This window comes from Stenotrophomonas sp. YJH_SMC_37, from assembly GCF_059370035.1.
In genome coordinates this window covers 55759-110431 of the sequence record NZ_JCAFTG010000014.1, presented here as the reverse complement: position 1 = coordinate 110431, position 54673 = coordinate 55759, and the positions used below count along the sequence as shown (strand labels likewise).

Below are 54673 nucleotides of genomic sequence, written 5' to 3'. Positions count from 1 at the left end.
CGCCTGCATCATTGCGGTTACCAATGAGGAATCGGTGCCTCCGGACAGGAACGCGCCGCAGGCCAGCGGCGAGTGCATGCGTGCGGCAATGGCCTTCTGCAGTACCGCTTCCAGCTGGTCGGTGGCCTGCTCCAGGCTGGGTGCCGGCTGCAGGGGTTCCTGCAGTGCGCTGTGCATCGCATCGCGTGCGCACCAGTAGCGTGAGCCGCCCTGTGCGGCCTGGCTGGAACCGCCAGCCGCATGGTCATTCAGATCGATGCGCAGCATCGCGCCGGCCACCAGCTTGTGGATACCGCGGTAGATGGTGTGTGGTGCCGGCACATAGTCATGGCGCAGCAGCAGGCTCAGCGCATCCTGGTCGATGCCAGGGGCAAAGCCGGCGAAGGCCTGAAGCGCCTTCAACTCCGAGGCAAACAGGAACTGGCCCTGGTACCAACCGTAGTACAGCGGCCGCTCGCCGACCCGGTCGCGGGCCAGCCACAGTTCGCGCGCCTCCCGGTCCCACACACTGAAACCGAACGCGCCCTCGATGCGCGACAGCGCCCGCTCCACGCCCCATTCGACGATCGCCTGCAGCAGCAGCCGCGCATCGCTGCAACTGCGTGGCAGGTCGCGCAGCTGCGCCTGCAGGTCACTGCGGTTGTACAGGCGGCCGTCCAGGCACAGCACGTAGCGACCGCAGTCCGAGCTCAGCGGCTGTAATGGCGTATCGGTGGGCGCCCGGCAGTGGCCCAGTGCCAGGCCGGCCCCGGCGTCGGTCCAGTAGCCAATGCGGCCCCGGCCGCGCTGCTGCAGGGCGCGCAGCATCGGTGCCAGGCGCTGCAGCAGGTGTTCGTCCTCGGCAGGTGGCAGCCAGGCCCCGACCACGCCACTCATCGGGCACCTCTGCAGCGGCAGCGACGGGACGGGTTCAGCAGGTAGAGGGCGGGCGACATGGGAACGGCACGCGGAGCGGAGGAGACTCCATGCTCTGCGCCCTGACGGCCCCGCGTCAGTCGCGCTGCTGTCAGCGATGGTCACCAGACGTATCACGAAGGTAACGCTTTGTAACAGCCTCAGGCTATGCTCAACGCCAAGCTGTTGCCAGGCCTGGAGTGCGGCCCCAGCGCCAGCAACCCCGGCTGAATGGCGCCCACCCGCTGGACCCGGGCGGCCCGCAGGCTGGGATAGCATCGCCGCGCTCGTGCCGTGGCGGTACGTTTGCGTCCACGGAGGCCTTGGAAATGCTGGATATCGTACTGGTCGAAGACGATGCCCGCCTGGGAACGATGGTCAGTGACTACCTGCAGCGGCATGGCTACCAGGTCGCCCATGAACGCAGCGGCGAACGGGCAGTGGCCCGGATCCTGGCGGAAAAGCCGGCGCTGGTCCTGCTCGATGTCGGCCTGCCCGACCAGGATGGTTTCGAAGTGTGTCGGCAGATCCGGCCCCACTATGACGGCATCATCTGCGTGCTGACCGCCCGCACCGACAACATCGACCAGGTGCTGGGCCTGGAACTGGGGGCCGACGATTACATCGGCAAACCGATCGAACCGAGGGTGCTGCTGGCCCGGCTGCGTGCCCACCTGCGCCGCCACCGCCGGGTCGAGCCACGTGACGGCAGCCTGCGCTTCGGCGAGCTGAACATCGACCCTTCCACCCGCAACGTACACCTGCAGGGCGGCCTGCTGGAGCTCACCACGGCCGAGTTCGACCTGCTGTTCCTGCTGGCCAGCAACGCCGGCCAGATCCTGGACCGCGATGCGCTGCTGCGCGGCCTGCGCGGGATCGCCTTCGACGGCCTGGACCGCTCGATCGATGCCCGCATCTCGCGCCTGCGCCGCAAGCTGGGCGACAACCCGGAGCAGCCAGAACGGATCAAGACCGTTCGCGGCCGCGGCTACCTGTTCAGCCGCTCGGCATGGGGATGACGCGCACGCCGTCGGCGATGCGCGGCCACGCCTTCCACTTCCTGCGCTACGGCATCGGCTTCCTGCTCGCCCATCTGTTGCTGATCGTGCTGGGCCTGTGGGCCTGGGATGCCCTGCTGGAAGACCGCACCGAAGCCGGCCTGCAGGCCGAGATGCGCGGCACGCACGCGCTGCTGCAGCATCGCTTCGCCGAAACCCCGCGTGAACAGTGGCCGGCGCTGGCCCGCGAACTCGACGCTGATTTCGCCTATGCCCTACGCCTGGTTCCTTTGGCCGAGGCGGTGAAGGCGCTGCAGTCCAGCCAGCGACCGCCATTCAACAACGGCCGGGTGCAGATCGACCTGGAGCACATGCGCAGCCTGCAGCGCATCGGTGACAGCGGCTACGCGCTGATGCTGGGGCCGCTGGACGAAGCGCTGCCTGACGAAAGCTGGCAGGACAGCGAAGTCTCCGGCGTGGCGATCCTGCTGCTGATCCTGATGGTGGCGGTGGCACTGCCGATGTACGTGATGGTCTACCGGCTGTGGCGCGACGTCTCGCAGCTGGCCCAGGCGGCGCGGCGGATGCGCGACGGCCAGCTGGACACGCGTGCGCCGCGCGCCGGCACCGCACTGGTGCGGCCGCTGGCCAATGCCTTCAACCACATGGCCGAGCAGCTGCAGCAACTGCTGGAAAGCCAGCGGGTGCTCGCGCAGGCGGTGGCGCACGAAGTCCGCACGCCGTTGGCACGGATGCGTTTCGGCCTGGCCGAGCTGGAAGACAGCGCACTCGACGACGTGCAGCGCGATGCGCTGGGCGGCCTGCGCACCGATGTGGATCGGCTGCAGCACCTGACCGACGCCGGCGTCGAGTACGCCGCACTGGGTCGCTGCCATCAGCTGACCCGCCAGCGCCTGCAGCTGGCGGCGCTGGTGCGCGGCGTGGTCGCCCAGTTCGCGCCGCTGCCGGTGCCGGTGCAGCAGGCGCTGTCGCCGGTGGGCCTGGTCAACGTCAACCGGCACATGCTGGAGCTGGCACTGCGCAACCTGCTCGGCAATGCACTGCGTTACGCGCGCCGGCAGATCCGTATTGCCAGCACCGTCAATGACGGCTGGCTGTGCCTGCAGGTGGAGGACGACGGCCCCGGCATCGCACCCGAACTGCGCGGCCAGGTACTGCAACCCTACGTGCGGCTGGACCCGGGCAGCCCGGGCTTCGGCCTCGGCCTGGCGCTGGTGCAGGTGGTGGCCGACAAGCACGGCGGCCACGTTGAAGTGACCGACTCCGAACTGGGAGGTGCGTGCATCCGCCTGAAACTGCCGCTGGAAAGCGGCGGTGCGGTGACGGGCGAACCTGCCTGCTAGGCCGCCGGTTCGGCGCGTGGCAGGGCAAACACGAACAACGCGCCGCTCGCGCTGTCACGCAGTTCGATCCTGCGCCCATGCAGCTGCACGATGCGCTGCACGATCAGCAGGCCCAGCCCGCCGTTGTCGCCACGCCGAGCGCCGAGCGCGGCCGGTGCCTGGAACAGGTGGGTGCGCAGCGCTGGCGCCACCCCGGGGCCATCATCGGCCACGCTCACCTCCACGCTGTCATCGGTTGCGCGCACGCGCACCTCGATCTGCCCACCCTCGGGTGCATGCCGCAGCGCGTTGTCGAGCAGGTTGGTCAGCACCCGCTCGACCAGGCCCAGATCGGCACGCACCAGCGGCAGGCCGGGCGGGAACTCGGCGTGCAGGTGCTGGTTGCGCGCCTGCGCCGCCAGCTCGAATTTCTGCAGCACATCCTGCAGCAGTTCCGGCAGCGCGAACACTTCCCACTCCAGGCGCACTTCGCCATGTTCCAGCCGCGCCAGCTCGAACAGCGCGCGTGCCAGCCGGCCGACCTTGGCACTCTGTGCCAGCGCGATGCCGAGATAACGGCGCCGCTCGTCCGGCGACAGCGTGGCGTCCTTCAACGCCAGTGTTTCCAGGTAGCCATGCAGCGACGACAACGGCGTACGCAGGTCATGCGAGATGTTGGCGACCAGCTCGCGGCGCTGCAGATCCTGCTGGCGCAGCTGCTGCCACTGCTCGCCCAACCGTTGCGCCATCTGCGCATGCGCATGTTCGAGGATCACCAGTTCATCGCGCTCACCCGGGCGCAGCGGCTCCGGCGGCGGCAGTGGCGTGGGTGCATCGATGTCGAAGGCCTGGATGCGCCGGGTCAGCCGCCGCAGCGGGCGTGTCACCCAGTAGAAGGCCACCAGCCCGGCCAGCAGGCCGAGGCCACCAACGAGTGCCACCGACCACAGCGTGGTGTTCCACTGGCTGCCGGCGGCGAGGTCGTCGGCCAGCATCTGCCGGTGCTCGCCCACCAGCACCACGTACACATAGCCGGCCTGGCGGCCCTGCACGATCAACGGTGCAGCACTGAACACCTTGCGGCCATCGGCGCTGCGCGGATCATCACCGAGGATCGGCAACGGTGCTCCCGCCAGCAGGCGGCGCAGCGGCGCCACGTCCACCCGGGTGCGCACCAGGTGCCCACTGGGCGCATCGTGGCCAAGGATGCGGCCCTGGTCGTCCAGCAGGTAGACCTCGACGCTGGGGTTGACCGCCATCAGCTGGCCGAACAGCGCGCGCACGGCGGCATCGCGCATGCCGCTGGTATCCATCAGCTCGCTGCGCTGGGCAATGTGCTCGGCCAGGCCCAGCGACAGCCGCTGTACCACCTCCTGCTCGTGGCGGGTGTTGGCCCGCATCTGCAGTGCAAGCAGCGCCATGCAGCACGCCAGCATCAGCGCAGCGGTCACCACCGCCAGCTTCTGCCACAGGTTCGGCTTGATCATGCCGCCGCCCCGGCCGGATCGACCAGCTTGTAGCCGCGGCCCCACACCGTCAGCAACCGCCGTGGGTTGGCCGGGTCCGGCTCGATCTTGCTGCGCAGGCGATTGATATGGGTGTTGACCGTGTGTTCGTAGCCATCGTGCTGGTAGCCCCAGACCTGGTTGAGCAGTTCCATGCGCGCGAACACCTGGTCCGGATGACGGGCGAAGAACAGCAGCAGGTCGAACTCGCGCGGGGTCAGCTCCAGCGCGTTGCCATCCACCGAGGCGGTGCGCGCGACCGGATCCAGCTGCAGGCCGCCCAGTTCGATCGCGCCGGCATCGATGCGTGCGCTCTGCGCCATCGCCTCGGCGCGGCGCAGCAATGCGCGCACCCGCGCTACCAGTTCCGGCATCGAGAAGGGCTTTGCCAGATAATCGTCCGCGCCCAGTTCCAGGCCGACGATGCGCTGGGTTTCGCTGCCGCGCGCGCTGATGATGATGATCGGCACATAGCGCGCCATCGCGCGTGCACGCTGGCAGACCTGCAGGCCATCCACGCCGGGCAGCATCACGTCCAGCACCAATGCATCCCACGGACCTTCCTGCTCCAGCAGGCGCAGGCCGGCATCGCCGCTGGCAGCATGGGCGACATCGTAGCCCTCATCGCCCAGGTGCATGCGCAGCAGGTCGGCGATGTGGGCATCGTCTTCAACGATCAGCACGCGTTTGGTCGACATCGTCAGCTCAAGGCCAGTGGGGAGGCGGGTTGCATTGTGGCGCGGGACGGCCGCCGATACCTCACGAAAAATTGAATCCTGCGTGAGGATTCGTTGACCCGGGCGGGCGCAGCATGGCCTCGTCATCCCCTTCCCGGAGTCCGCCATGTCCTTGTCCCGCCGCCATCTGCTGGGCCTGGGAGGTGTTGCCACCGCCGCCGGCCTGCTCGGCCTGGGGGCCTGCAGCCGCGCCGCCCCGGCCGCCGCCGAAGCGCGCCCGTCGCGACAGTTCGAGGTCATGCACAGCGATGCCGACTGGCGCCAGCGCCTGACCCCGGCGCAGTACGCGGTGCTACGCCAGCAGGCCACCGAACGGCCGTGGAGCAGCCCGCTCAACAAGGAACACCGCCAGGGCACCTTCGCGTGTGCCGGCTGTGCGCTGCCGCTGTTTTCCTCCTCCACCAAGTTCGAGAGCGGCACCGGCTGGCCCAGCTTCTGGGCGCCGCTGCACAACGCCATCGGCGAAGACCGCGACGTCACCTTCGGGATGCTGCGGGTGGAGGTGCACTGCCGTCGCTGTGGCGGCCACCTCGGCCATGTGTTCAACGATGGCCCACGCCCGACCGGGCTGCGCTACTGCATGAACGGTGCAGCGATGGTGTTCGTTCCCGGCGCCACGGATGGCACTGCCGACGGCTGGCGGGTGCCGGTCGGTTCTTCCCCTGTTTCCGGAGCCTGACGATGCTGCTGTTGCTGCTTGCCTATCTGGGGGGCGCGCTGACCCTGCTCAGTCCCTGCATCCTGCCGGTGCTGCCGTTCGTGTTCGCGCGTGCCGACCGTCCCTTCCTGCGCAGCACGCTGCCATTGCTGCTGGGCATGGCGCTCACCTTCACCGTGGTTGCCAGCCTGGCCGCGGTGGGCAGCCAATGGGTGGCACAGGCCAACCAGGTCGGGCGCTGGATCGCCCTGCTGCTGATGGCACTGTTCGCGGTCGCCCTGCTGTGGCCACGACTGGCCGACCATCTGCTGGCGCCGTTCCAGCGCGTGGGTGCCCGTCTGAGCGCGCGCGCCGATGCCGCGGATGCCGCTGGGCGTGGCGGCGCGTGGACCTCGCTGCTGATCGGCATCGCCACCGGCCTGCTGTGGGCGCCCTGCGCGGGGCCGATCCTCGGCCTGGTGCTGACCGCTGGCGCCCTGCATGGCGCCAGCGTCGGCACCAGCACGCTGCTGCTGGCGTATGCGCTGGGCGCGATCACCGCGCTGGCACTGGCGGTGTGGGTGGGCGGCCGCGTGTTCCGCGCACTGCAGGCGCGGCTTGGTCTCGGCGACGCACTGCGCAAGGTGCTGGGCGTGGCTGCGCTGCTGGCGGTGGTGGCGATTGGTCTGCGCTGGGATACCGGCCTGCTGACCCGTCTTTCCACGCTCAGCACCGCGCGTATCGAGCAGGGCCTGCTGGACGCGGTACCCGGCGCGCAGCCGGCGGCACCACCGATGATGATGATGGCCGGTGCCGACGCCGCTGGCGATGCACCGCTGCCGGTGGAAGGCACCCTGCCCGCGCTGGACGGGGCCACCGGCTGGCTCAACAGCCCACCGCTGACGGTCCAGCAGCTGCGCGGCAAGGTCGTGCTGGTCGATTTCTGGACCTACTCCTGCATCAACTGCCTGCGTGCGATGCCGTTCGTTCACGAATGGGAGCGCCGCTACCGCGACCACGGCCTGGTGGTGATCGGCGTGCACACGCCGGAGTTCGCCTTCGAGCGTGACCCGCGCAACGTGATGAAGGCGGTGCAGCAGCTGAAGGTCGAGTACCCGGTGGCGCTCGACAACCAGTACACGATCTGGCGCGCGTTCAACAACCGCTACTGGCCGGCGCAGTACTTCGTTGATGCGCAGGGCAACATCCGCGGCCACCAGTTCGGCGAAGGCAACTATGCGCGTTCGGAACAGATGATCCGTCGCCTGCTGACCGAAGCCGGGCAGGCCAACCTGCCGCCGCCTGCCGATCCTGCGGCCGCCGACCTGAAAGGCGTGGCCGTGCAGGCCGACATGGGCAACCTGCGCTCGCCGGAAACGTATCTGGGCCACGCCCGCGCCGAACAGTTCGCCTCGCCCGGCGGGCAGCGCAGTGATGCCGCGTTCGACTACTCCTTGCCAACGACCCTGGCGCTGAACCAGTGGGGACTGTCGGGGCGCTGGACCGTCACCGATGAAGCCGCACAGCTGCAGCAGGCCGGTGGCCGCATTGCCTTCCAGTTCCATGCGCGCGACCTGCACCTGGTGCTGGCGCCCAGCCGCGACGGCAGGCCGGTGCGCTTCCGCGTCTGGCTGGATGGCAAGGCGCTGCCTGCCGCCGATGCCGGTAGTGATGTCGGCGCCGATGGCAGTGGCGTGGTCGACGAGCATCGCCTGTACCAGCTGGTACGCCAGCGCGGCACGGTCGGTCCGCATCGCTTCGAGATCGAATTCCTCGATGCGGGCGTGCAGGCCTATGCCTTCACCTTCGGTTGAACCGGGAGCACATGATGAAACTCTCCTTTGAACAGGGCATCGCCGCCGGTGTGGCCGGCCTGGTGGCCACCGCATTGATCGCCGGTGTGCTGCTGGTCGACCACGGCGCGGCTGCGGCGCCGGTCGAAGCCAGCGCGCAGACCCAGGCAGTACCGGCACCCACGGGCGATGCGGCGTTCCGCGATGACGCGACCCACGCCAGCGTGGTGTTCGCCGGCGGTTGCTTCTGGGGCGTGCAGGGCGTGTTCCAGCACGTCAAGGGCGTGAGCAATGCGGTGTCCGGCTACATCGGCGGCAGCGCCGCCGACGCGCGTTACGAGCGGGTCAGCAGCGGCCAGACCGGCCACGCCGAAGCAGTGAAGATCGACTACGACCCGCGCCAGGTCAGCTACGGGCAGTTGATGCAGGTGTTCTTCTCGGTGGTGCACGACCCGACCCAGCTCAACCGTCAGGGGCCCGACCACGGCAGCCAGTACCGGTCGGCGATCTTCACTGACGACGCCCGCCAGCAGGCAGCCAGCCGCGCCTACATCGCCCAGCTCGGCCAGGCCGGCAGCTTCCGCGCGCCGATCGTCACCCAGCTGGTCAGCGGCCAGCGCTTCTACCCGGCCGAAAGCTACCACCAGAACTACATGACGAACTACCCGCAGGCGGCCTACATCCGCTACTACGACGCACCGAAGCTTGCGGCGCTGGGCAAGCAGTTCCCGGCGCTGTACCGGCGCGAGGCGGCGCTGGCGCCGATGCGGTAGCCGGCGTTCCCCCTTGGGCTGACCGACGCTCGGCGGTGCTCTCTGTAGAGCCGAGCCCACGCTCGGCTGCTGTTGGCGGAAGTGCAGCCGAGCATGGGCTCGGCTCTACACACAAAAAAAGACGCACGGCCATCCAGCCGTGCGTTTGGGAAGTATCGGCCGTGCCCCGATCAGGCCCGGCCGACAACGACATGCTAGGCTCGCCCTCATCATGGGTACAGCACCAGATGGCGGGAAATTCGATGGATACAGATGACCAGAGCACGATGATCCCACCCCGCTACCAACGGCTGTCCGACGAACTGGCCGAGGCCATCCACGGCGGCCGGCTTCCAGTAGGCAGCCGCCTGCCCTCGCTGCGACAGATGGCCCTGCAGCGCAGGCTCAGCCTGAACACGGTGATTGCCGCCTATCGCCAGCTGGAGGACGCCGGACTGGTGATTCCGCGGCCGAAGGCGGGCTTCGAAGTCGCGCCGCGGCTGTCGGTGCCGGAGCGTTCGCTGCGCGACACCCCATCCGCGCCCACCGCGCCGCTGCAGCAGGTCCTGATGGCCCGGGTACTGGAAGCACAGCGCCGCCCGGGTGTGGTCGACCTGGCCTTCGCCGGCCCACGTGGTCGCCAGTTCTATCCCGGCGCGCAGCTGGCCCGGCATACCGCGCAGGTGCTGCGCCACGGCCAGCAGACGGTGGAGACCTATGCGAGACCCAACGGCTCCCCCCGGCTGCTGGCACAGATCGTGCGCCGCAGTCCGCGCATGGGACTGCACACCCACGCCGAGCGACTCCTGCTGACCCATGGTGCGATGGAAGCCCTGCAGCTTGCGTTGCGCGCGGTAACCCAGCCCGGTGACGCGGTGGGCATCGAGGCGCCGTCCTACTTCAACCTGTATCCGTTGCTGGCCAACCTCGGCCTGCAGGCCATCGAGTTGCCCACCCACCCGCAGCACGGACTGGACGTGGATGCACTGGATGCGCTGCTGGAGCACAGGCCGCTGGCCGCACTGGTGGTGATGCCGACCGTGCACAACCCGCTCGGCTGCACCATGCCGACCGCCGCCAAACAACACCTGGCCGAGCTGGTCAACGCACGGCAGCTGCCGCTGATCGAGGATGCGGTGTACGCCGAGCTGCAGTTCTGCGAACCACCGGCACCCTTGCTGAAAGCCTTCGATCGCGATGGCTGGGTGATGGTGGTCGGTGGCTTCTCAAAGACACTGGCGCCGGATTACCGCATCGGCTGGCTGGATGGCGGCCGCTTCGCAGAGCGCATCGCACTGCTGAAGTTCCAGTCCACCGGCGGCGAGCCGCAGCTGCTCGGCGATGCGGTGGCCGCGTATCTGGAAGCAGGCAGCTACGAGCACCATCTGCACCGCATGCGCCGCCTGTACCGCGAACAGGTCGGGCGGCTGCGCCAGCTGGTGGCCGAACACTTCCCGGCCGGCACCCGCGCCACCGAACCGCAGGGCGGCTTCCTGCTGTGGCTGGAACTGCCGGGCGTGGATACGCGAGAGCTGTTCGAGCGAGCGCTGCTGGAGGACATCGTGTTCATGCCGGGCCAGGTGTACTCGCGCGGCGCACGCTACCGCCACTGCCTGCGGCTGTCGTGCTGCCAGAGCCTGGATGCGCGCTTCATCGGTGCGGTGGAGCGGCTGGGCGCGATCGCACGGGAGCTGGCAGTGCGCCAGCTCCTGTAGAGCCGAGCCTACGCTCGGCTGCCCTTCGCTGACGGTCCCCGCTGAGCCGAGCATGGGCTCGGCTCTACAGGAAGCAGGTCAGTCGAGCAGGTGCGTACTCAGGATCTGACCATCCGCCCCCGGCAGATGCGGCAGCCGTCCCCAGCACGGCATCGGCAGGCGCTGCTGCAGCGTGGCGATGTTCTCGTCCTGGCGCTGCATCGCAGGATCAATGTGGTTGCCGATCCAGCCCAGGCGGTCCACGCCGCTGGCCTGCAGTGATTGCGCAGTCAACCGCGCATGGTTGACGCAGCCAAGCCGCATGCCCACCACCAGCAGCACCGGCAGCTGCAGCGCACGCACCAGGTCGAGCTGGTCCAGCGTGGCCGAAACCGGCGCCAGCCAACCGCCAACCCCCTCCACCACCACGATATCGGCCTGCGCGCGCAGTCGCGCGAACGCGGCCACGATCGGCGCCAGTTCCACCTGCACGCCGTCCTCGGCCGCCGCCAGCTCCGGTGCCAGCGGCTGCCGCAGCGCATACGGGTTCAGGTCGGCATAGTCCGGCACCGGCCAGCTGGCCGCCTGCAGTGCCAGCGCGTCCTCGTTGCGCAGGTCCTGCCCCAGGTCTTCGCTGCCACTGGCCACCGGCTTCATGCCGACCGCACGCAGGCCGCGCCGGCGCAGCGCATGCAGCAGCGCAGTGCTGGCCGCGGTCTTGCCGATTTCGGTGTCGGTGCCGGTAACGAACAGGGCGGGCGGCAGCGTGGCAGGCAACGGCATCGATTGGCTCCAACAGGGCAACAGAGCGTGCATTATCGCCGGCCCGTCGCGCTTGCTAGACTGCGGGCATGTTCGCCAATGCCTCGCTCACCGGCAGCAAGCCGGAACAATACGCCCAGCTGCTGGAACAGGCCCGTGGCCTGGTCTACGCCGAGTCCGACCGCATCGCCAACGCGGCCAACCTCTCCGCACTGGTCTACCACGCCCTGCCCGACCTGAACTGGGTGGGTTTCTACCTGTACGATGGCAAGGAACTGGTGGTCGGCCCGTTCCAGGGCCTGCCGGCCTGCGTGCGCATCCCGCTGGACAAGGGCGTGTGCGGTGCCGCCGCCAGCCAGCGGGTCACCCAGCGCGTGGAGGATGTCGACGCCTTCCCCGGCCACATCGCCTGTGATTCGGCCTCGCGTTCGGAGCTGGTGGTGCCGCTGCTGCGCGGCGATGAACTGATCGGCGTGTTCGACATCGACAGCCCGAAGGTGGGCCGCTTCGATGCCGACGACCAGGCCGGCCTGGAAGCCATTGCCCGCGTGTTCGTCGAGGCGCTGGGATGAACGCACCCAAGCTGCGCAACATCGGCCCCAAGAGCGCGGCCTGGCTGCGCCAGGTCGGCCTGCGCAGCCGCGACGACCTGGTCGCGATCGGAGCGGTCGGTGCCTTCGTCAAGGTCAAGCGTGCCGGCTTCAAGCCCAGCCTGAACCTGCTGTACTCGCTGGAGGGTGCGTTGCTGGACTGCCACTGGCAGGAACTGAGCGAGCCGCAGCGCGATGCGCTGGTACAGGACTATGAAGCGCGCATCGCCGCGCATCCGCTGAAGGCGGCCGGCCCGGCGTCGGGCCCGGTGCATGAGCAGCGCTTCGATGCCGACGATGACGCGGAAGACAGCGTTGCCGAGGATGCGGACGAGGATTGACGGCATGGTAGTGCCGGCCGCTGGCCGGCAACTGCATGATCTTCGCAGCGTTTCCGAGGCTGCCGGCCAGCGGCCGGCACTACCGATGGGTCAGGGCTGCTGCAGCTCCAGCAATTCGCCCACCAGCCCGGCCTCACCGCGCTCCAGCCACACACGCAGGCGCGTGCCATGGTCGATGCGCAGCGCCCAGCACAGCGACATCGGCAGGCCGCAGACCTTCGACAGCACCATGCGCAGCGGGCCGCCATGGCTGACCACCAGCGTCGGCACCGGATCGTCATCATCGAGCAGGCGATCCAGCGCGCGCGCGATGCGCCGCTCGAAGTGGCCCCAGCTTTCGCCGTTCGGCGGCGGGAACGCATGCGGGTCAGCATGGAAGGCAGCCAGTGCATCCTCCGGCAGGTCGAACAGCGACTGCCCGTCCCAATCGCCGAAATCCAGTTCCTCCCATTCCTCGTCCGCTTCCACGTCCAGCCCGCGCGGCGTGGCCAGCGCCATTGCCGTGTGCAGCGCGCGCAGCCGCGGCGAACTGATCACCCGCTCCCAGGGCTGCGCGGCGTAGGCGTCGACCAGTTCCTGCGGCAGGCGGGCCAGCTGCGGTGGGTCGCTGCGGCCATCGAGGAACTCATCGCGACCGTTGCCGGCATGGCGGACCAGGTCGAGGATCATGCGTGCGTTCCGTACAGGCAACGCGGGGACAGCGGAAAACGGGCGGACATCGGCAACGGCACCACGGGATCGAGGGACCATTCTAAGGGCACAGCAAAGGCAGTCGAGCAGGCGCGACGCAACGGGAGTGCCTGCGATGCCGTAGACTGCGCGCACTTCCAGGTGACCTGCGGCCACGGCCGGCAGGTTGAAACGGGAAGCCGGTGACGCGTGATTCCACGCCAGGCCGGCGCTGCCCCCGCAACGGTAAGCACGTCAGTTCCGGGCAACACTGCCACTGTGCCTCAGGCATGGGAAGGCGCCTGGACGGCGGCCTCGCGCCGCCCGGCGGCAAGCCCGGAGACCGGCCCGGAAGCCTCAGGTCGCGATGCGGTGGGCATGGCGCTGGATGACCGTGGCGTGCGCTGCGGCATCGGCGCGTGCCTGCCTTCGCGGCTCCTCCCCTTCGCCACGCGGGCGTGCGTGGCACCTGGAGTCCCCCATGAAGCTGCAGTCCCGAATGTTGTCCCTGGCCGTGCTGGCCGCCCTGCCCGCGCTGGCCCAGGCCGCCAATGACACCACCGCGCTCGACCAGATCCTGGTCACTGCGACCCGCACCCCGATCGCCCTGCAGGACAGCATCGCGCCGGCCCAGGTGATCGACCGCGCGCAGATCGAATCCAGCCAGGCCACCTCGCTGCAGGAACTGCTGCGCGGCCGCGCCGGCATCAGCCTGACCAATGCCGGCGGCTTGGGCAAGCAGAGCTCGCTGTTCCTGCGCGGCACCAACTCCGGCCACACCGTGGTGCTGGTCGATGGCGTGCGCATCAACAGCGCCGACCTCGGCCTGGCGATGTACCAGGACCTGCCGCTGGCACAGATCGAGCGCGTGGAGATCGTGCGTGGCCCGCAGTCCAGCCTGTACGGCGCGGACGCCATCGGTGGCGTGATCCAGATCTTCACCCGCCGCAGCCAGGGTGACTTCGCCCCGCATTTCCAGCTCGGTGGCGGCAGCAATGGACTGCGCGAGGCCAGTGGCGGCATCGGCGGCGGCACCGAACGCGGCTGGTTCGGCGCTGACATCGCCTACCAGCATTCCGATGGCATCGATGCCTGCCGCGGCTCCTCCTCGGTGTTCACCGCGGGCTGCTTTGCCGACGAGCATGACCGCGACGGCTACCGCAACCTGTCCAAGAGCCTGCGCGGTGGCTACACCTTCAACGACCAATGGAACGTGGAAGGCAGTGCATTGCGTGCCGACGGAAAGAACCATTACGACGGCTACTACAACTATTCGGAAACCCGCCAGCAGGTGCTGTCCGGCAAGCTGCGCTACACCCCGTCCGAACGCCTGGCGTTCACCGCCAATGTCGGCCGCAGTGACAACGAGTCGGACAACTTCGGCGACTTCGATGCCCGTGGCAGCGCCCAGACCCATCGTGACAGCGCCTCGCTGCAGGGCGACTTCGGCATGGCCGAAGGCCAGCTGCTGAGCACCGGCGTGGACTGGAGCGAAGACAACCTGGATGGCAGCAGCGCCGGGTACCTCGTCGACAGCCGTCGCAACACCGGCGTGTTCGTGCAGTACCAGGGCCGCTTCGGCCGCCACCAGCTGCAGGTCAGCGCACGCAACGACGACAACCAGCAGTTCGGCAACCACGCCACCGGCAGCGCCGGCTGGGCGATGGAACTGGGCCACGGCCTGCGCCTCAACGCCAGCTATGGCACCGCGTTCAAGGCGCCGACCTTCAGCGATCTGTACGACCCGTGGAGCGGCGTGCCGACGTTGAACCCGGAGAAGTCCAAGAGCGCCAACCTGGGCGTTTCGCAGCAGGGACAGGGCTGGCACTGGGGCCTGGACGTATATGAAACCCGCATCGATGATCTGATTACCTACGATGCGGCGACCTTCAGGATGCAGCAAGTGGAGAAGGCCCGCATCCGCGGCGCCGAACTGACCGGTGGCGTGCTGCTGGCCGGCTTCGACATCAACGCACAGCTCAGCTACACCGACCCGCGCAACCGTACCCATGGCAGCACCCAGTTCGACAACTGGCTGCCGCGCCGCGCGCAGCAGACCGCACGCCTGGACATCGACCGCCGCTTCGGCGACTTCCGCGCCGGTCTGACGGTTCAGGGTTCAGGCAAGCGTTATGACAATGCGGCCAACACGATAAAGGTCGGCGGTTACGGTACGCTGGACCTGCGCGCCGAGTACGCGCTGACGCCGTCGTGGACGCTGCTGGCGCGTGCCGCCAATGTGTTCGATCGCCGCTACGAGACCGTGGCGTGGTTCAACCAGCCCGGCCGCGAGTACCAGCTGAGCGTGCGTTACCAGCCGAAATGAAGGCGCGCGCCGGGCATCGCCCGGCGCCTCCTGATGCCATCGACGCATGGCGTCGATCTACTGTAGAGCCGAGCCCATGCTCGGCTCACGCAATGAAGCAGCCGAGCGTGGGCTCGGCTCTACGCCCGAACGCCCGCGGCCAACCCCGGCAACTCACGCAGGTCGTCGATCACTGCCACCGCGTGCGCGCTGCCCAGGTCCAGGCCGCGTGGATAGCCGTAGCGCACCAGCGCGATCGGCATGCCCGCATCTTCGGCGGCGCGGTAGTCGGTCAACGAATCTCCCACCATCAGGCACGCCTCCACCGACAGCGCGAAATGCGCGGCGATGTGCCGCAGCGGTTCGCCACTGGGCTTGCGCTGCGGCAGCGAATCACCGCCCAGTATCAGCGCGAACGCATCACCAATGCCCAGGTGCTGCAGCAGCGGCGGCACCAGTGCTTCGGGCTTGTTGGTGCAGATCGCCAGTGGCACGTCGCGCGCGCGCAGCTGCGCCAGTGCGTCGGCCACGCCATCGAACAGGCGCGGGCTGCGCAGCAGGCATTCACGGTAGTGCACCATGAACACCGGCATCACTTCGGCCAGGTCGACCTCGCGGCCTGCCGCATGCACGGCCTGTTCGACCAGGCGGCGCACACCGTCGCCGATCCAGCCGAGCACGGTGGCTTCCGGCACGCGCGCCATGCCGATGTCCTCCAGCGTGCGGTTCAGCGCTTCGGCGATATCAGCTGCGCTGTCGACCAGCGTGCCATCGAGGTCGAACACGACCAATGGATAGGGATACGACAAGGAACGGCACCTGCACGACGTGGGCCCCCCATTGTACGCCGCTGGTTTCCGCGCCGATCCGCCTCAACCGATCCGGCGCGCTCGGGTGGCCAGGAAGGTGGGAAGATAACGGTCGATCAGGAAGCGCGGCCGCGGCTGCCAGTCTTCCATGAAGCGATCGATGACGAAGCCGGCATCCAGCTGGCCACCAATCAGCTCGGTCAGGCTGTGGCCAAATGTCAATGCGTCGCCACGGGCCAGCTTCGCCTCGCGTTCGGCTTGCGGCAGGTCTTCCAGGTCCGAATAGGGAATGGCGTACTGCGGACGGATCAGGCCCTGTGCATCCAGCTGCGGATCGCGCGCACCCACGAACAGCACCGGATTGTAGAAACTGGCCATCAGCATGCCATCGCGCGCCAGCACGCGGCGGCATTCAGTCCATACCGGGCGCACGTCAGGGACGTAGAGGTTCGAGATCGGGTGGAACACCACATCGAAACTGTCATTGGCAAACACGTGCAGGTCGCGCATGTCACCCTGCACGGTGCGCAGCTGCAGGCCATCGCGCGCGGCGACCGCGCGGTCCTGTTCAAGCTGCCCGTCGGAGAGGTCGAACACGGTGACATCGGCGCCAGCGGCAGCAAGCACCGGTGCCTGTTGGCCACCACCCGAGGCCAGGCACAGGATGCGACGGCCGCGCACGTCGCCCATCCAGTCCAGCGGCAACGCGCGCGGCGTCAGGTGCACCTGCCAGCGGCCTGCGCGCGCGGCAGCAATCGTTGAGCTTTCCACCGGGCGCGACCATTCGCGCGCTTCACTGGCCTGGCGGTCCCAGGCAGCACGGTTGTGGTCGATCAAGGCCTGTCCATGGTTCATGTGTCCTCCGTGCCCGGCGGGCGCCAATCCAGATCCTGGAAGGCCGGGCCGGCGAAGCACTCGCCCAGGAAGTCCAGGAATCGCCGCATGATAGCGGGCTGCTGTCGCCGTGATGCGTACACGGCATGAATGCCGAGCTCGTCCAGACTGAATTCGGGCAGCAGTTCGACCAGTTCGCCACTGCGCAGCATCGGCGCCACCTGGTAGGTCGGCAGCATGGCGATACCGGCACCGGCCCGCACCGCCTCCAGCAGCAGCGATGCCTCGTTGGCACTGATGTTGCCGCCCACAGCCACCGACAGCGAACGGCCATCGCGGTGCAGCTGCCACAGGCTCTTGCCGACGTAGTGGTGGGTCAGGCAGTTGTGCGCGGCCAGGTGTTCGGGAGCGGTTGGCGTACCGCGCGCCTCCAGGTAGGACGGCGTCGCGCACAGCACCGAGCGGCAGGTCGCCAGCCGCCGTGCGATCAGGCTGGGATCGATCTGGCGCGCGATGCGCACGGCCAGGTCCACCCGTTCCTCCACCAGGTTCACGGTGCGGTCGACCAGCAGCAGTTCGATGCGCGCGGCAGGATGGCGCGCGACGAAACCGGCCACCGCTCGTGCCAGGTGGCTCTGCCCGAACGACACGCTGGCGGTCACCCGCAGCGTGCCGTGCGGTTCGGGATCATCGCTGGCCAGCTCGCCCTGCAGTTCCTCACTTATCGCCAGCATCTGCCGGAAGCGCGCCAGCGCCGCTTCGCCGGGGCCGGTCAGGCTGACCCGCCGTGTGGTCCGGTGCAGCAGGCGCGCGCCCAGCCAACCCTCGACCTCGGCCAGGTAACGGCTGACCATCGCCCGTGACATGTCCAGCACCTCTGCCGCTGCGGTCAGGCTGCCGCGCTCGGCCACCTCGACGAACACGGTCATGGCGGTCAATCGGTCCATATGCTCGCTCCATGCAACAAACAAGCGCGTTATACGCTGTTTTTCGAGCGACTGCAGCGGCCTACAGTGGCCGCGTCCCCCCCACACCGCCCCACGGAGTCCTGCCATGAAGATCGCCCTCGTCGGTTCCACCGGCAACATCGGCCGCCAGATCGCCCGCCACGCGCTGGCGAACGGCCACGAACTCACTGTCATCGTGCGCAGCGCGCAGGATCTTCCGGCCGAACTGGCCGGCGCCCATCTGGTGGTCGCCTCGCTGGATGACCAGGACGCGCTGGTCGCCGCCATCGCCGGCCACGACGTGCTGGCCAGCGCCTACGGCCCACGCCCGGGCGATGACATCGGCCGCGTCGGCGAGGTGGCCGCACAGCTGGCCGCGGCCGCGCGCAAGGCCGGTGTACCGCGCCTGGTGGTGGTCGGCGGTGCCGGCAGCCTGGAAGTCGCACCCGGCGTGCAGCTGGTCGATACCCCCACCTTCCCGGAGGCCTACAAGCCATACGCGCTGGCCCATCGAGAAGCCTTCAATCGACTGCAGGCGGTGGACGACCTGGACTGGACCTTCTTCTCGCCGGCCGCCGAAATCGGCCCGGGCGAAGAGCGGGGCCATTACCGCGTGCAGCCCAGGGCCTTCCTGGCCGACGCCAGCGGCCACAGCCGCATCAGTTATGCCGACTACGGCGCGGCGTTCGTCGCCGAGCTGGAAGCGCACAAGTACCCCAAGCAGATCATCACGGCAGCGTATTGATCATGCCGTCCGCCGGGCATGGCCCGGCGCTACCTCCCTGTAGAGCCGAAGGCAACGGCAGGAGCCGTTGCCAACATCGCTTGCGACGGCCCGTAGGGGGCCGGGCAAGGACGCCCGGCATAGCCCGCGCTTGGCTCTACGCGAACATGCAGCCGGGCATTGGCCCGGCTCTAGACAAGGAATTCCCATGCGTACCGCTGCCCTGCTGCTTCCCCTCGCCCTGGCCGCCACTTTCACCAGTGCGCCGCTGCTGGCCGCACCGGCCACCGCGGCGCCGACCACCGCGACGAAATCCCAACTGCACCTGCAGACCTTCCATCCCGGCCCGCAGGCAATGTTCTCGGTGTCCTCGGTGCTGATCGAAGGCCGCCACGACGCGATCCTGGTCAATGCGCAGTTCGGTGCCAGCGACGCGCGCAAACTGGTCGAGCTGATCCGCGCCAGCGGCAAGCAGTTGACCACGATCTATATCAGCCACGGCGATCCGGACTACTACTTCGGCCTGGCCACGCTGCAGGATGCGTTCCCGCAGGCGCGCATCGTCGCTACCGCGCAGACCGTTGCCCACATCCAGCAGACACAGGCCGGCAAGCTGGCCTACTGGGGCCCGAAGATGGTTGCCGACGTGCCCGCGCGCATCGTGCTGCCGCAGGTGCTGGAGGGCGATGCCCTGCAACTGGAAGGCCAGCGCCTGCCGCTGATCGGCCTGGACGGACCGACCCCGGACCGCACTGTGCTGTGGGTGCCGTCGCTGCGCGCGATCGTCGGTGGCATTCCGGTGGTGGCGGGCGAGCACGTGTGGATGGCCGACACGCAGACGCCGAAGTCACATGCCGACTGGCTGCAGACCCTGCAGCAGCTGCAGGCGCTGAAGCCGAAGGTGGTGGTGCCGGGGCATTACGCGCCAGGTGCGGCGCTGGATGCCAGTGCACTGCGCTTCACTGCGGACTACATCCGCACGTTCGATATCGAAGCGGCAAAGGCGAAGGACAGTGCGGCGCTGGTGCAGGCAATGCAGTCGCGCTACCCGAAGCTGGATGGCGTCGCATCGCTGGAGCTGAGCGCGAAGGTGGCCAAGGGCGAGATGCAGTGGCCATGAGGTAGGGAGTTTTCTTTTGCAGGGCTGCGCCCTGCACCTGCTCAATGCAACGGCAACAGCCGAAGCAACAGCAACAGCTGGCTATCCGTGGGATGGCGAGGTGGGTCCGGTTGCGGGGGACGCTGCAAGTACGTCCATGTAAGCTCGGTCGCCGCATCCATGCGGCTCACGCCCCCGCAACCGGCCCCACCCCGCCTTCGACAGTTTCCTGCTGCTGATGGAACCTGCTGCTGTTGGTGGGTGCCGACCGTTGGTCGGCACGGCAATGATCAGTGCTCGAACAATTCCCCCTGCACCACCGGTTCCTTTTCGCGGAAGCCACCCAGGCCGACGCCGACCAGGCGGTAACGGGTCTCCGCCGGCAGGTCGACGCGGGCGCGCAGGGCCAGCGCGATGTCGCGCAGTTCTTCCATCGATTCCGGCGGGCGCTCCGGGGTGAAGCTGCGGGTGAGGATGCGGAACTGCGCGGTCTTCAGCTTCAGCACCACGGTGTGGCCGACGCGCTCGGTCTTGCGCGTGGCCTTCCAGGTCTTCTCCGCCAGTTGCACGATCGCCTCGCCCAGGTCTTCCAGCAGCAGGTCCTCGGCAAAGGTGTCCTCCGAGGAGATCGACTGTACCTGCTGGTCCGGTTCCACCGGCCGCTCGTCGACGCCGCGTGCGCGGTTGTACAGGCTGCGGCCGAAACTGCCGAACGCCTCTTCCAGATCGGTCAATGCCCATTGCCGCAGATCGCCGCAGGTGGCGATGCCGCGCGCGGCAAGTTTTCCTTCCATCACCTTGCCGACGCCGGGCACCCGGTTCACCGGCAACGGCTGCAGGAACGCGTCCACCCGCTGCGGTGGAATCACGAACTGGCCATCGGGCTTGCGCCAGTCCGAAGCGATCTTGGCCAGGAACTTGTTCGGCGCGATCCCGGCTGAAGCGGTCAGGTTCGTCTCCTCACGGATCTGCGCACGGATGGTGCGGGCGATGTCGGTGGCCAGTTCGATGCCGCTCTTCGGCTCGGTCACGTCCAGGTAGGCCTCGTCCAGCGACAACGGCTCGACCAGGTCGGTGTGGCGCAGGAAGATCTCGCGCACCTGGCGTGACACCGCCTTGTAACGTGCAAAGTCAGGCGGCACGAAGATCGCGTCCGGACACAGGCGTTCGGCGCGCAGCGCCGGCATCGCCGAACGCACGCCGAACACGCGTGCCTCGTAGGACGCCGCACACACCACCGAGCGCGCGCCGCGCCATGCCACAACCACCGGCTTGCCGCGCAGTGACGGATCGTCGCGCTGCTCCACCGACGCGTAGAACGCGTCCATGTCGACGTGGATGATCTTGCGCAGTCGGGTCATGTCAGGCGGAAAGGGCGGGGGCGTGCCGAACGGGCCACACGCCGAAGTATGGTCGTTGCACATCAACAGGATGCGCGTATTCCATTGAAAACACTACGGTTGCGTACGGTTGAAATGTTTGATCGGCGCAGTTTCCACGGGCATCCTCGAACGCTTGTTTCCCTGTTTCCCCGCTTCCAGGATTGTGCTTCATGACCCGTCTCCACGCGTTCAACCGCGAACAGCTGCTGGCCAGCGCACGCGGTGAACTGTTCGGCACCGCCGCCGGCCGTTTGCCCAACGATCCGATGCTGATGTTCGACCGCATCACCGACATCCACGAGGACGGCGGACCGCACGGCAAGGGCATGGTACGCGCCGAGCTGGATATCCGCCCGGACCTGTGGTTCTTCGGCTGCCACTTCATCGGCGACCCGGTGATGCCAGGCTGCCTGGGCCTGGATGCCATGTGGCAGCTGACCGGCTTCTTCCTGACCTGGCTGGGCGCCCCCGGCAAGGGCCGCGCGCTGGGCTGTGGCGAGGTGAAGTTCACCGGCCAGGTACTGCCGGACGCCAAGCTCGTACGCTACGAGATCGACATCAGCCGGGTCATCAACCGCAAGCTGGTGATGGCCCAGTCCGATGCCCGCATGTACGTGGATGATCGCGAAATCTACAGCGCCCGCGACCTGCGCGTCGGCCTGTTCACCGAAACCGGGAGCTTCTGATGCGTCGCGTCGTCATCACCGGCATGGGCATCACCTCCTGCCTCGGCAATGATCTGGATACCGTTTCGGCCGCGCTGCGCGAAGGGCGCTCGGGCATCACCGCCCTGGCCGACCACGCCGAAGCGGGCCTGCGCAGCCAGGTCGGCGGTCGTGTCGACCTCGATCTGGAGGCGCTGATCGACCGCAAGCAGAAGCGCTTCATGAGCGACGCGGCGGCCTTCGCCTACCTGGCCATGCGCGACGCCATCGCCGATGCCGGGCTCAGCGCCGAGCAGGTCAGCAGCCTGCGCACCGGCCTGATCGCCGGTTCCGGTGGCGGCTCCAGCGAATGGCAGATCGGCGCGGTCGACCTGCTGCGCGAACGTGGTGTGCGCAAGGTCGGCCCGTACATGGTGCCGCGCACGATGTGCTCGACGGTCTCGGCCTGCCTGGCCACCGCCTACCAGATCAAGGGCGTCAGCTATTCGTTGTCGGCCGCCTGCGCGACCTCGGCGCACTGCATCGGCGCCGCCGCGGACATGATCCGCCATGGCGCGCAGGACATCATGTTCGCCGGTGGCGGCGAAGACCTGCACTGGTCGATGAGCGTGATGTTCGATGCAATGGGCGCGCTGTCGACCAGCTTCAACGAGACCCCGGCCAGCGCCTCGCGCCCGTACGACAAGGACCGCGACGGCTTCGTCATCGCCGGAGGTGGTGGCATGCTGGTGCTGGAGGACTACGACCACGCCGTTGCGCGCGGCGCGCGCATCCATGCCGAACTGATCGGCTATGGCGTGACCTCCGACGGTGCCGACATGGTCGCCCCGTCCGGTGAAGGCGCGGTGCGCTGCATGAAGATGGCACTGCAGGGCGTCGATCGCCCGCTGGACTACCTCAACACCCACGGCACCTCCACGCCGCTGGGCGATGTCACCGAGCTCAACGCGATCCGTGAAGTGTTCGGCGATGCGGTACCACCGCTGTCCTCAACCAAGGCGCTGTCCGGCCATTCACTGGGCGCGGCCAGCGTGCACGAGGCGATCTACTGCCTGCTGATGATGCGCGATGGCTTCGTTGCCGGTTCGGCCAACATCGGCGAACTGGACCCGAAGGTGGAGAGCTTCCCGATCCTGCGCGAGAGCCGCGAGCAGAGGCTGGATACGGTGATGTCCAACAGCTTCGGCTTCGGTGGCACCAACGCCGCGCTGGTGTTCGGGCGGGTGTGATGGGGGCAGGTGTGCCGACCAACGGTCGGCACCCACCAATAGATGTAGAGCCGAGCCATGCTCGGCTCAGTGCCGGCCAACGGTCGGCACCTACCGCTTATTTCGGCAACAACGGCACCAGCAACGCGTGCGCGTCCACCAGCGAACCGACAATGCGATGGCCAAGCGCGCGCAGCTCTTCGTCAGGATGCACCAGGTCCGGTACCTGGATCACGGTCATGCCAGCGGCCAATGCCGCGCGCGTGCCAGCGGGTGAGTCTTCCAGCGCCAGGCAGCGCCCAGGCACCTGGCCCAGTCGCTGCGCGGCCAGCAGGTAGATGTCCGGCGCCGGTTTCGGCCGCGCCACGTCGCCACTGGTGATCACCGCGTCGAAATACGGCAGCAGTCCGGCCGCCGCCAGCTTGCGGTTGGCACGCGGCTGCCGCGTGGTGGTGGCCACCGCGCGCGGTACCGCGTGCGCCTTCAGCAGCTCCAGCAGTTCCAGGATGCCCGGACGCAACGGCAGGCCGGTCTGTGTGCGTCCTTCGTACAGTTCGTGGCAGCGTGCAGCGACCGCCTCGATCACGCTGTCCTCGATACCCTGCGCACGCAGCAGCGCGTGCGAATCCCGGTCGCCGAGACCGACCATGCGCAGGAACACTGCCTCGTCCAGGCCCAGTGCGAATTCGTCGGCGGCCTCGCTCCAGCAGGCCAGCGAGACCCGCTCGCTGTCGATCATCAGGCCGTCCATGTCGAAGATGACGGCGTCGGGGAGGAACGGCAGCGCAGCGATGGTGGTCATGGAGCGAACAGCGTATCCAGGTCGGTGGAAGTGAGCTGCCGCCATTGCCCTTCGTCCAGCCCCTGCAGGTCCAGCCCGCCAACACGACTGCGGTGCAGGGCCTGCACGTGGTTGCCGGTGGCGGCGAACATGCGGCGTACCTGATGGTAGCGGCCTTCGTGCAGCACCAGCCGCGCGCGACGCGCATCCAGCACTTCCAGTTCAGCCGGCAGCAGGGGCGTCTTCTCCGATTCCAGCATCAGCGTGCCGCTGGCGAACAGCGCCACCTCGTCGCCGCGCAGGTTCTCGCTCAATTCGACCTCATAGACTTTCGGCAGCTTCGACTTCGGCGAGATGATCCGGTGCAGCAGGCTGCCATCGTCGGTCAGCAGCAGCAGGCCGCTGGTCTCGCGGTCGAGGCGGCCCACCGTGGACAGCACCGGATCGCGGTCGCGGAAGCGCGGCGGCAACAGGTCGTAGATCAGGCGGCCGGTATCCTTGGTCGAACAGGTGTAGCCAGCCGGCTTGTGCAGCGCGATCGACAGGCCCACCGGCGGGTCCAGCGGCTCGCCATCAACCCGGATCACCTCGTGCGGCACCTGGTCGTCGGCGTACAGTACCTCGCCGTCGGCGTCGGTGATGCGGCCTTCGCGGAACATCCACTGCACCTGCTTGCGGCTGCCATAGCCCAGATTGGCAATGTGCTTGACCAGTTTCACTTGCCTTTCCCCTTCACCGCTTCAACCAGCTTGAAGCCGTCGCGCTCGGCGACCACGCGCACCGCGCCGAAGCTGTCGTTGAGGGTGTGCTCGTACGGCAGGTGGCGATTGGCCACCACGTACAGGCGCCCGCCCGGGCGCAGCGCCTGCGCAGCCACGGCAATGAAGCGCTGGCCGATGTCCGGGCGGTCAGCGCGCGACGGCGTGTGGAACGGCGGGTTGCTGATGATGACGTCGTAGCCCGGCTCGATGCCGGCGGTGACGTCGCGCCACAGGAAGCGCAGCGGCAGCGGGCGCGGCGGCGGCGCCAGATTGAGCTCGGCCAGCGCCAGTGCGCGCTGCTCGGCCTCGTACAGGTCCAGCGCGGTGATCTTCGGGCAGCGTTCCAGGAGTTCGCGCGACAGGTAGCCGTAGCCGGCGCCGAGGTCGGCGGCACGCCCGGCCAGGTCGGCCGGCAGGTGCTCGGCCAGCAGCGCCGACGCCGGATCGATGCGATCCCAGGCGAACACGCCCGGGCGGCTGAGGAAACGGCCACCGACGATCGGGCGCACCGCGTCCAGTGCCGACCAGCGCTTGGCCAGGTCGGCATCGTGCTGGCCCTGCATCGGGGCGGTCCAGTACACGCGGCAGTGGTTCTTGGTCAGGCTGCCGCCGAGGCCGGCCAACTGCTTGAGGTCGCCCTCGCCGGAGCGCGCGCCTTCGTTGTTGGACTGGCAGGCAACGATGCGGCCGCCGTCGGCGACCAGCGCCAGCGCACGGGCGAACAGCGCACGGGCTTCTTCACGCTGGCGCGGCGGCAGCACCAGCACCAACGGGTAGCGGCCCTTGCCGGCCGCGTCATCCAGCTGCCCGCTGACGGTCCAGCCGGCAGCCTGCTGCAGCGGTTGCGCGAACGGGGCGAAGCTCTGTTCGCAGTGCACCTCGCGATCGCCGGCCACTTCGCGCAATGGCCAGCCATCGCGGGCACGCAGGAAGGCCACCGGGCCCTCCGGCCAGCGCAGGGCGCCTTGGGAGAACGGCAGGAGCAGGGTCTGCAGGGGGGCGTCGTCGCTGGAGGCCATCGGCGCGGGTACTTCAAGCGTGAGGGCCGTCCATTGTACCGGCTTGGCCGGGCCAGCCCCGGCGGCCCGCTTTGCGAAACCCGAACGGGGCCTTGATCCGCCAGAAACATTGAAACGTTCAGGGTAGAGGCTCCCCCGGAAACCCAGGAGAACCTGCATGCGAGCCTTGTTCGTCGGTGGCGTGGTCGACAACAGTGAAATGGACCTGGAAGGCAGCCATCCGCCCGTGCACTACCCCGAGGACACCGGCGGCGGCCACTCGCGCTACCGGCTGCACCAGGTCGGCCATGGCGCCGACGGCAGCGTGGCCTATGCGGTGTACGGCGCGCCGGACCTGGCTGATGACGAGGTGGCGAGGGTTGCAGAGGAGCGGGCGTACGCACGCCGGTTCGAGGCGACGCCGACCCTGTTCGAGCACTGACACATCTGTAGCGCCCGAGCCCACGCTCGGGTGGCGGCAGAGCCGAGCGTGGGCTCGGCTCTACCTCGGATCAAGGCGCCTTGGGTGGCAGGCGGTTGATACTGGCGATTTCATCCAGCCACACATGGTGCTGCTGCACCGGCGTGTCGTAGTCATCCAGGCGCAACTGGCCGTTGCTGCCTTCATCACCCGCGGCGTTGCGGTATTGCTGCACAGTTGGCCTCACCGCCACCGTGCCGAGCAGGCGGCGGCCATCGTGCAGAATCAGTTCCACCTGCGTTTCGCCATCCAGCTGCGGCAGCAGGGCTTCCAGGCGCGCGATCTGCGCCGGATCGGTGTGGATACGTGGAGCTATACGGGACATCGGCGACCTCCTGACTGCAGGGTCGCCGATCGGCCGTGAATGTTCAGTGCAGCGCGCTGTCCGCGCGCGCCACCTGCACCTTGCGCACGGCAGCCACCAGCTGCGCTACCGAGTACGGCTTGGCGACGTGCTCCTGGAAGCCCGAGGCCAGCGCGCGGCGGCGGTCGTCGGCACGCGCCAGTGCAGTCACCGCCACCGCAGGCAAGGTCGCCGCGTCCACGCCCATGTCCTCGCGCAAGGTGCGCACCAGCCCATAGCCATCCATGCCCGGCATGCCGATGTCGGTCAGCAGCACGTGGTACTGCAGGTGGCCGGTGTCGGCCAGCAGTGCCAGCGCTTCGCCGGCCGAGCTGGCCGCCGATACGGTGGCGCCCTGCTCTTCCAGCATGCGGCGCAGGTATTCCAGCACTTCCGGCTGATCCTCCACCGCCAGCACGTGCATGCCGCGCAGCGGATAGGGTTCGACGACCACCGGCTCCAGGATCGGCCCACTGATCACTTCGCGCAGCGGTCGGCGCTCTGCATCCGGCAGGTGCTGGGGCAGGCGCACGGTGAAGGTGGCGCCATGGCCATGCCCTTCGCTGGCGGCAGTGACCGTGCCGCCATGCAGTTCGACCAGCTGCTGCACGATCGCCAGGCCCAGGCCGAGACCGCCATGACGGCGCGTGGTGGTGCCATCAGCCTGCCGGAAGCGGCTGAACAGATGGTTGAGGAATTCGGGCGCGATGCCGTCGCCGGTGTCGCGCACGGTGATCACCCAGTGATTGCCATCGGCCTGCAGCTGCAGGTCGACGCGTCCTTCGGCCGGGGTGAACTTGATCGCATTGGACAGCAGGTTCCACAACACCTGCTGCAGGCGGGTGGCATCGCCCAGCACCAGGCACGGCTGTTCCGGCAGCAGCAGGCTCACATCCAGCGCCTTGCCTTCGGCGACCAGCTCCTGCGCGCCGATGGCTTCGCTCAGCAGGTCGCGCAGGTCCAGTATCTCCACCTCCAGCTGCACCTTGCCCAGCAGCATGCTGCTCAGGTCGAGCATGTCCGAGATCAGCCGCTTCTGCGCACCGGCGCTGTTGGCGATCACGTTCAGGCCCTTGTACAGCGGACTGGTGTTGTCCACGCGCTGCAGCAGCAGTTCGCTCCAGCCCAGGATGGTGGTCAGCGGCGTACGCAGTTCATGCGACAGCGTGGCCAGGAACTCGTCCTTCAGCCGCGCCATGTTCTCCGCAGCGCTGCGCGCGGCACGCTCGGACTGCAGCAGCTCCTCGCGGGCCAGTTCAATTTCGCGTCGTTCGGTGACATCCGGACTGCTGCCGGCCAGGCCAATGAAGCGGCCCATCCGCGAAAAACGCGGGCGGGCGTTCATCTCCAGCCAGCGCCACTGGCCATCCGCGCGCCGCGCACGCACCAGCGCGTGCATCGAACGCTGCGCCTTCAGCGCTTCCTGCAGTTCGTATTCGAACACGGACGCGTCATCCGGATGCACGAGACCGCGCCAGACATCTTCCGGCACACGCGTTTCATCACCACCGAAGAACTCGCTGAAGGCACTGTTGACGAAACGCGCATGGCCGCGCTCATCGAGCACCCACACCGGCATCGGCAGGCCGTCTGCCAGCGCGCTGAAACGGGCTTCGCTTTCGCCCAGCTCCACTTCCATCTGCTTGCGCGCGGTGATGTCGAAGAACAGGATGCCGACCTTGTCTTCTCCCGGCCGCCCCACCCGCACCGCGTCGACCGCGAACGAGCGGCCCAGCGCACGGGCTTCCATCTCGAACTGAGCGGGGCGGCCGCTGCGTGCGACTTCGCCATAGATACGGAACCAGTCCTGCTCGTGGTTGGGTTCCAGCGCAGTCATGCACTTGCCACGCGCGTCCTTCAGCCCAGTGTGGCGCTCGAACGCGTCGTTGACTTCGATGAAACAATAGTCGACCGCACGATCACCCTCGAACAGCACCTGGATCACGCAGAAGCCGGCGTTGATGCGCTCAAGCACGCCACGATGCAGGTCGGGTTCTGGCGCCGACACCAGCATCGGTGGGCGCTCCACGAGGGGCGGCAGTGTGGACAAGGGGGTCTTTGCAGGCCAGGTTGGGAGCACAGCATCTTCCAAAGGGCGTATTCACAGCGTCAAGCGCCGTCAGTCATGGTTGACGTCGATGAATTGGCGGCAACCGCTCTTGCCCACGACGCAATCGGCCATTGCGGTCGTCCGGCAGCAGGCTCACACTCGATCCGTGATCAACACCCCCCCAGCGCGGGGACGCAGGAGACCGTCATGAAACGCTCACTCGCGATTGCCCTGCTGGCAGGCGCCCTGGCGGCCGGTGGCGCCAATGCTGCGCCACGCACCGTGACCGATGCAGACGCGCCGCGTGCGTTGCAGGCCGATGGACCGGTCAGCGTGAAATGGGAAGATCCGGCCAAGTTCACCGAAATACGCCAGAGCAGCAACCGCTTCGAGGCCGAACGCGGTGACTGGGTGCAGCAGCTGGCCCGCTACCTGCAGACCACCGCAGCCAAGCCGCTGCAGCCTGGGCAGACCCTCGATGTGACCCTCGTCGACATCAAGCGTGCCGGTGACTACGAGCCTTGGCACGGCCCGCGTGGCCGCGACATCCGGATCATGCGCGACATCTACCCGCCACGGATCACCCTGCAGTACACGCTGAAGGATGCCAGCGGCCGTATTGTCAGCGAGGGCGATGCGCGCCTCAGCGATACCGGCTACCTGCACAACGTGGGACTGAAGAGCGACAGCGATCCACTGCGCTACGAGAAGCGTCTGATCGATGACTGGGTGAAGCGCCAGCTGGCCAGTCAGGCGACCGCCGCGCGTTAGGTCCCCCGGCAGGTGTCGACCTTGGTCGACACGCATTCACGGCGCCGATCGAGGTCGGCCGCTACCGGTGCCGAGCGCGGGCTCGGCGCTACACGTACACCTTCGCCACGCGCTTGACCGCGCACGGCAGCTGGTAGGCGCTCACGCCACAGCGCGGCGCCAGCTCCGACAGGGTCGGCGCAGAACCCCACAGTTCCACCACGCTGCCGATGCCGGCCTGCGCATGCGCGGTCAGGTCCACCGTCAGCATGTCCATCGACACGCGCCCGATCAGCGCACCGGGCTGGCCGTCGATCAGCACCGGAGTGCCGTTTGGAGCGAACTGCGGATAACCGTCGGCATAGCCGAGTGCAACCACACCCACGCGGGTGCGCGCCTTGGCCACGAAACGCGCGCCATACCCCACCGGTTCACCGGCTTCGATCCAGCGCTCGGCGATCACCTTCGACTGCATCGTCATCACCGGGCGCAGCCGCTCGGTCAACACGGTGTTGTCCGGCAGCGGGTTGGCGCCGTACAGCATCAGGCCCGGGCGCACCCAATCACTGCGCACATCCGGCCAGCCCAGCAGCGCAGGCGAGTTGCACACGCTGGTCTCGCCTGCCAGTCCATCAATGGCGCGGGCGAAGGTCGCCGCCTGTTCGTGGGTGCGTTCGCTGTCCAGCTCGTCGGCACGCGCCAGGTGGGTCATCAGCACGACGCGTTCGACGTGCGGCAGCGCCGACAGGCGCGCGTGCGCCGCGCGGAAGCTGTCCACGTCCAGGCCGAGGCGGTGCATGCCGCTGTCCAGCTTCAGCCACACCGTCAACGGGCGCGGGCTGTCGAACGCCGCCAGTGCCTCCACTTGCCACGGTGAACCGACGGCGAACCAGAAGTCATGCTCGGCCACCAGCGTCATGTCGCTCGGCTCGAAGATGCCTTCCAGCAGCAGGATCGGCGCACGGATGCCGGCCTGGCGCAGCTCCAATGCCTCTTCGATGGTGGCCACGCCGAAGCCATCGGCCTCGCCTTCCAGCGCCTGCGCACAGCGCACCGCGCCATGCCCATAGGCATCGGCCTTGATGATCGCCAGCGCCTTGCCACCGCCCAGTTCACGGGCGAGGCGGTAATTGCTGCGCAGGGCGCCCAGATCGATCAGCGCGCGGGCAGGACGCATGTGCGGTTCTCGTGTTGCGGCGCGTGACCGTACTGGCCGTAGCGGAAAATATCCAGGCCTTCGGTGCTGATCTGCGGCTGTCGCGCGCTCATCAGGTCGGCCAGGTAGCGGCCCGAGCCGCAGGCCATGGTCCAGCCCAGCGTGCCGTGTCCGGTGTTGAGGTACAGGTTGCGGAACGGCGTGGCGCCGATCACCGGCGTACCGTCCGGCGTAGCCGGGCGCAGGCCGGTCCAGAACTGCGCGCGCGACAGGTCGCCGCCCTTCGGATAGAGATCCCTGACCACCAGTTCCAGGGTCTCGCGGCGGCGCTGCGACAGCGACAGGTCGAAGCCGGCCACTTCGGCCATGCCACCGACACGGATGCGGTCGTCGAAGCGGGTCACCGCCACCTTGTAGCTCTCATCGAGGATGGTCGAGGTCGGTGCCATCGCCGGGTCGGTGATCGGCAGGGTCAGCGAATAGCCCTTCAGCGGGTACACCGGCAGGCGCATCCCCAGCGGTGCGACCAGCGCTGGCGAGTAGCTGCCAAGCGCGACCACGAAGCGGTCGGCGGTTTCCAGCTTGCCGTCGATGCGCACGCCGGTGATGCGGTCGCCGTCGAACTCCAGGCCGGTGATGTCCTGGTCGAAACGGAATTCAACGCCGGCATCCATGCACAACTGCGACAGCCGGCGGGTGAACAACTGGCAGTCGCCGGTCTGGTCACGCGGCAGGCGCAGCGCGCCGACCAGGCCATCGACATGGGCCAGGGCCGGTTCGGCCTGGATGATGCCGGCGCGGTCCAGCACCTCGTACGGCACGCCGTACTGGGCCAGGATCTCGATGTCCTGCGCCGAAGCATCCAGCTGCTGCTGGGTGCGGAACAGCTGGGTGGTGCCAAGGTCGCGGCCTTCGAATTCGATGCCGATCTGCGCGCGCAGCTCGTTCAGGCAGTCGCGGCTGTACTCGGACATGCGCACCATGCGCGCCTTGTTGATCGCATAACGCTCGTGGGTGCAGTTGCGCAGCATCTGCCACAGCCAGCGGTACTGGGCCAGGTCCATGCCCGGGCGGATCGCCAGCGGCGCGTGCTTCTCGAACAGCCAGCCGATAGCCTTCTTCGGCACGCCCGGGGCCGCCCACGGCGAGGTGTAGCCGAACGACAGCTGGCCGGCATTGGCGAAGCTGGTTTCCAGCGCCGGGCCGGGTTGGCGGTCGACGACCGTGACTTCAAACCCGGCCTGTCGCAGATACCAGGCACTGGTGGTACCGATCACGCCGCTGCCGAGAACTAGGACTCGCATGGGACTTCTCCAACCCGATCATTCCCTGCACTGGAGCGCACAGGGACCATAATTGGGGAAGTATAGACAGCCATTCCCAGTTGATTTGCCTGTTTTGAAATCAACCGGCAGGATGTTCCACTTCAATTCACTCCCGAAGGTTGACGGTCATGGCCACCCGGATCCGCGAACTGGACAAGATCGACCGCAAGATCCTGCGCATCCTGCAGGCCGAGGGCCGCATCTCCTTCACCGAACTGGGCGAGCGGGTGGGCCTGTCGACCACCCCGTGCACCGAGCGCGTGCGCCGGCTGGAGCGCGAAGGGGTGATCACCGGCTACCACGCCCACCTCGACCCGGCCGCAGTTAAAGCGAGCCTGCTGGTGTTCGTGGAGATCAGCCTGGCGTACAAATCCGGCGACATCTTCGAGGAGTTCCGGCGCGCCGCGCTGAAGCTCCCCAACGTACTGGAATGCCATCTTGTATCGGGCGACTTCGATTACCTGCTGAAGGCGCGGATCAGCGAGATGGCCTCCTACCGCAAGCTGCTCGGCAGCACGCTGCTGACACTGCCGCATGTACGTGAGTCGAAGAGCTACATCGTGATGGAAGAAGTGAAGGAAACACTGAGCCTGCCGATTCCGGACTGAGGCTGCTGCTGGGTGGGGCCAGATCCCGTACAGCGGGCTCTGACCCCGATCATGGCGACAGTCAGCGCTGCTGCGGATGCTTATGCGGGCGCTGTTCCTGCTGCCTGCCGCCCTTGTGCTGCTGCGGCTCCATCTGCTGTTGCTGCTGTTGCTGCTGCGGGTTGCGGCCCTGCGGTTCCTTGCCGGGATGACGGTTCTGCTGGTTTTTCATGGTCGCGATCCAGTGGACGAAGGACATGCGGCGGCGGGATGCCGGCGCAGGGCCACGGTGGCCCCGGAACGGTTAATCGCAGGCGAAAAAGCAGTGATCGGCTGGACGCTGTTTTCGCGCGTTCAGCCCGCTCAGCGCCAGCCAGCAGCCAACCTTGGTGGCACCAGGGTTCAGCGCTTGATCTGCTGGCCATCGCCGGCCGGCACGCTGTCGTAGTAGCGGCCGGTGCGCGAGTCGAACACGCGGTTCGGGCCGGCCGGGCGCACGCCGGGCACGATGCGGCCGTTGCGGTCGTAGACCTTGTCGGCCGGCCTCGGTGCTGGCGGCGGCGTGATCTGGGCCGGACCGGTGGACTTGATCGGCCGCGCCGGTTGCGGCGTAGGCAGCAACTGCGGCTGCGGCCGGGCCGCCTGTGGCGGTGGCGCCACCGGCTGCGGCGCCACGGTGGTCGCGCTGCGGGTGGCCGTGGGGTCGGGGGTGGGCACCTGGGCCAGCGCCAGTGCCGGCAACAGGGCGATTAACAGCAGGGGAAGGGTCGGCTTCATGGCACGCTCCGGCGTCTATGACACCCACCTTGCTCCCGCACCCGTGTGCCACCCATGAACGGCCATCACACTTGCAAGCGCGCGCCGGCACCCCCACGTTTTCCGGCATCCCCAGGCCATCGACCCCACGGAGCGCCGCCATGACCGCCTTCGATCTGACGCCCCCCACTGCCACCCAGACCGAGGCGCTGGTCGCCGGCCTCAGCAGCGAGGAACGCCGCGTGCTGTTGCAGCACGGCACCGAAGCGCCGTTCTGCGGCGTGTTCCTCGACAACAAGCGCGAGGGCGTCTACTGCTGCCGGCTGTGCGCGCTGCCGCTGTTCCGCTCCAGCACCAAGTTCGATTCCGGCACCGGCTGGCCCAGCTTCTTCGCCCCGTTCGACCCGGCGCACGTGCGCGAGATCCGCGACACCAGCCACGGCATGGTCCGCACCGAGATCACCTGCGCGCGCTGCGGCAGCCATCTGGGCCACGTGTTCCCCGACGGTCCGCCGCCCACCTACGAGCGCCACTGCCTGAACTCCGTCTCACTTTCCTTCGTCGGCAATGGCGAGCCCTGGCCCGATCCGTTGCAGCGTGGCGGCGCCGAAGCCGGGGTGGCCGGCTGAAACACCCCGCTGACCGATTTCACAGAATTCCCTCTTCAGAAACCCGGGCGGCGGGCCGACAAGGAGATATCCCCTCTCCCTGCGTCGCCCCATGCTCATCATCGTTGGATTCCTGGTCGTCATCATCAGCGTGATCGGGGGCTACCTCGGTGCCCACGGCCGCCTGGGCGCCCTCTGGCAGCCCTACGAGCTGGTCATCATCGGCGGCGCCGCGCTCGGCGCGTTCCTGGTCGGTACCCCGGCCAAGACGGTCAAGCAGACCCTGCAGGCCATGGTCGGCGTGTTCAAGGGCCCGCGCTACAAGCAGCAGGATTACATCGATGTCCTCAGCCTGCTCTATGAACTGCTCAACAAGGCGCGCCGCGAAGGCTTCATGGCACTGGAAGACCATGTCGAACGCCCGGCCGAGAGCGCCCTGTTCGCCAACTACCCCAAGGTGCAGGCCGACCACCACCTGATCGACTTCATCACCGACTGCCTGCGCCTGATGATCGGCAGCAACATCGAGCCGCACGAGCTGGAACCGCTGCTGGAACTGGAGCTGGAAAAACACCACGCCGAGGCCATGGCACCGTCGCAGGTGCTGACCAAGGTCGCCGACGGACTGCCCGGTTTCGGCATCGTGGCTGCGGTGCTGGGCATCGTCATCACCATGGGTTCGATCGGCGGCGACATCGTCGAGGTCGGTGGCCACGTGGCCGGTGCGCTGGTCGGCACCTTCCTCGGCATCCTGCTGGGCTACGGCTTCGTCGGCCCGATGGCGGCGGCGATGGAAGCCCGCGCCGAACAGGACAGCCGCATCTACGAATCGGTCAAGACTGCCCTGCTGGCCTGCCTGCGCGGTTACAACCCGAAGATCGCGCTGGAATTCGCCCGCAAGACGCTACCGTCGAACGTGCGCCCGGCCTTCTCCGATTTCGAGCAGCACCTGAAGACGGTCAAGTAAGCCATGGCCGAGAACAAGCCCACCGTCATCGTCCGCCGGGTCAGGAAGGCCGGCCACGCCGCTCACCACGGAGGGTCGTGGAAGGTGGCCTATGCCGACTTCGTGACCGCGATGATGGCCTTCTTCCTGGTGCTGTGGCTGATGGCCACCACCAACAAGAACGACCGTGCGGCCATTTCCGAGTACTTCCGCAACCCGAGCCCGCTGAGCGGGCAGAGTGCCACGCCGGCACCCGGCATGGCCGGCCCGGGCGGCGCCAGCACATCGATGATCAAGCTGGGCGGCGCCACCGACATCTCGCGGGGCAGCAGCAACGATCCCTTCCAGAACCAGAAGGAAGCAGTGCCGCAACCGGTGGACCAGCAGCAGCGCGACAAGCAGCAGCTGGAAGCACTGATGAAGGAGCTGCAGGAAGCGATCAGCCGGAGCCAGGCACTGGAACCTTTCAAGGACCAGCTGCTGCTGGACCTGACTCCGGAAGGCCTGCGCATCCAGATCGTGGACAAGCAGAACCGGCCGATGTTCGACCTCGGCAGCGCTACGCTGAAGCCGTACACGCAACAGATCCTGCACGAGCTGGCCGAGTACCTGAACCACGTACCGAACCGGATCAGCCTGACCGGCCACACCGACATCACCGCCTATTCGGCCGCACGCGGCTACGGCAACTGGGAACTGAGCGCCGACCGCGCCAACGCTGCACGCCGTGCACTGGTGGACGGCGGCCTGGAGGACAGCAAGATCACCCGCGTGGTCGGCCTGTCTTCATCGGTGCTGTTCGACAAGGCCGACCCGCAGAACCCGATCAACCGCCGCATCAGCATCGTGGTGATGACCAAGGCCGCCGAGGAGGCAGCGCTGGCGGGTGCCGGCCCCCAGGTGGGGCTGTCGGCGCCCACCGCCGACCCGGACGTGCAGGCCGCGCAGGGGCAAGCGGAATAAGCTGTGGGTGCGCGCCTTGGTCCGAATCCACAGGGCCATGCCGGGCGAGCGCACCACGCCGCACCCGCTACAATGGCGGTCTTTCCGTTTCCAGGTGATCTCACCCCCATGTCCCAGAACTCCAAGGCCAAGCGCGACAAGCGCAAGAAGCAGCAGGGCAAGCGCCCGTTCCTCCGCCTGAACGCGCAGCAGCAGGTGCAGAACCATGCCGTGCTGACCAACGAAGACGGCCAGGTGGTGGCGGCCATCGGCCTGCAGGGCCGTGAGTGGCTGCTGGCCATCGGCGGCCAGACCATGGGCAACGCCGAGAACCCGGTGCCGATGCTGGCCATGCTCAAGCACCTGGCCAACGTGCAGGAGAAGGAAGGCCGCAAGGTCAACCTGGAGTACTCCGAACTGCTGCAGAAGCTGCTGGACACCCTGGCGGCCGAATCCGAGCAGACCGCCGACGAATACCTGGACAAGCTGGTGTCCGAGTTTGAAGGCGTCGACGCTGCTGAAGGCGAAGAAGGCGAAGCCGTCGAGGGCGACGCGGCCGAAGAAGCCGCTGCCGAGGCCGCCCCGGCCGCTGACAGCGACAGCAAGCCGCAGGCCTGAACCGGCCGCGGCGGTGACGGTCTACGTCGATGACGCAGTGCATCCCTGGCGCGGACAGCGCTGGGCGCACCTGATGGCCGACACCCTGGCCGAGCTGCACGCAATGGCCGCGCAGCTCGGCATTCCACCGCGCGCCTTCCAGAACAAGGCCAGCGGCGCCCACTACGATGTCACTGCCGGGCTGCGCGCACAGGCCATCGCGCTCGGCGCCCGGGCGATCTCACGGCACACCGACCGTGAACTGGTCAAAACGGTGATTGCCAACGCCCGGGCGCAGTACCGGCCGTAGGCCACGCCGCGGGTTCGCCGGACACCAACCGGCACCGACGGGGGTAGAGTCGACTGTTAGTCGACTGCTCTCCCATCCGGCCGCGAGACCCCCGCGCTGCGCGCGATAGTCGACTGACAGTCGACTCTACCCCCGTCGGGTCGTGCCCGGCGGATCGGCCCATCGCTCAGAACGGGTCGCTGCCCAGCCGGATTTCCACGTTCAGCAGCGAGCACAGCGCAAGCATCGCGTCATCGTCGCGGGTCAGCGCCATCACCCCGGTAAAGCCATCACTGCCGGCATCCACGCTCCACAGCGTGTAGTTGTGCTCGCGCAGGCGGTCGAAGGCGGTGGCCATCAGCTGCACGCCGTCCAGGCCTTCGGCAAAGTCCTCGTCGTCCAGGTCGCCACCCCAGTCCAGCTGCAGGTTGAAGCGCGCCGAAAGCTCGTTCACCGCCGACTGCAGCGACTCCAGGTCCTCACGCTCCACATCGAAACCGGACTGCCAGGCGATGGCGGTGAACAGCGCCGGCAGCCAGTCGCTGTCCGCTTCCAGCGGCTGACCGTCCTCGGCCAGGTGCTCGCGCCAGCGGTTGAACTGCTGCAGGGCCAACTCTTCGTCACCCGGGTTGATCAGCACCAGCAGGTTCCAGACCCGCGCCTCGAAGCCCTCCTCGTCGAAGTCGTGGATGTCTTCCTCGAAGTCGAAATAGTCGCTGTTGTCGGGCATGGCGGAACGTCCTCTGGGGCAGGTCGGCATTCTACGGTTTATCCTGTGCCGCTGAAGCCGGCCTTGGTGGCCGTCACTGTGAATGAAGCGATGAGCGATACCCCTCCCGACCACCTGGCGATCAACCCGGCCAGCCCCTTCCATGATGCGCAGGCGCTGGAGCGCGGCGTTGGCGTGCGTTTCAACGACATCGAGCGCGACAACGTCGAGGAATACTCGGTCAGCGAAGGCTGGATCCGCGTGCAGGCCGGCAAGGCCCGTGACCGCCGCGGCAACCCGATGACGATCAAGGTCAAGGGCAAGGTCGAGGTGTATTTCCTGGACCAGAAACCGGAATAACCGGCACCGGCATGTAGAGCCGAGCCTGTGCTCGGCTGCTTTTCGTTCCGGGTTCATGACGCCTGAAGCAAGCGTAGCCGAGCATGGGCTCGGCTCTACATGCCAGGGCGGAATCCGCGTCAGCGTCAGCAACGCCCGGTCCCAGGCATCATTCGCGCTTGCGCGATTCCAGCAGGTCCAGGTTGCGGATCAGGCGCCGCGAGATCTCATCGGAGATCACCCCGCGCCGGGTCAGCCGGAACAGTTCCTCGCGCTCGGCGTTGAGGCCGGCGCTGCGCAGCTGGCGGTAGCCCAGCTCCATGCGCCGCACCTTCTCCGGGTCTACGTCGGGCCCGTCGTTGTCCTTCTCCAGGTGCCGCTGGTACAGCAGGCTCACCCGCGAGGCGGCATCGTTGTACAGCTGCACGTTCTCGGTGTTCTGGTTCATCACCAGCTGCTGGCGCATGCGCTCGACCCCGGCCAGCGCCGCCTTCGACGACAGCCGGCGCGCCAGGTCCTCTTCCTTGCGTTCACCCGAATCGGCCGGCAGCTGCAGGCCCTTCAGCAGCTGCGGCAGCGCGATGCTGGCGCCGAGCAGCGAGAACAGGATCACCGAGGCGGCCAGGAAGATCACCAGGTCACGTGCCGGGAACGCACTGCCATCAGGCAGGAACAGCGGCAGGGTCAACACGCCGGCCAGGGTGATCGCACCACGCACGCCGGCCACCGAGGTCGCCACCACGATGCGCCAGTTCGGCGCTTCGCCCCGCTCCAGTCCGCGGCGGCGCGCGCGCAGCAGGTTCCAGCGCAGCGACAGCCACACCCACAGCAGGCGCAGCACGACCAGCGCCAGGTTGATCACCACTACGTACACCAGCAGCCACCACGCGCTCTGGTGGCCGGTCTCGTTCATGGTGGTGGTGGCACGTTCGACAATACCGGGCAGCTGCTCGCCCAGCAGCACGAACATGATGCCGTTGAAGCTGAACTGCAGCATGTTCCAGACCCCGGCACGCTGCACGCGCATGCTGCCGGAGACGCGGCCGGTCAGCTCGACGTAGCTCATCGCGATACCGGCGGCGACCGCGGCGAGGATGCCGGAGGCGTGGATCTCTTCGGCCAGCAGGTAGGCCGCGAACGGAATGAGCAGGTTGACCAGCATCGCCGCGCCCGGCTCCTCGCCGAAGCGGCGCCACAGCCAGCGCTGGAAGGTGGACACACCCAGCGTCACCGCCACGCCCACCGCCAATCCCGCCACCGCCACCCACACGAAGGTCAGCGAGGCCGTGGCCAGCGAGAACGTGCCGGTCATCACCGCAGCCACCGCGAAGCGGAAGCAGACCAGGCCCGATGCATCGTTGAGCAGCGACTCGCCTTCCAGGATGTGCATCAGGCGCTTGGGAATCGGCGCCTTGGAGGCGATCGCACCCACTGCCACAGGATCGGTCGGCGACACGATGGCCGCCAGCGCGAAGCACACCGCCAGCGGCATCACCGGAATCAGCCAGTGGATCAGGAAGCCTGCGCCGATGACGGTGAACACCACCAGGCCGAACGCCAGTTCGAGGATCGCGCCCTTGTCGCGGAACAGGCCCTGCTTGGGGATGCGCCAGCCATCAAGGAACAGCAGCGGCGGCAGGAACAGCAGGAAGAACACTTCCGGCTCCAGCGCGTGGCCGCGGTTGAACACCCCGGCGATGACCGCGCCCAGGCCGATCTGCACCAGCGGCAGCGGCAACGAGAACGGCAGGACGCGAACCAGGTAGCCGCTGGCGACAACGGCCACCAGCATCGCCAGGACGACTTCAATGGTATGCATGCTTCTTCCAGGAAGCGGCGCGTGGGGCGGCTTGAAGGCCAGCGCCGGAAACCCGGAAAAAACTACCACATGCGGCCATGACCGCGACGACGGGAGCCGCCGCGCGTCAGCCCCGGCTCATGCCGCCCCATCGAAGCGGTACAGGTCCATGGCCAGGAAACCGGCGTCGATGCCGGCGTCGATGCGCCGCGCACCGAAGCTGTCCTCGCCGGCTGCGCCCATCGCAAAGAACAGCGGCAGCAGGTGCTCGTCGGTCGGGTGCGCGCGCTCGGCGAACGGCGCCTGCCGGCGATAGTCGAACAGCGCCTGGCGGTCATCAGCGGCCAGCCGCTGCTCCACCCACTCGATGAAGGGCCGCACGTATGGCGCTTCCTTGCCGTCCTGGTAGTCGCCCCAGTCGTGCAGGTTGTGGGTGATGCTGCCCGAGCCGACCAGCAGCACGCCTTGTTCGCGCAGTGGTGCCAGCGCGCGGCCCAGCGCGAACTGATGCTCGGGGCCGAGCAGCGGCTGGATCGACACCGGCACCACCGGGATGTCGGCCTGCGGGCGCAACAGCCGCAGCGGCACCCACGCGCCGTGGTCGAGGCCACGCTGCGGGTCGATGGCCACTGGCAGTCCTGCGGCGGCGATGCGGCCGGCCACTTCTTCGGCCAGTGCCGGGTCACCCGGCGCCGGGTACTGCAGTTCGAACAGCGCGCGCGGGAAGCCGCCGAAATCGTGGATGGTTGGCGGCTGCGGATGCGCCCCGACCAGCGGCTGCCGGCCCAGCCAGTGCGCCGAGGCCATCACGATGGCGCGCGGCGTGGGCAGGTCGCGCGCCAGCTCGGCCAGGCGCACACCAACCTGGCCCGGATGCAGGGCAGTCATCGGCGAACCATGGGAGATGTACAGCGAAGGCAGGCGGGACATGGAATTCTCCAGTTGCAGGATCAGGCGGCGATCAGCGCGAACGCAGGGTCCACTTGCCATCGCCGACCAGGAACAGCACCACCAGCGCCAGCGCCCAGAACGCCGGGTATTCCCAGCCGCCGCCGGCATTGGCGAAACCGAAGCCGTTGGCGCCGTGCACGGTGACGATGGTGCCCAGCAGCAGCGGCACGCCGACCAGGCCCACCCAGCGCGCATAGATGCCCAGCAGCAGCGCGACAGTGATCACCAGCTCGACGCCGATGGTGAGGTAGCCGAGCACGCCGGGCAGGCCCAGCGACTCGAAGAACGCTGCCGTGCCGGCCGGGGTGAATACCAGCAGCTTGGTCAGCGCATGGACCAGGAACAGCACGCCCAGGGCCAGGCGCAGCAGGGCGGCGCCATACGGGGCCAGCGGCGAATCAGGAGCGGTCGTGGCGTGCATCGGAAAGCACCTTGAAGGGAGTGGGCTCAGGTTATTGCGACTTCACGGGCCGATAAATACGATCGATTGACCGTATTTATTTCAGAAGGCGCAACAATGGACACCCTCGAGGCGATGCGCGTGTTCGTGGCGGTGGTCGAGCGCAACGGCTTCAGCGCCGCCGCCCAGGCCCTGGACATGTCCACCGCCGGCGTTACCCGCCAGGTCGCCGCGCTGGAAAAGCGCTTGTCCACCCGCCTGCTCCATCGCACCACGCGGCGGGTCAGCCCCACCAGCACCGGCGCCGCCTACTACGCCCAATGCGTGCGCCTGCTGGCCGAGTTCGACGCGCTGGAGGCCAGCATCGGCGCGCAGGCGCTGGAGCCCTCCGGCACGCTGCGCATCAATGCACCGGTCAGTTGGGGCATCGCCCGCCTCGGCCCACTGCTGGCCAGTTACCGCGAACGCTTTCCGCAGGTGGAACTGGACCTGGCCCTGTCCGACCGCCTGGTGGACATGGTCGAGGAAGGCTACGACGTGGCCATCCGCATCACCCGCGAGCCGGGCCCCACCCTGATCGCCCGCCGCCTGGGCGAATCGCGGGTGAGCCTGTGCGCCGCGCCGGCCTACCTGGCCGCACGCGGCGCCCCGCAGACCCCGCAGGACCTGCAGGCGCACGCGTGCCTGGGCTACAGCTACTGGGCCGCTGGCGACCACTGGCCGTTGCAGGGGCCCGCAGGCGAAGTAAAGGTCGCGGTGAACAGCCTGCTGCACGCCAACAACGGCGACGTGCTGCGCGAAGCGGCGATTGCCGGCATGGGCGTGATCCTGCAGCCGGATTTCCTGCTGGAAGACGCGCTGGCCGATGGCCGGCTGGTGCGCGTGCTGCCCGAATGGGAGGCCGCCCCGATCGGCATCTTCGCGGTCTATACCAGCCGCAGCCACCTGGCACCGAAGGTGCGCAGTTTCATCGACCATCTGGTCGAAGCCGGGGTGTAGCCGAACCTGGTGCCTGCCGGCCCGCGGCCGGCACTACCGTCATGTTTCGGTCTGGTAGTGCCGGCCGCTGGCCGGCAAATACGAAACCCGATCAGGCGGGGACTTCATCCAACGCGTCGATGATCCGCTCCAGCGGTGCCGGCCGCCCCAGCAGGTAACCCTGCACCTGGTCACAGCCGTGCGCGGCCAGCCAGTCCAGCTGCCCCGGTGTTTCCACGCCTTCGGCAATGATGGTCAGGCCCATGCTGTGGCCCAGCGACAGCAGCGCGCGACAGATCGAGGCGTTGCGTGGATTGGTTTCCACGTCCGCCACGAAGCTGCGGTCGATCTTCAGGATGTCCAGCGGCAGGTGCTGCAGGTAGGACATGCTGGAATAGCCCGTGCCGAAATCATCCAGCGACACGCTGATGCCCTGCTCATGCAGGCGCTGCATGGTCTGCATCGCCTGCGCCGGCTTGCGCATCAGGCTGCTCTCGGTCAGCTCCACGTGCAGCGCACCGCGGGCCAGGCCGAATTCCTGCTGGGCGCGGGTGAACTCGGCCACCAGGTCGCTGTTGAAGAACTGCACCGCAGACACGTTGACCGCGATCGGCAGCTCGCCCCACCCGGCGTCGACCAGACGGCGCTGCGCCTTCGCCGCGGCGCGGATCACCCAGCGGCCCAGCGCCAGGATCAACCCGGTGTCCTCGCACAGCTGGATGAACTCGTTGGGCGGGATGAAGCTGCCATCGGCCTGCGGCCAGCGCAGCAGGGCCTCCAGCGCGGCCGGGCTGCCATCACCGGCATGCCGGATCGGCTGGAAGTACAGCTGGAACTCGTTGTCGATAGCGGCATGGATGCGCCCGGCCAGGCGCAACCGATCGGCCAGCCGCGTGGTCACCGCCGCATCGAACCAGACCACCACGTTGCCCTCGGCGCGCGCCGCATGCGCGGCCTGCGCGGCCATACCGATCACCTGTTCGGCGCCATGGCCGTCACCGGCGACATGCACGGCCACGCCGATACGCGGCTCGAACTGGTGCAGCGAGTCCTTGCCGCGCATCGGCGCCGACACGATCTGCAGCAGGTCGTCCAGCACGCGCTGGGTATCGTGCCCGGCACCGATGGCCAAGACAAAATCTTCGGCCGGCTGGAACGCCAGCGTGCCATAGCGCGCGCCCAGGCCCCCGAGCCGGGTCGCCATCGACTGCAGTACCGCATCGCCGATCTCGCGGCCCAGCGTATCGGCCACCAGCTGCAGGCCGCGCAGCTGCACGAAGGCGATGGTATAGCCCTCGCCCTGCCCATCCAGCTGTTCGGTCAACGCGCGTACATTGAGCAGGCCGGTGGCCGGGTTGTGCCGTGCCTGGTAAGCCAGGTCGCGCTCGTAGGCCAACCGTTCGCTCACATCCTCGGCCAGCACCAGGCACGCGGGCTGTCCGTCGAAATCGAGTTTGGACAGGTGTGCGCGCACCTCGAACACGCTGCCGTCCTTGCGCCGATGCAGGCGCACGGTCGCGTCCGGAGGATCGCCCACCTGTGCGCGCTGGATGGCACCACGCACCTCGTCCCAGCCCTCGCGCGGGCGGATGTCGAGGATGCTCATCGCCAGGAACTCGTCGCGGCTGTAGCCGTACTGGCGCACGGCGGCATCGTTGACCTCGATGAAGCGCAGCGTGTCCGGGTCGAATACCCAGAACGGCGCCGGATTGCGGTCAAACAGCAGGCGGAAGCGGCGTTCCACTTCGCTCATCTGCTCGCGCGCCTGATAGCGTTCGCTCAGGTCGGTCAGCGCACCGATCATGCGCCGCTCGCTGTCGGCCACTTCCACCCGCTGCCCACGTGCCCCGACCCAGCGCACCTCGCCTCCGGGCAGCACCAGGCGGAATACCTGGTCGAGCACCGCGCCGCCGGCGAAGGCCTGGTCGAAGGCCTGCTGCAGGCGTGCGGCGTCGTCGCGATGCACGCGTGCGAAGAAATCGGCCACCGGCAGGGCATCGGTCTGCACGCCGAAGATCTCGCGCGCCAGGGGTGACCAGCGCAGCAGCGCGGCATCCTCGTCCACGTACCAGGTGCAGACACGCCCGACCTGGTGCGCAAGGCGCAGCTCGGCGTGGCCGGCCTTCAGCTCTTCGGCCATCGACTGCTGGCTGCGGGTGGTTCGGCGCACCGCATACAGCAGCACCAGCAGCACCACGATGTAGGCCAGTACGATTGCCACCGATGCCTGCAGGTAGGGCCACCACGGTGCCAGCACGTCTTCGTCGGCCAGGCCCACCTGCACCGCCAGCGGACTGCGTTCGAGCGTGCTGATGGTGAGGATGCGCGGTACGCCATCCACCACGCCCGGCATGCTGCCCAGCTCGACCACTGCCTGCGTGCCGAGCAGGTCACGGCGTGGCAGGTCATAGCGGTGGCCCACCGTGCCATGCGGGTCAGGCACGCGGGCCAGCATGTAGCCTTCGGCATCGCTGATCGAGACCAGTCCCTTGGGGCCGACGTCGAGGCCACCGACGATGCGCTGCAGTTCGCCGCAGCGCAGCCGTGCCAGCAGCCAGCGTTCGCCGGCCATCGGCAGCGCCAGCGGGACCACCCAACCGCCATCGCTGGCCCGCTGCGGCGGGCCGATGTACAGCGCGCTGCCCTGGCCACGACGCTGCGGGTCGGTCCACAGCGGCAGCTGCAGGTCGCCCTCGCCGGCCGTCAGCGGTCGGCCATGGCGGTCGAGCACGGCGATGCTGTGCAGTTCGGCATGCCGGCCCAGCACCCCGCCGATGGATGCATCCAGCAGGGCCGGCGCCTGCGCCGGCACGCTGCGGAACAGCTCGGCGGCGTCGGCGGCGATGCCGGACATGGCCCGCTCCAGGTTGCGCAGTTCCAGCGCCAGCAGGCGCTCGCTGCCCACCGCCAGCGCGCGGCTCTGGCGCTGCGCCGCTTCCAGACGGCGGTGGTAGTCATTGACCAGCATGAGGGTCAGCCCGGTGACCAACAGCACGCCCAGCAGCACTCCGCCCCAGGTAATGGCGCGCAGCGGCCGGGCCAACGCGCGTTTCAGCGCGGGCATCGGCGGGTGTTCCTTGTGCAGTCGGCTGGCTTCATGCGCGAACGAATCCTCCACGTCCCCGACCTCAACGGCCGGTGGACGCCATTCTTGACGCCTGACCCGCCCCCGCATGGCCACCTCCCCGTGTCCGCGCAGGGTTCCAGGGTCCAGCATGCACCACGTCGCTCACGGCGTGAAGGTCGGTTCCACGTGTTCAGCCAGATCCTGCACAGCACAGGACGCAGCACAGGGCCGCCAGGCAGGCCGGCGCAGATTAGACTTGGCGTTTTCCGCCGCAAGAGAAGTCCATGTCCAAGCTGCGCCGTCCCACCCTGGCCCTGGCCATCGTTGCCAGCCTGTCCCTGGCCGCCTGTGACCGCCCGGCCGAGCCGGCCGCCACGGCCACCGCGCCGGCCGATGCCACCCCCGCTGCGGCCAAGCCGATGCTGGGCAGCTTCGGCTTCGATGCCAGCGGCATGGACCGCAGCATTGCCGCCGGCGATGACTTCTTTGGCTTCGCCAACGGCACCTGGGTCAAGAACACCGAGATTCCGGCCGACCGGTCGCGCTTCGGCAGCTTCAACGTCATTGCCGAGAAGACCCTGGCCGACACCCGCGCCATTCTCGAAGGGGCCGCCGGCAACACCCAGGCCAGCGGTGACGACAAGCTGATCGGCGATTACTACGCCGCTTACATGGACGAGGCCGGCATCGAGCAGCGCGGCGTTGCACCCGTGGAGCCGCAGCTGAAGGCGATCGATGCCATCACCGACAAGGCCGGCCTGGCACGCGCCCTGGGCGGCGATGTGCGCGCCGACGTCGACCTGCTCAATGCGACCAACTTCTACACCGACCGCCTGTTCGGCCTGTGGGTGTCGGTGGACCTGCTGCAGCCCGACCGCAATGCGCCGTACCTGGTGCAGGGCGGCCTGGGCATGCCCGACCGCGATTTCTACCTGGGCGGCGGCCGCATGGCCGAACTGCGCAAGCAGTACCAGGCCTACATCGCACAGATGCTGCAGCTGGCCGGCGTCGCCGATCCGGCCGGCAAGGCACAACGCATTCTCGCGCTGGAGACGAAGATCGCGCAGGCACATGCCACCCAGGAAGAAACCAATGATGTGACCAAGGGTGCCAATCCCTGGACCCAGGCCGACTTCAATGCCAAGGCGCCCGGCATGGACTGGAACGCCTTCCTCGACGCGGCCGCGCTGGGCAAGCAGCAGGACTTCATCGTCTGGCAGCCCAAGGCCGTGGCCGGCCTGTCCAGGCTGGTCGCCACCGAGCCACTGGAGGTGTGGAAGGATTACCTGGCCTTCCACGCGCTGGACCGTGCCGCCGCCTACCTGCCGAAGAAATTCGCCGATGCCCGCTTCGCCTTCCACGGCACCGCGCTGAGCGGCACCCCGCAGCAGAGCGATCGCTGGAAGCGCGCGGTGGACGATGCCAACCACGCAGTGGGCGAAGCGATCGGCAAGCGTTACGTCGAAAAGCACTTCGACGCGAAGACCAAGGAACGCGCGGACGAGATGGCCAAGAACATCATTGCCGCCTTCGCCAAGCGCATCGACGCGCTGGCGTGGATGTCGCCGCAGACCAAGGCGAGCGCCAAGGCGAAGGTGGCCGGCCTGACCGTGGGCATGGGCTATCCGGAAAAGTGGCGCGACTACACCGGCCTTGAGATCCGCCGTGATGACCCGCTGGGCAATGCACAGCGCGCCGAGCTGTTCGAGTACCAGCGCAACATCGCCAAGCTGGGCAAGCCGGTCGACCACGGCGAGTGGGCGATGCTGCCGCAGACCATCAACGCGATGAATGTGCCGCTGGAAAACCGCCTGGTGTTCCCGGCCGCGATCCTGCAGCCGCCGTTCTTCGACGGCGCCGCCGACGACGCCGTGAACTATGGTGCGATCGGCGCCGTGATCGGCCACGAGATCAGCCACGGTTTCGATAACGCGGGCGCACTGTTCGATGAAACCGGCAAGCTGCACAACTGGTGGACCGCCGAGGACCTGAAGCAGTTCAACGCCGCCGGCGATGCGCTGGCCGCGCAGTTCAGCAGCTACGAGCCGTTCCCGGGCGTGCATGTGAATGGCAAGCTGACCCTGGGCGAGAACATCGCCGACGTGGCCGGCCTGGGTACCGCCTACGACGCCTACCAGCTGTCGCTGCAGGGCAAGCCGGGCCAGACCCTGGAAGGCTTCACCCCGGACCAGCGCTTCTTCCTCGGCTTTGCCCAGGCCTGGCGCAGCAAGAGCCGCGAGCAGGCGCTGCGCAACTCGCTGCTGACCGATGTGCATGCACCGGGCCAGTTCCGCGCACTCACCGTGCGCAACATCGACGCGTGGTACCCGGCGTTCGACGTGAAGGAAGGCCAGAAGCTGTACCTGGCCCCGGACAAGCGGGTCAAGGTGTGGTGATGTAACCGGAACGGGCGCCGCAAGGCGCCCGTTTCACTTGCGGGTAGCTGCCAACTTTGGTTGGCGCTTCCGCGGCACCGCGAAAAGCGTGCCAACCAAGGTTGGCACCTACCAGGCAACCGCAGGCCACTCGCGCAGGATCTCCACCGGCACGCCCATCCGCGCGCAGGCGCGGCTGGCCAGGCCATCGGGCAGCGCGCGGCGGAACAGCGGCGCCATGCCCTGCATCAACTTCGCTGAAGCTGCCGCCTGCGCACGCTGGCGTCCACTGCGCTCGAGCATGCCCTCGGCCCAGTCCGGCAGCAGCGCCGCGCCTGCACCCAGGAACACCTCGCGCGACAGCCCCGGCACCGGTACCGGCAGGCGCACGCCGGACAGCACCTCCAGCACTTCACGCGAGCGCTCGTCCACACGCAGCTCCGGTTGCCGCGCGCAGAAGTACGCCGCCACTTCCGCTTCGCTGCACGGCACATCCACTGCACCCAGCGCCTCGGCCACACGGCGGTACTCATCGTAGTAGCGGTCGGCGATGTCCCCCGGCAGCTCGCGCCCATAGCGGCGGAAACCCTGCAGGAACCCGAAGGCTTCGGTCACGTGCACCCAGGTCAGCAACTGCGGATCGTCGGCGGCGTAGGGCTCGCCCTGCGCGGTCTGGCCGCGGATCCGTGCATGAATACGGCGCACCTTGGCCACCAGCGCCTCCACTTCGCCAGTGGGCGCGTAGCTGGTGCCGGCAACGAAGGCGGTGGTGCGGCGCAGGCGTCCCACCAGGTCCTGGCGGAAATTGGAGTGGTCGTAGACCCCGGCCAGCGCGCGTGGGTGCAGTGTCTGCAGCATCAGCGCGCACAGGCCACCGGCGAGCATCGAGGGAAATTCGGCGTGCAGCCGCCAGGTGACGCTGTCCGGGCCGAACCAACCCGGGTCGCCCTGCGGATGGTCGTAGTCGATGCCACTCTGGCCGCGCGGGAAGGCGTCCAGTACCCAGCGCCGGATCGGCGCGGTGACGGGGCGGTAGAGTCGCTGCAGCAAAGCCGGCATCACGGGTCCAGGAAAGTCGGAAGAACGGTCGCATCTTGCGCGGTCGGCCCCGATTCTCGGCGATCACGGCGCAGGCGGCGAGCCTCCACGCTCAGCGACCGTTTCATGTGCGGCCGCAGCACGTTTCACCCTGCGACATCCTGTCGCAGGCTGTGACCGCGATGATGCAATGCATCAATTTTCACCCCCGCCGGGCAAACCGTTGCGCCGCTTGGCATTGCCCCCGTTGCACCGCCCGCTGGAAGTGCTAGAACTGGACCCGCCACACCGTCCAATGCTGATCGACGCACGTTCCACAAGGAGCCAGCCATGATTGCCTTGTTCAAGGGTTTGGGAATTCTGCTTCGCGACAACGAGCTCTACAGCAGCCCGTTCGACAAACAGGTGGCGCACTGGCGCAACCTCAGCGAGCAGCAGATCCGCGATGAAGTGGCGGTGCTGGCCCAGGCCAAGTGCCAGTGGCTGATCGCATCGATCATCGGCTGGCAGGCAGCCTCTCTGCTGATCCTGGGCCTGATCGCCAACTACCTGTGGCGCGATGACTTCCATATCACCTTCACCCGCGTGGTGATCGTGTTCGGCTCATGGGTCTCGATCCTGTTCGTGATCTGGTTCATGGCCAACATGTTCGATCAGCAGGCCGGCTTCGAGCGCTGGATGAAGGCCTTCAACAGCCGCGCCCGCATCAGTTCCAAGGCCGACAGCGTGGAGCACGTGGCCGAGGCACTGGACCTGGCCGAGCACTACCCGGAAGTGCTGGACTACAAGCAGGCGGTCACCACCAAGCGCGAACTGCGCCACGAGGACATCCGCATCATGACCGAGATCGGGCGGATGAAGCAGCACTCGGAGCTGGTCGGACGCCTGAACCACGTCGGCGAAACCGAACACCATCACGAGCTGACGCTGCAGCCTGCCTACTGACCCTTCAGCGAAGCGGGGGGATCCACACTGCCACCGTGATCACTCGCGGTGGCAGTGTTCTATCGGGTCCTGGCTGACGCACTGGCGGAAGCCGTCGGGCAGGCCACGCATGGCCTCGGTCTTGCCTGCCGCAACCGCAAACCGGCGCAGCGGCGGCGTGGTGCACGCGGCATCGGTGCTGCACGCTGGGTCCAGCACCAGGTAATGGCAGTGGCCACTGCTGCTGGCAATGCACTGAAAGCGCGCCTCGCCGTCGACCACCGTACTCTTGCTGTACAGCGTGTCCACGCCGTTGGCATGGGTGCGGGTGATCGAGGTGTTGCGGGATTTTTCGCAGCCGGCCAGTGCCAGCACGGCAACGCACAATCAGCAGACGGGACATGTTCATTCCTCGGTGCAGGGGGGATGCGGCTGCGGCTACATGCCGCGGAACAGGCTCATGAACGGTTGGCTGACCACCAGCGTTTCCGTTCGGCCACGCAGGCGCAGCACGCCCCGCCCGGTATCGTCGCGGCTGACCGCCGCCACGGCCTTCATGTTGACGATGGTCGAGCGGTGGATCTGGCGGAAATGCTGCGGGTCGAGCACTTCCAGCAGTTCGCGCAACGGCGTGCGCAGCAGGCTCTCGCCGGCGGCAGTGACCACGGTGGTGTACTTGTTGTCGGCGCGGAAGTAGGCCACCTCCTCCAGCATGATCAGCTGCGTCTCGCGGCCGTTGCTGGCGGTGATCCAGGCCAGCGGCGGTCGCTCTGCAGTGCCCTGCGATGGGCCCAACCGCTGCAGCAGGCGCTCCAGCACGGCATCGTCCTGCCGCGTCGATGGCAGCCGCGACAGGATGCGTTCGCGGGTGGCAAGCAGGCGCTCGTCGCTTACCGGCTTGAGCAGGTAATCCATCGCGCCCTGCTCGAATGCATCGATGGCGTACTGGTCGTAGGCAGTAACGAACACCACCTGGGTGCGCGGACTCAGCTCGGACAGCGAGCGCGCGACCTCGATGCCGCTGATACCGGGCATGCGGATATCGAGGAAAGCGATGTCCGGCTGCTTCTCGGCCAGCTGCTCCAGCGCGCTGGCGCCGTCCTCGCACTCGGCCACCAGCTTCAGGTCCGGCCACAGCCGGCGAAGTTGCTCCACCAGCGACTGCCGCAGCAGTTCTTCGTCTTCAGCGATCAGTGCCTCAAGCGGCATGGCTGCGCTCCTTGTGCGACTGCGGCAGGGTCATGGTCGCGGCCACGCCGCTGGGGAAATTGGCCACGATCGCCACACCGGCCTGCTCACCGCAGGTCAGGCGCAGGCGCTCGCGCAGGTTCTTCAGGCCGATGCCGGTACCGCTGGTGCCCTGCCCGAAGCCGAGCCCGTCGTCGGCGACGGTCACGGTCACGTGGTCATCGAAACCACGCGCGAGGATCCAGATCGTGCCACCGCCGGGCTTGGGTTCCAGGCCGTGCTTGATCGCGTTTTCCACCAGTGTCTGCAACGCCATCGCCGGCAGGTGCACGCCATGCAGTTCGTTGGGTACCTGCACTTCCACCGCCAGCCGCGCGCCCATGCGGATACGCAGAATCTCCAGGTAGGCGCGGGTGCGCTCCAGCTCCACGCCCAGCGTGGACACCGATTCGTCCACCTGCGGCAACGAGCTGCGCAGGTACTGGATCAGGTGGCCGAGCATCTGTTCGGCACGCGCCGGGTCGGTGCGGGTCAGCACCTGCGCGTTGGCCAGCGTGTTGTACAGGAAGTGCGGTTCCACCTGCGCGTGCAGCAGATTCAAGCGCGCCACCGACAGTTCCTTTTCCACCTGGGTCTGTTCGGCGGCGGCCTGCTCATCGCGACGCTGGTCGGCCACGCGGCGGCTGATCGCACGGGTGACCGCTTCGGCGTTCTCGAAGTTGCTGCCCTCGTCCAGCGCCAGCAGGTCGGCCCACCAGCCCGCATCCGGTTCAAACAGTAGGGTGACGGTGCTGGTGCCCTGCCCCGGCGTGACCGTGGCCAGCACGCTGTTGCGCTTGATCGCCAGCCGCGCCGGCAGGTTCCAGCGCGAGGGCTGACGCCCATTCCAGAGATCCACGCGGCGAACATAGGCGCGCACCTGCAGGCTGCCGGCCGAGCTTTCCACATCCTCCACGCGGGGAAGTTCGGCGATCGCCGCTTCCACTACCGAGAACGCGTGGCCGGCGTCCATCGGCAGTTCGATCTGGCGGCGCTGGCGCCCGGACAAGGTGGTGGCATCCAGGCGACCGGCCACCAGCCAGACCCGGCGGATATGGGTGATGGCACTGCCCAGCGCGGAAATGATCAGGAACATCGCCAGCAGGCCGAAAATCCAGCCCGGGCCATCGTTCATGCCACTGAAGATGCCGCTCCAGACCATGCCTGCGACGAACAGCGCCGCAGCCCAGGCCAGCAGATGACGTAACAGGAGAGAAAGGCTGGCGAACACGGCGGCGCCTTGGAGGAAGGGGGTGAGCCGAGCATAGGGCGGCCCGCCGGGCAAGCAAGCGGGCTGCGACGAAGGGCGGGAAAGCGGGGATGGAAGCGGCTCTGGCAGTGCCGGCCGCTGGCCGGCACCCCGTCATCGCCGCAAGCCTCGCAGCAATGCCGGCCAGCGGCCGGCACCACCGGTGCTTCTTATTGGCGCTGGTCGGCGCTGGCGTCGCGTACGGCGCGGAACGACTCGTCCTTGCTCCAGTTCGGCCAGGCACGGGAGTTGGCCAGCTGGTTGCCCAGCGTGTACAGCACTTCCAGGTCGCGGGCGGCACCGGCGAACACCCAGTCCGGCTGCCATTCGTCGCCCTGCTGGTGGTAGCGCTTGGCGGTGTAGTCTTCCGAGGCCTTCTTGCCCGCAGCCACGCCACCGTCCACCCAGTCCTGGCCGGCCGACCACGACAGTGCCGGCACGCCACGCTTGGCGAACGGGAAGTGATCGGAGCGGAAGAACAGGCCCGCTTCCGGCTTCGGGTCCGGCGTGTAGCGGATATCCCAGCCCTTGGCCACGTCCTTCAGCTGGTCCAGCAGCTCGAAGCGCGCGGCGCCGTAGATGCCGAAATCGCGCGACGGACCGAACGGCGCCATGCCATCCATATTGATCACCGCCACGGTCTTTTCCAGCGGGTACAGCGGATGGGTGGCGTAGTACTCCGAACCCAGCAGGCCCTTTTCCTCGGCGGTGACTGCCAGGAACAGCACTGACCTCTCCGGGCGCTTGGCCTTGGCGAAACCACGGGCCAGCTCGATCAGCGAGGCAGTACCGCTGGCATTGTCCAGCGCCCCGTTGAAGATGCGATCACCGCGCGCGTCCGGCTCGCCCACGCCGATGTGGTCCCAGTGCGCGCTGTAGACGATGGTCTCGTCCGGGTGGCGGCTGCCTTCCAGGCGCGCGGCCACGTTGTGCGAGGTGATCACTTCGGTCTTCACCGCGTACTTCGCGTCCAGACTGGCGCCGGTCAGCGGCACCGGGGTGAAGTCGCGCTGCTGCGCCTTCTTCTTCAGCGCTTCGAAGTCCTGCCCGGCCGAGCGGAACAGCTCCACGGCAAGGTCGCGCTGGATCCAGCCTTCCAGCAGCGGGTGGCTTTCCGCCGGGTTGTCGCGCACCACATCGAACATAGTGTTGGTGTTGGAGCCGGCCACGGTGGCCCAGCCGTACGACGCCGGTGCGGTCTCGTGCACGATCAGCACGCCCAGCGCGCCCTGGCGGGCACCTTCTTCGTACTTGTAGGTCCAACGGCCGTAGTAGGTCATGCCCTTGCCGTCGAAGTCGCCCTGGCCGGTCTCGAAGTCCGGATCGTTGATCAGCACGACAGCGATCTTGCCCTTCAGGTCCACGCCCTTGAAGTCGTCCCAGTTGCGCTCCGGGGCCTTCACGCCGTAGCCGAGGAACACCAGCGGCGCCTTGCTGATATCGACGTTGCTGGCGCCGTTCATGGCGGCGCGCACGGCGATCTGCTTGCCCTGCTCCAGCGCAACGGTCTTGCCGCCCTGGTGCAGCGCCAGCTGCGGTGCGCCGACGATGTCGCCCTTGCGCAGCGGAACGGCCTGGGTCCACAGGCGCTTGCCATCCTTGAGGTCACCGCCCGGCTGCAGGCCGGCATCGGCGAACTGCTTGCTGAGGAAGGCGATGGTCTTCTCTTCGCCGGCGGTGGCCGGCGAGCGGCCTTCGTAGGCGTCGGAGGCCAGTTCCTTGACGTCGGCGGAGATCCGCGCGCCGTCGAATTTCGGGGTGGCGGCCATCAGTGCGCTCGACACTGACAGGGCCAGCACGCCCAGTGCTACTCGCTTCATTGCTCTCTCCAGCAGGGAAATCTCTCTGGAGTGTAATGGGATTCGGCAGGGCTGCGCCCTGCACCTGCCGATGCCAGGGCAACAGCAACAGCAACAGCAACAGCAGAAGCAGGCATTCGGTGGGATGGCGGGGTGGGTCCGGTTGCGGGGGACGCCGTAGACCCCGCTCCGCGGTCCGGCCCAGCCGCTGGCGGCTGTGCGTTCGGGCGCTTGCGAAGCAATGCTTCGCAAGCAAAGCGCCCTCACCCTTGGGGGCTTGGCCGCGGCATCCATGCCGCGGACACCCCCGCAACCGGACCCACCCCGCCTTCGACAGCTTCCCGCTGCTGTTGGTGGGTGTCGACCTTGGTCGACACGGACTGAAACAGGAAGGGGTCAGATCCCTTTCCCGGCGGGAAAGGGCTCTGACCCCATCGGTGTGTTGCTTGAGCCTGTTACCAGTTCGGATCTTCGGCCGGCGCGGCAGCGGGCTTGGGCTTCGGCTTGGCGGCCGGGCGTGCGGCAGCTGCGGGAGCGGCCGAGGCAGTCGCTCCTGCGGCGGCGGCCGCCGGCTTGCTGCCCAGCTTCTGGCGCAGTTCGATCTGGCCCGGACGGAAACCGCCGCGCATCGCGTCGACGCCGTCTTCGATGGTGCCGTATGAGGTCTGTGCAGCGACGCGGTCGATGCGGATGGTGCAGCACGGGTGTTCGCTGCGGCCCAGCGAGCGGCCGGTCTGCGGGTCCTTCAGTTCTTCGCCCAGGCGCACGGCCTGCCAGCGCTGGCCGGCCTGCACGGTGTCACCGCCCTGGCTCAGCACCACCTGGTCACCGTCCACCGACACCACCGATACCGGGAACAGCGTGGTGACGATGCTGGTGCCGATCTGGCCGGACAGCGATTCCATCATCGCCGCGGCCATGTTGCGGCCGTTGACCACACGCGGCAGGGTGCTGGGGCCGGTCGAGGCCAGCTGGTGGTCGAAGCTGTCGGACATCACCACTTGGCCGGTGGTGGCGTTGACCAGGCGCAGGGTGATGCGGCCGCCACCGGAGTACGAGGTCACCTGGCGGTCGGACATGCGCAGGTTGCGCACGCTGCGCGGGTACTCGAAGCGTTCGACGGTCGGGATCAGGATCAGGTCGGTCGCCAGCTGCTGGCCGACACGGGCAGTGTCCTGCAAACGTACGTTGCCGCTGTTGATGTGGTCGATCTCGGCCTGCAGTTCGTCGCCGAACTCACGGTCCAGCACGATGAAGCGCTGGGTCTGGGTCAGCGTGTCGGACAGGCGTGCGCGGATCGCGTCGGCCACTTCATCGGCGCTCACGCGGCCATCGCCCACGGCATAGCTGCCGGCCTTGGTACGCGGCAGCGCGACCACGATCTTCGGCTTGCCCTGCTCGTCCGGTGCGCGGTACTGGGCGATCTGGGCACGTACGCGTACCTTCCAGTAGCTGCGCATGCTGCGGTGGGTCACGTCGGAATCGAACGAGCTGGCGCCACGCTTGGCATCGACGTTGACCTTCTCGTCGTAGCTCTGCTTGACACTGGCCGAAGCCGAACCGCTCTTGGCCGAGGCTTCGCCGGACGCACTGGCCGACGCCGAGCCCTTGAAGCTCCAGCCTTCGTCGCTGGCGCGCACACGGGCGATGGTCTCCTCGTCCAGCTGCCGCACTTCGTCCTGCGACAGGATTTCATAGCCCAGCACCGCGCCCTGCGAGCCGGCGATCATCTGCTGGGTGAACGCGTCGGCGCGGATGTCG

The 54673-nt window shown here is 67.9% G+C and carries 54 protein-coding genes and 1 riboswitch (2 of these 55 running past the window's edge); of the genes, 25 read left to right on the top strand and 29 right to left on the bottom strand.

The annotated features are described in order from the left end of the window. Positions 1-876, bottom strand: the 5' end (the start) of a protein-coding gene (asnB, locus tag AC5P8J_RS17625) for an asparagine synthase (glutamine-hydrolyzing) (RefSeq protein ID WP_495217010.1). The gene continues 1026 nt to the left of window position 1, outside the view; the window shows 876 of its 1902 coding nt (coding positions 1-876); it begins with the start codon at positions 874-876; the stop codon falls past the left edge of the window. A gap of 347 nt (positions 877-1223) precedes the next feature. Here asnB and AC5P8J_RS17620 point away from each other — a divergent pair, with 347 nt between their 5' ends. Both AC5P8J_RS17620 and AC5P8J_RS17615 read left to right on the top strand, forming a co-directional pair. Next, positions 1224-1913: a winged helix-turn-helix domain-containing protein gene (locus tag AC5P8J_RS17620; RefSeq protein WP_010484092.1), complete on the top strand. Its 690-nt coding sequence runs from the start codon at positions 1224-1226 to the stop codon at positions 1911-1913. After that, positions 1910-3256 (top strand): ATP-binding protein, encoded by a 1347-nt coding sequence (locus AC5P8J_RS17615; protein WP_111102060.1) that lies wholly within the window; start codon positions 1910-1912, stop codon positions 3254-3256. Before AC5P8J_RS17620 ends, AC5P8J_RS17615 begins: the two co-directional genes overlap by 4 nt. Here AC5P8J_RS17615 and AC5P8J_RS17610 read toward each other — a convergent pair. Both AC5P8J_RS17610 and AC5P8J_RS17605 read right to left on the bottom strand, forming a co-directional pair. Continuing rightward, a complete protein-coding gene (locus tag AC5P8J_RS17610; RefSeq protein WP_495217009.1) occupies positions 3253-4722 on the bottom strand; it encodes a sensor histidine kinase in 1470 nt (489 codons plus the stop codon). The two genes, AC5P8J_RS17615 and AC5P8J_RS17610, sit on opposite strands and share 4 nt — an antisense overlap. After that, the gene (locus AC5P8J_RS17605; protein ID WP_005407947.1) at positions 4719-5438 is read right to left on the bottom strand and encodes a response regulator transcription factor; all 720 of its coding nucleotides are present in this window, start codon (positions 5436-5438) and stop codon (positions 4719-4721) included. Before AC5P8J_RS17605 ends, AC5P8J_RS17610 begins: the two co-directional genes overlap by 4 nt. A 145-nt stretch (positions 5439-5583) precedes the next feature. Here AC5P8J_RS17605 and msrB (AC5P8J_RS17600) point away from each other — a divergent pair, with 145 nt between their 5' ends. From msrB (AC5P8J_RS17600) to AC5P8J_RS17585, 4 genes are all read left to right on the top strand, one after another. Continuing rightward, positions 5584-6156, top strand: coding sequence for a peptide-methionine (R)-S-oxide reductase MsrB (gene msrB / locus AC5P8J_RS17600; RefSeq protein ID WP_005415145.1), 573 nt, complete (start codon positions 5584-5586; stop codon positions 6154-6156). A gap of 2 nt (positions 6157-6158) precedes the next feature. Then, positions 6159-7928: a cytochrome c biogenesis protein DipZ gene (locus AC5P8J_RS17595; RefSeq protein WP_495217008.1), complete on the top strand. Its 1770-nt coding sequence runs from the start codon at positions 6159-6161 to the stop codon at positions 7926-7928. Between the two features lie 14 nt (positions 7929-7942). Then, entirely contained in the window at positions 7943-8680 is a 738-nt protein-coding gene (msrA, locus tag AC5P8J_RS17590; protein WP_164144244.1) for a peptide-methionine (S)-S-oxide reductase MsrA, read from the top strand. A 242-nt stretch (positions 8681-8922) separates the two neighbouring features. Next, complete coding sequence (locus AC5P8J_RS17585) at positions 8923-10374, top strand: aminotransferase-like domain-containing protein (RefSeq protein ID WP_495217007.1); 1452 nt, start codon at positions 8923-8925, stop codon at positions 10372-10374. Positions 10375-10452: 78 nt separating this feature from the next. Here the strand turns inward: AC5P8J_RS17585 and bioD are convergent, their stop codons facing one another. Beyond that, positions 10453-11136: a dethiobiotin synthase gene (gene bioD / locus AC5P8J_RS17580; RefSeq protein WP_495217006.1), complete on the bottom strand. Its 684-nt coding sequence runs from the start codon at positions 11134-11136 to the stop codon at positions 10453-10455. Between the two features lie 68 nt (positions 11137-11204). Between bioD and AC5P8J_RS17575 the strand changes: the two genes are divergently transcribed. Both AC5P8J_RS17575 and AC5P8J_RS17570 read left to right on the top strand, forming a co-directional pair. Further along, positions 11205-11687 (top strand): GAF domain-containing protein, encoded by a 483-nt coding sequence (locus AC5P8J_RS17575; RefSeq protein ID WP_005407940.1) that lies wholly within the window; start codon positions 11205-11207, stop codon positions 11685-11687. Beyond that, the gene (locus AC5P8J_RS17570; protein WP_021203374.1) at positions 11684-12046 is read left to right on the top strand and encodes a TfoX/Sxy family protein; all 363 of its coding nucleotides are present in this window, start codon (positions 11684-11686) and stop codon (positions 12044-12046) included. The genes AC5P8J_RS17575 and AC5P8J_RS17570 overlap by 4 nt, the downstream gene beginning before the upstream one ends. Positions 12047-12136: 90 nt before the next feature. On the opposite strand, the gene AC5P8J_RS17565 is transcribed toward AC5P8J_RS17570, so the two are convergent. Continuing rightward, a complete protein-coding gene (locus AC5P8J_RS17565; protein WP_021203373.1) occupies positions 12137-12715 on the bottom strand; it encodes a histidine phosphatase family protein in 579 nt (192 codons plus the stop codon). A 143-nt stretch (positions 12716-12858) separates the two neighbouring features. Further along, positions 12859-13081, top strand: a riboswitch (cobalamin riboswitch). A 115-nt stretch (positions 13082-13196) separates the two neighbouring features. Here AC5P8J_RS17565 and btuB point away from each other — a divergent pair. Further along, positions 13197-15041, top strand: a complete 1845-nt coding sequence (gene btuB, locus AC5P8J_RS17560; RefSeq protein ID WP_495217005.1) for a TonB-dependent vitamin B12 receptor — start codon at positions 13197-13199, stop codon at positions 15039-15041. Positions 15042-15160: 119 nt separating this feature from the next. Here the strand turns inward: btuB and gph are convergent, their stop codons facing one another. The 3 genes from gph to AC5P8J_RS17545 all read right to left on the bottom strand — a co-directional run bounded on the left by gph (position 15161) and on the right by AC5P8J_RS17545 (position 17610). Further along, positions 15161-15829: a phosphoglycolate phosphatase gene (gene gph, locus AC5P8J_RS17555; RefSeq protein ID WP_495217004.1), complete on the bottom strand. Its 669-nt coding sequence runs from the start codon at positions 15827-15829 to the stop codon at positions 15161-15163. Positions 15830-15892: 63 nt separating this feature from the next. Continuing rightward, positions 15893-16684: a class I SAM-dependent methyltransferase gene (locus tag AC5P8J_RS17550; RefSeq protein ID WP_019660932.1), complete on the bottom strand. Its 792-nt coding sequence runs from the start codon at positions 16682-16684 to the stop codon at positions 15893-15895. After that, complete coding sequence (locus AC5P8J_RS17545; RefSeq protein WP_019660931.1) at positions 16681-17610, bottom strand: LysR family transcriptional regulator; 930 nt, start codon at positions 17608-17610, stop codon at positions 16681-16683. The genes AC5P8J_RS17550 and AC5P8J_RS17545 overlap by 4 nt, the downstream gene beginning before the upstream one ends. Before the next feature lie 106 nt (positions 17611-17716). Here AC5P8J_RS17545 and AC5P8J_RS17540 point away from each other — a divergent pair, with 106 nt between their 5' ends. Further along, positions 17717-18355: an NAD(P)-dependent oxidoreductase gene (locus AC5P8J_RS17540; RefSeq protein WP_495217003.1), complete on the top strand. Its 639-nt coding sequence runs from the start codon at positions 17717-17719 to the stop codon at positions 18353-18355. A 187-nt stretch (positions 18356-18542) separates the two neighbouring features. After that, positions 18543-19454 (top strand): MBL fold metallo-hydrolase, encoded by a 912-nt coding sequence (locus AC5P8J_RS17535; RefSeq protein WP_495217002.1) that lies wholly within the window; start codon positions 18543-18545, stop codon positions 19452-19454. Positions 19455-19723: 269 nt separating this feature from the next. Here AC5P8J_RS17535 and dinB read toward each other — a convergent pair whose 3' ends face one another. After that, a complete protein-coding gene (gene dinB, locus AC5P8J_RS17530) occupies positions 19724-20794 on the bottom strand; it encodes a DNA polymerase IV (RefSeq protein ID WP_134734979.1) in 1071 nt (356 codons plus the stop codon). A 191-nt stretch (positions 20795-20985) separates the two neighbouring features. Between dinB and fabA the strand changes: the two genes are divergently transcribed. Together fabA and fabB are read left to right on the top strand one after the other, a co-directional pair. Continuing rightward, complete coding sequence (fabA, locus tag AC5P8J_RS17525) at positions 20986-21501, top strand: 3-hydroxyacyl-[acyl-carrier-protein] dehydratase FabA (RefSeq protein WP_014035851.1); 516 nt, start codon at positions 20986-20988, stop codon at positions 21499-21501. Next, a complete protein-coding gene (gene fabB / locus AC5P8J_RS17520) occupies positions 21501-22709 on the top strand; it encodes a beta-ketoacyl-ACP synthase I (protein WP_111097722.1) in 1209 nt (402 codons plus the stop codon). Before fabA ends, fabB begins: the two co-directional genes overlap by 1 nt. 97 nt (positions 22710-22806) lie before the next feature. On the opposite strand, the gene AC5P8J_RS17515 is transcribed toward fabB, so the two are convergent. Genes AC5P8J_RS17515 through AC5P8J_RS17505 form a run of 3 tightly spaced genes read right to left on the bottom strand, consistent with a single transcriptional unit; the run spans position 22807 to position 25249 of the window. Further along, positions 22807-23490, bottom strand: coding sequence for an HAD family hydrolase (locus AC5P8J_RS17515; RefSeq protein WP_180877013.1), 684 nt, complete (start codon positions 23488-23490; stop codon positions 22807-22809). After that, the gene (locus AC5P8J_RS17510) at positions 23487-24188 is read right to left on the bottom strand and encodes a 16S rRNA pseudouridine(516) synthase (RefSeq protein WP_134731085.1); all 702 of its coding nucleotides are present in this window, start codon (positions 24186-24188) and stop codon (positions 23487-23489) included. The genes AC5P8J_RS17515 and AC5P8J_RS17510 overlap by 4 nt, the downstream gene beginning before the upstream one ends. Then, positions 24185-25249, bottom strand: a complete 1065-nt coding sequence (locus AC5P8J_RS17505; RefSeq protein WP_134731088.1) for a class I SAM-dependent methyltransferase — start codon at positions 25247-25249, stop codon at positions 24185-24187. The genes AC5P8J_RS17510 and AC5P8J_RS17505 overlap by 4 nt, the downstream gene beginning before the upstream one ends. A 157-nt stretch (positions 25250-25406) precedes the next feature. On the opposite strand from AC5P8J_RS17505, the gene AC5P8J_RS17500 reads away from it, so the two are divergent. After that, the gene (locus AC5P8J_RS17500; protein WP_005407925.1) at positions 25407-25670 is read left to right on the top strand and encodes a hypothetical protein; all 264 of its coding nucleotides are present in this window, start codon (positions 25407-25409) and stop codon (positions 25668-25670) included. 70 nt (positions 25671-25740) lie between these two features. Here the strand turns inward: AC5P8J_RS17500 and AC5P8J_RS17495 are convergent, their stop codons facing one another. Continuing rightward, positions 25741-26034, bottom strand: a complete 294-nt coding sequence (locus AC5P8J_RS17495; RefSeq protein WP_019660923.1) for a DUF3247 family protein — start codon at positions 26032-26034, stop codon at positions 25741-25743. Between the two features lie 43 nt (positions 26035-26077). Then, positions 26078-28066, bottom strand: coding sequence for a hybrid sensor histidine kinase/response regulator (locus tag AC5P8J_RS17490; RefSeq protein WP_134731221.1), 1989 nt, complete (start codon positions 28064-28066; stop codon positions 26078-26080). Positions 28067-28309: 243 nt separating this feature from the next. Here AC5P8J_RS17490 and AC5P8J_RS17485 point away from each other — a divergent pair, with 243 nt between their 5' ends. Continuing rightward, entirely contained in the window at positions 28310-28873 is a 564-nt protein-coding gene (locus tag AC5P8J_RS17485) for a DUF3016 domain-containing protein (protein WP_019660921.1), read from the top strand. Between the two features lie 88 nt (positions 28874-28961). Here the strand turns inward: AC5P8J_RS17485 and alr are convergent, their stop codons facing one another. Both alr and AC5P8J_RS17475 read right to left on the bottom strand, forming a co-directional pair. Next, positions 28962-30029, bottom strand: coding sequence for an alanine racemase (gene alr / locus AC5P8J_RS17480; protein ID WP_019660920.1), 1068 nt, complete (start codon positions 30027-30029; stop codon positions 28962-28964). Continuing rightward, positions 30008-31312: a D-amino acid dehydrogenase gene (locus AC5P8J_RS17475; RefSeq protein ID WP_495217001.1), complete on the bottom strand. Its 1305-nt coding sequence runs from the start codon at positions 31310-31312 to the stop codon at positions 30008-30010. Before AC5P8J_RS17475 ends, alr begins: the two co-directional genes overlap by 22 nt. 149 nt (positions 31313-31461) lie before the next feature. On the opposite strand from AC5P8J_RS17475, the gene AC5P8J_RS17470 reads away from it, so the two are divergent. Continuing rightward, positions 31462-31941, top strand: a complete 480-nt coding sequence (locus tag AC5P8J_RS17470; RefSeq protein WP_019660918.1) for an Lrp/AsnC ligand binding domain-containing protein — start codon at positions 31462-31464, stop codon at positions 31939-31941. A gap of 61 nt (positions 31942-32002) precedes the next feature. Here the strand turns inward: AC5P8J_RS17470 and AC5P8J_RS17465 are convergent, their stop codons facing one another. Together AC5P8J_RS17465 and AC5P8J_RS17460 are read right to left on the bottom strand one after the other, a co-directional pair. Then, the gene (locus tag AC5P8J_RS17465; RefSeq protein WP_058980698.1) at positions 32003-32179 is read right to left on the bottom strand and encodes a hypothetical protein; all 177 of its coding nucleotides are present in this window, start codon (positions 32177-32179) and stop codon (positions 32003-32005) included. A 143-nt stretch (positions 32180-32322) separates the two neighbouring features. Further along, complete coding sequence (locus AC5P8J_RS17460) at positions 32323-32697, bottom strand: classical arabinogalactan protein 4 (RefSeq protein ID WP_134731094.1); 375 nt, start codon at positions 32695-32697, stop codon at positions 32323-32325. Between the two features lie 140 nt (positions 32698-32837). On the opposite strand from AC5P8J_RS17460, the gene msrB (AC5P8J_RS17455) reads away from it, so the two are divergent. From msrB (AC5P8J_RS17455) to AC5P8J_RS17435, 5 genes are all read left to right on the top strand, one after another. Then, entirely contained in the window at positions 32838-33305 is a 468-nt protein-coding gene (msrB, locus tag AC5P8J_RS17455) for a peptide-methionine (R)-S-oxide reductase MsrB (RefSeq protein WP_021204375.1), read from the top strand. A gap of 91 nt (positions 33306-33396) precedes the next feature. Further along, the gene (gene motA, locus AC5P8J_RS17450; protein WP_014645799.1) at positions 33397-34251 is read left to right on the top strand and encodes a flagellar motor stator protein MotA; all 855 of its coding nucleotides are present in this window, start codon (positions 33397-33399) and stop codon (positions 34249-34251) included. Positions 34252-34254: 3 nt separating this feature from the next. Further along, a complete protein-coding gene (motB, locus tag AC5P8J_RS17445; protein ID WP_346474812.1) occupies positions 34255-35193 on the top strand; it encodes a flagellar motor protein MotB in 939 nt (312 codons plus the stop codon). Between the two features lie 108 nt (positions 35194-35301). Then, on the top strand, positions 35302-35790 hold the full coding sequence (locus AC5P8J_RS17440) for a hypothetical protein (RefSeq protein WP_019660912.1): 489 nt from the start codon (positions 35302-35304) through the stop codon (positions 35788-35790). Positions 35791-35803: 13 nt separating this feature from the next. Further along, on the top strand, positions 35804-36079 hold the full coding sequence (locus AC5P8J_RS17435) for a DUF4031 domain-containing protein (RefSeq protein ID WP_021204374.1): 276 nt from the start codon (positions 35804-35806) through the stop codon (positions 36077-36079). Between the two features lie 166 nt (positions 36080-36245). Here the strand turns inward: AC5P8J_RS17435 and AC5P8J_RS17430 are convergent, their stop codons facing one another. Further along, positions 36246-36788 (bottom strand): DUF6630 family protein, encoded by a 543-nt coding sequence (locus tag AC5P8J_RS17430; protein WP_019660910.1) that lies wholly within the window; start codon positions 36786-36788, stop codon positions 36246-36248. Between the two features lie 90 nt (positions 36789-36878). On the opposite strand from AC5P8J_RS17430, the gene AC5P8J_RS17425 reads away from it, so the two are divergent. Beyond that, positions 36879-37127 carry a DUF3297 family protein gene (locus AC5P8J_RS17425; RefSeq protein ID WP_026347120.1) on the top strand — a complete coding sequence of 83 codons (249 nt, stop codon included), beginning with the start codon at positions 36879-36881 and terminating at the stop codon, positions 37125-37127. A gap of 148 nt (positions 37128-37275) precedes the next feature. Here AC5P8J_RS17425 and AC5P8J_RS17420 read toward each other — a convergent pair whose 3' ends face one another. The 3 genes from AC5P8J_RS17420 to AC5P8J_RS17410 all read right to left on the bottom strand — a co-directional run bounded on the left by AC5P8J_RS17420 (position 37276) and on the right by AC5P8J_RS17410 (position 40276). Next, positions 37276-38925 (bottom strand): Na+/H+ antiporter, encoded by a 1650-nt coding sequence (locus tag AC5P8J_RS17420; RefSeq protein ID WP_019660908.1) that lies wholly within the window; start codon positions 38923-38925, stop codon positions 37276-37278. A gap of 117 nt (positions 38926-39042) precedes the next feature. Further along, on the bottom strand, positions 39043-39834 hold the full coding sequence (locus tag AC5P8J_RS17415) for a dioxygenase family protein (RefSeq protein ID WP_227853679.1): 792 nt from the start codon (positions 39832-39834) through the stop codon (positions 39043-39045). A 31-nt stretch (positions 39835-39865) separates the two neighbouring features. Beyond that, complete coding sequence (locus tag AC5P8J_RS17410; protein WP_019660906.1) at positions 39866-40276, bottom strand: DoxX family protein; 411 nt, start codon at positions 40274-40276, stop codon at positions 39866-39868. A gap of 96 nt (positions 40277-40372) precedes the next feature. Between AC5P8J_RS17410 and AC5P8J_RS17405 the strand changes: the two genes are divergently transcribed. Beyond that, a complete protein-coding gene (locus AC5P8J_RS17405; protein WP_019660905.1) occupies positions 40373-41254 on the top strand; it encodes a LysR family transcriptional regulator in 882 nt (293 codons plus the stop codon). Positions 41255-41345: 91 nt separating this feature from the next. Here AC5P8J_RS17405 and AC5P8J_RS17400 read toward each other — a convergent pair whose 3' ends face one another. Beyond that, complete coding sequence (locus AC5P8J_RS17400; RefSeq protein ID WP_171953450.1) at positions 41346-44408, bottom strand: bifunctional diguanylate cyclase/phosphodiesterase; 3063 nt, start codon at positions 44406-44408, stop codon at positions 41346-41348. Positions 44409-44584: 176 nt separating this feature from the next. Here AC5P8J_RS17400 and AC5P8J_RS17395 point away from each other — a divergent pair, with 176 nt between their 5' ends. Further along, positions 44585-46696: a M13 family metallopeptidase gene (locus AC5P8J_RS17395; RefSeq protein ID WP_021204370.1), complete on the top strand. Its 2112-nt coding sequence runs from the start codon at positions 44585-44587 to the stop codon at positions 46694-46696. Positions 46697-46804: 108 nt separating this feature from the next. Here AC5P8J_RS17395 and AC5P8J_RS17390 read toward each other — a convergent pair whose 3' ends face one another. After that, entirely contained in the window at positions 46805-47734 is a 930-nt protein-coding gene (locus tag AC5P8J_RS17390) for an oxygenase MpaB family protein (RefSeq protein WP_111102073.1), read from the bottom strand. A 309-nt stretch (positions 47735-48043) separates the two neighbouring features. Here AC5P8J_RS17390 and AC5P8J_RS17385 point away from each other — a divergent pair, with 309 nt between their 5' ends. Continuing rightward, positions 48044-48658 carry a hypothetical protein gene (locus AC5P8J_RS17385; RefSeq protein ID WP_021204368.1) on the top strand — a complete coding sequence of 205 codons (615 nt, stop codon included), beginning with the start codon at positions 48044-48046 and terminating at the stop codon, positions 48656-48658. A 39-nt stretch (positions 48659-48697) separates the two neighbouring features. Here AC5P8J_RS17385 and AC5P8J_RS17380 read toward each other — a convergent pair whose 3' ends face one another. The 5 genes from AC5P8J_RS17380 to AC5P8J_RS17360 all read right to left on the bottom strand — a co-directional run. Beyond that, positions 48698-49012: a hypothetical protein gene (locus AC5P8J_RS17380; RefSeq protein WP_495217000.1), complete on the bottom strand. Its 315-nt coding sequence runs from the start codon at positions 49010-49012 to the stop codon at positions 48698-48700. A 63-nt stretch (positions 49013-49075) separates the two neighbouring features. Further along, a complete protein-coding gene (locus AC5P8J_RS17375) occupies positions 49076-49846 on the bottom strand; it encodes a LytR/AlgR family response regulator transcription factor (protein ID WP_021204366.1) in 771 nt (256 codons plus the stop codon). Next, the gene (locus AC5P8J_RS17370; RefSeq protein ID WP_021204365.1) at positions 49836-51095 is read right to left on the bottom strand and encodes a sensor histidine kinase; all 1260 of its coding nucleotides are present in this window, start codon (positions 51093-51095) and stop codon (positions 49836-49838) included. The genes AC5P8J_RS17375 and AC5P8J_RS17370 overlap by 11 nt, the downstream gene beginning before the upstream one ends. Before the next feature lie 188 nt (positions 51096-51283). After that, positions 51284-52933 (bottom strand): M28 family metallopeptidase, encoded by a 1650-nt coding sequence (locus tag AC5P8J_RS17365; RefSeq protein WP_227853680.1) that lies wholly within the window; start codon positions 52931-52933, stop codon positions 51284-51286. A gap of 434 nt (positions 52934-53367) precedes the next feature. Then, positions 53368-54673, bottom strand: partial view of a CsgG/HfaB family protein gene (locus AC5P8J_RS17360; RefSeq protein WP_227853681.1) — the 3' portion only. Its footprint extends 341 nt past the window's final position; 1306 of the gene's 1647 nt are visible here — the last part of the coding sequence; its start codon lies beyond the right edge, outside the window; it ends in the stop codon at positions 53368-53370.

Bases quoted from the DNA above. Each gene is read 5' to 3' on its own strand.
- AC5P8J_RS17620 (WP_010484092.1), top strand. From the start codon at position 1,224: ATGCTGGATATCGTACTGGTCGAAGACGATGCCCGCCTGGGAACGATG.
- AC5P8J_RS17615 (WP_111102060.1), top strand. From the start codon at position 1,910: ATGACGCGCACGCCGTCGGCGATGCGCGGCCACGCCTTCCACTTCCTG.
- AC5P8J_RS17610 (WP_495217009.1), bottom strand. From the start codon at position 4,722: ATGATCAAGCCGAACCTGTGGCAGAAGCTGGCGGTGGTGACCGCTGCG.
- AC5P8J_RS17605 (WP_005407947.1), bottom strand. From the start codon at position 5,438: ATGTCGACCAAACGCGTGCTGATCGTTGAAGACGATGCCCACATCGCC.
- msrB (WP_005415145.1), top strand. From the start codon at position 5,584: ATGTCCTTGTCCCGCCGCCATCTGCTGGGCCTGGGAGGTGTTGCCACC.
- AC5P8J_RS17595 (WP_495217008.1), top strand. From the start codon at position 6,159: ATGCTGCTGTTGCTGCTTGCCTATCTGGGGGGCGCGCTGACCCTGCTC.
- msrA (WP_164144244.1), top strand. From the start codon at position 7,943: ATGAAACTCTCCTTTGAACAGGGCATCGCCGCCGGTGTGGCCGGCCTG.
- AC5P8J_RS17585 (WP_495217007.1), top strand. From the start codon at position 8,923: ATGGATACAGATGACCAGAGCACGATGATCCCACCCCGCTACCAACGG.
- bioD (WP_495217006.1), bottom strand. From the start codon at position 11,136: ATGCCGTTGCCTGCCACGCTGCCGCCCGCCCTGTTCGTTACCGGCACC.
- AC5P8J_RS17575 (WP_005407940.1), top strand. From the start codon at position 11,205: ATGTTCGCCAATGCCTCGCTCACCGGCAGCAAGCCGGAACAATACGCC.
- AC5P8J_RS17570 (WP_021203374.1), top strand. From the start codon at position 11,684: ATGAACGCACCCAAGCTGCGCAACATCGGCCCCAAGAGCGCGGCCTGG.
- AC5P8J_RS17565 (WP_021203373.1), bottom strand. From the start codon at position 12,715: ATGATCCTCGACCTGGTCCGCCATGCCGGCAACGGTCGCGATGAGTTC.
- btuB (WP_495217005.1), top strand. From the start codon at position 13,197: ATGAAGCTGCAGTCCCGAATGTTGTCCCTGGCCGTGCTGGCCGCCCTG.
- AC5P8J_RS17550 (WP_019660932.1), bottom strand. From the start codon at position 16,684: ATGAACCATGGACAGGCCTTGATCGACCACAACCGTGCTGCCTGGGAC.
- AC5P8J_RS17545 (WP_019660931.1), bottom strand. From the start codon at position 17,610: ATGGACCGATTGACCGCCATGACCGTGTTCGTCGAGGTGGCCGAGCGC.
- AC5P8J_RS17540 (WP_495217003.1), top strand. From the start codon at position 17,717: ATGAAGATCGCCCTCGTCGGTTCCACCGGCAACATCGGCCGCCAGATC.
- AC5P8J_RS17535 (WP_495217002.1), top strand. From the start codon at position 18,543: ATGCGTACCGCTGCCCTGCTGCTTCCCCTCGCCCTGGCCGCCACTTTC.
- dinB (WP_134734979.1), bottom strand. From the start codon at position 20,794: ATGACCCGACTGCGCAAGATCATCCACGTCGACATGGACGCGTTCTAC.
- fabA (WP_014035851.1), top strand. From the start codon at position 20,986: ATGACCCGTCTCCACGCGTTCAACCGCGAACAGCTGCTGGCCAGCGCA.
- fabB (WP_111097722.1), top strand. From the start codon at position 21,501: ATGCGTCGCGTCGTCATCACCGGCATGGGCATCACCTCCTGCCTCGGC.
- AC5P8J_RS17515 (WP_180877013.1), bottom strand. From the start codon at position 23,490: ATGACCACCATCGCTGCGCTGCCGTTCCTCCCCGACGCCGTCATCTTC.
- AC5P8J_RS17505 (WP_134731088.1), bottom strand. From the start codon at position 25,249: ATGGCCTCCAGCGACGACGCCCCCCTGCAGACCCTGCTCCTGCCGTTC.
- AC5P8J_RS17500 (WP_005407925.1), top strand. From the start codon at position 25,407: ATGCGAGCCTTGTTCGTCGGTGGCGTGGTCGACAACAGTGAAATGGAC.
- AC5P8J_RS17495 (WP_019660923.1), bottom strand. From the start codon at position 26,034: ATGTCCCGTATAGCTCCACGTATCCACACCGATCCGGCGCAGATCGCG.
- AC5P8J_RS17490 (WP_134731221.1), bottom strand. From the start codon at position 28,066: ATGCTGGTGTCGGCGCCAGAACCCGACCTGCATCGTGGCGTGCTTGAG.
- AC5P8J_RS17485 (WP_019660921.1), top strand. From the start codon at position 28,310: ATGAAACGCTCACTCGCGATTGCCCTGCTGGCAGGCGCCCTGGCGGCC.
- alr (WP_019660920.1), bottom strand. From the start codon at position 30,029: ATGCGTCCTGCCCGCGCGCTGATCGATCTGGGCGCCCTGCGCAGCAAT.
- AC5P8J_RS17475 (WP_495217001.1), bottom strand. From the start codon at position 31,312: ATGCGAGTCCTAGTTCTCGGCAGCGGCGTGATCGGTACCACCAGTGCC.
- AC5P8J_RS17470 (WP_019660918.1), top strand. From the start codon at position 31,462: ATGGCCACCCGGATCCGCGAACTGGACAAGATCGACCGCAAGATCCTG.
- AC5P8J_RS17465 (WP_058980698.1), bottom strand. From the start codon at position 32,179: ATGTCCTTCGTCCACTGGATCGCGACCATGAAAAACCAGCAGAACCGT.
- AC5P8J_RS17460 (WP_134731094.1), bottom strand. From the start codon at position 32,697: ATGAAGCCGACCCTTCCCCTGCTGTTAATCGCCCTGTTGCCGGCACTG.
- msrB (WP_021204375.1), top strand. From the start codon at position 32,838: ATGACCGCCTTCGATCTGACGCCCCCCACTGCCACCCAGACCGAGGCG.
- motA (WP_014645799.1), top strand. From the start codon at position 33,397: ATGCTCATCATCGTTGGATTCCTGGTCGTCATCATCAGCGTGATCGGG.
- motB (WP_346474812.1), top strand. From the start codon at position 34,255: ATGGCCGAGAACAAGCCCACCGTCATCGTCCGCCGGGTCAGGAAGGCC.
- AC5P8J_RS17440 (WP_019660912.1), top strand. From the start codon at position 35,302: ATGTCCCAGAACTCCAAGGCCAAGCGCGACAAGCGCAAGAAGCAGCAG.
- AC5P8J_RS17430 (WP_019660910.1), bottom strand. From the start codon at position 36,788: ATGCCCGACAACAGCGACTATTTCGACTTCGAGGAAGACATCCACGAC.
- AC5P8J_RS17425 (WP_026347120.1), top strand. From the start codon at position 36,879: ATGAGCGATACCCCTCCCGACCACCTGGCGATCAACCCGGCCAGCCCC.
- AC5P8J_RS17420 (WP_019660908.1), bottom strand. From the start codon at position 38,925: ATGCATACCATTGAAGTCGTCCTGGCGATGCTGGTGGCCGTTGTCGCC.
- AC5P8J_RS17415 (WP_227853679.1), bottom strand. From the start codon at position 39,834: ATGTCCCGCCTGCCTTCGCTGTACATCTCCCATGGTTCGCCGATGACT.
- AC5P8J_RS17410 (WP_019660906.1), bottom strand. From the start codon at position 40,276: ATGCACGCCACGACCGCTCCTGATTCGCCGCTGGCCCCGTATGGCGCC.
- AC5P8J_RS17405 (WP_019660905.1), top strand. From the start codon at position 40,373: ATGGACACCCTCGAGGCGATGCGCGTGTTCGTGGCGGTGGTCGAGCGC.
- AC5P8J_RS17400 (WP_171953450.1), bottom strand. From the start codon at position 44,408: ATGCGGGGGCGGGTCAGGCGTCAAGAATGGCGTCCACCGGCCGTTGAG.
- AC5P8J_RS17395 (WP_021204370.1), top strand. From the start codon at position 44,585: ATGTCCAAGCTGCGCCGTCCCACCCTGGCCCTGGCCATCGTTGCCAGC.
- AC5P8J_RS17390 (WP_111102073.1), bottom strand. From the start codon at position 47,734: ATGCCGGCTTTGCTGCAGCGACTCTACCGCCCCGTCACCGCGCCGATC.
- AC5P8J_RS17385 (WP_021204368.1), top strand. From the start codon at position 48,044: ATGATTGCCTTGTTCAAGGGTTTGGGAATTCTGCTTCGCGACAACGAG.
- AC5P8J_RS17375 (WP_021204366.1), bottom strand. From the start codon at position 49,846: ATGCCGCTTGAGGCACTGATCGCTGAAGACGAAGAACTGCTGCGGCAG.
- AC5P8J_RS17365 (WP_227853680.1), bottom strand. From the start codon at position 52,933: ATGAAGCGAGTAGCACTGGGCGTGCTGGCCCTGTCAGTGTCGAGCGCA.